Below are 47,009 nucleotides of genomic sequence, written 5' to 3'. Positions count from 1 at the left end.
GCGCATGAGGATCCGGAAGCCGTCGCTCCGCTCCTCGATGTAGCCGAGCAAGGCAAGGGCCGCCTGTTCAACGAGGACGCGTGGTTTGGCTTCGGCGGCGAGGGACTCGTTGATGGCGTCGAGGAGGATCCGGAATTCGAACTCCACAACCTGGGTGTAGAGGCCTTCCTTCGAGCCGAAGTGCTCGTAAATCACCGGCTTGGACACGCCCGCGGCGGCTGCGATTTCGTCGATGGTCGTGGCGTCCAGGCCGCGGGCGGCAAAGAGGCCCCGGCCAATTTCGATGAGCTGGGAGCGGCGCTGGGAGCCTGTCATCCGGGCACGGACAACCTGGGCTGCGGGTGGGTGGTTGATCACCCTGGAACCCGTCGACTGCCGGGGAAGTCCTGTGCTGTTGCTCACGCATCCATCATGCCTTATGGCAAGCGTGAAGCGGCCTCTGGAGTGCCCGCCAATACCGCTGGAAAGGACTCGGGGTTGCGCCAAGTCGCGAACACCGCGATGGTCATGGCAAACTAGATTCTTGTGTGTGCGACCCGGTCAATCGGGAACCCCGCGGACCCTGCGTCCGCAAGGGCTAAGTGCGCACGGTCCGCTCTGGTGTAATGGCAGCACCCCGGCCTTTGGAGCCGTGGAGTATAGGTTCGAATCCTATGGGCGGAACTTGTCGGTGGTCTGCCGGCACCGCCTCTGAAGGCACCGTCTCTCCCGAAGCTGTCCACTGGCTGCACGGAAGGCTGTGAATCGGCAAGAGTAGGATAGAGCAGATGCCGCAGCCGGGTTCGCCCGGACGTAACCGAGCAAGGAGAGCGACTTCGTGAGCCCCGATACTACTGGCCCCGCCGCTGTCATTGTCCTAGCTGCCGGAGCCGGTACGCGGATGAAGTCACGGACTCCCAAAATCCTCCACGAAATCGGCGGACGCTCCATGGTGGCGCACGCCATCCTCGCAGCGCGCTCCATCGATCCCCGGCAGCTGGCCCTCGTGGTCCGCCATGAGCGGGACCTCGTCGCCGCGCACATTGAACTGATCGATCCCGACGCCGTCATCGTGGACCAGGACGATGTTCCGGGGACCGGGCGCGCGGTGGAAGTAGCCCTTGACGCCTTGGACGCGAAGGCAGAACTCACTGGCACGGTAGTGGTCACCTACGGTGATGTGCCTTTGCTGACCGGTTCCCTTCTGTCCGAGCTGGTCGCCACGCACGAATCCGAAGGCAACGCCGTGACGGTCCTGACCGCGGTGCTCGACGACGCCAATGGCTATGGCCGCATCCTTCGTGCCGAGGACGGCACCGTGCTGGGCATCCGCGAACACAAAGACGCGAGCGACGCCGAACGTTCCATCCGCGAAGTCAACTCCGGCATCTACGCTTTTGACGCAAAGGTGCTTCGCGAGCAGTTGCGCAAAGTGACCACCGAGAACATCCAGCAAGAAAAATACCTCACTGACGTTCTTGAATTGGCGCGCGACGCCGGAGGCCGGGTTTCCGCCGTCGTCACCGCCGACCGTTGGCAGGTCGAGGGAGCCAACGACCGTATCCAGCTCGCCGCGCTCGGCGCAGAGCACAACCGCCGCATCATCGAGGCGTGGATGCGTGCAGGCGTCACGGTCGTCGACCCGGCCACCACCTGGATCGATTCCACCGTCACACTGGACGAAGACGTCCGTCTCCTGCCCAACACACAGCTCCACGGCACCACCACCGTGGCGCGCGACGCCGTCGTCGGCCCCGACACGACCCTCACCGACGTTTTGGTGGGCGAAGGCGCGAAGGTGACCCGCACCCACGGCTCAGGATCGACCATCGGTGCGGGAGCCAGCGTTGGCCCGTTCACCTACCTGCGTCCCGGCACCGTCCTTGGGGAGACCGGCAAGATCGGCGCCTTCTACGAAACCAAGAACGTGACGATCGGCCGCGGTTCCAAGCTGTCCCACCTCGGCTACGCCGGCGACGCCGAGATCGGCGAGGACACCAACATCGGCTGCGGCAACATCACGGCCAACTACGACGGCGAGAAGAAGCACCGCACGGTGATCGGCTCCGGTGTACGGACCGGTTCCAACACTGTCTTCGTGGCCCCCGTAACGATCGGCGACGGCGCATACAGCGGCGCCGGTGCCATCATCCGCAAGGACGTTCCCGCCGGAGCCCTCACCCTGAGTGTCGCTCCCCAGCGCAACGCGGAAGGCTGGGTCATCGCCAACCGGCAGGGCAGCAACTCGGCCCAACGGGCGCAGGCTGCGCAAGCCGCGCTTGGCTCCACTGCCACCCCCGATTCCTCAAGTACTCCGGCAACCACAGAAGAGGGCACACAGGCATGAGCGAAATTACCGCACACGGCGAGAAGAAACTAGTTCTCGCCGCCGGACGGGCGCACCCCGAGCTGGCGCAGGAAATCGCCAAGGAGTTGGAGACCGAACTCCTGCCTATCGACGCCTACGACTTCGCGAACGGGGAGATCTATGTGCGCTCAGCGGAGAGCGTCCGTGGCACCGATGCCTTCGTCATCCAGGCGCACCCGGCCCCGCTGAACAACTGGCTCATGGAGCAGTTGATCATGATCGATTCCCTGAAGCGCGCGTCCGCGAAGCGGATCACGGTTGTGTCGCCGTTCTACCCGTACGCCCGGCAGGACAAGAAGGGCCGCGGCCGCGAGCCGATCTCCGCCCGCTTGGTGGCAGACCTTTACAAGACCGCCGGCGCGGACCGCATCATGTCGGTGGACCTGCACACGTCCCAGATCCAGGGGTTCTTTGACGGCCCGGTGGACCACCTCATGGCCATTCCGCTGCTTGCCGACTACATCCGCACCAGGGTCGAAGCGGACAACATCACCGTTGTCTCGCCGGACACCGGCCGTGTCCGCGTTGCGGAACAGTGGGCCGAGCGCCTGGGCGGTGCGCCTTTGGCGTTCGTCCACAAGAGCCGCGACCTCACGGTGCCGAACCAGGCCGTCTCGAAGACCGTCGTCGGACAGATCGAAGGCCGCACCTGCGTCTTGATCGACGACATGATCGACACCGGTGGAACGATCTCCGGCGCCGTCCAGGTCCTCAAGAACGCCGGCGCCAAGGACGTCATCATCGCGTGCACACACGCCGTCTTCTCCGAGCCGGCGGCACAGCGCCTGGCCGATTCCGGTGCCCGCGAGGTGGTCGTCACCAACACCTTGCCGATTCCGGCCGACAAGCGCTTCCCGCAGCTCACGGTCCTGTCGATCGCACCGTTGATTGCGCGCGCCATCCGCGAAGTGTTCGACGACGGTTCCGTCACCAGCCTCTTCGACGGCAACGCCTGATCCCCACCGGTTCCCAGCCTTCGCAAGCTCAGGCCGGGGCCCTCGCCGGCGTGGGCCCACTCATCGCTGGTCCAACCCAACTGGCTCGCATTAGTTGTCGTTATGAGCCCTCAAAACGACAACTAATGCGAGCCAGTTGGGGCGGGGCGGGGTCGTTTTCCCTTTGGCGGGACGCGGCTGCTAAACTCTTGGGGATACCTTGGCGAGGGAGAGCACATCCGGGTTAAAACCGGATTGCGGGTCTCCGTTATCGACTGGGTCTGAATCTCCTTCAACGAAGGCGGACCGAACCTGCTGCTCAGCGGCTGGCATTCCGCCGGGCGTGGAAGGTCACCACAGACCTCCGCCCTTGCTGATCGACTTGCCGGCAATTCGCCGGCGCCACAGTAATCAAGGAGTACACATGTCTGAGCAGAAGCTCGCAGCAGAACTGCGCACCGAATTCGGCAAGGGTTTCGCCCGCCGCGCCCGTGCAGCCGGCCAGATCCCCGCCGTCATCTACGGTCACGGCGCTGAGCCCATCCACATCAACCTCCCGGGCCGCGCCACCACTCTGGCCGTCCGCGTTTCCAACGCCCTGCTGGCCCTGGACGTCAACGGCGAAGAGCACCTTGCCCTCGTGAAGGACATCCAGCGCGACCCGATCAAGCAGATCATCGAGCACATCGACCTCCTGACCGTCCGCAAGGGCGAAAAGGTTACCGTTGACGTTGCCGTCCACGTTATCGGTGAAGCTGCCATTGGCGCTGTCGCCAACCAGGAAGCCACCACGGTTTCCCTCGAAGCCGAGGCTACGCACCTGCCGACCTTCGTCGAAATCAGCATTGAAGGCCGCAAGGCCGGCGAGCACGTCCACGCTTCGGACATCGTCCTCCCGAGCGGTTCGGAACTGCTCACCGATCCCGAGACCCTCATCATCAACATCTCGGAGGCCACTTCGGAGGCCGAAGAAGAGGCAGCTCCTGCCGCTGAGTAGTCGTTCGGTTTATTAGTCTTTCCGACTAACTGCGGCATTAGCCTTAGCGGGTGGCCGGGTCCCTGAGGGGTCCCGGCCACTTCTTTTTCATTCCACACTCTTGATTCCCTAGGATGACTCCATGACAGACACCTGGCTGATTGTAGGCCTTGGCAATCCCGGCGCTGAATACAGCCACAACCGCCACAACGTCGGCCAAATGGTCCTGGACGAACTGGCCTCACGGATGGGCGGAAGCTTCAAAGCCCACAAGGCCCGGGCGCAAGTGGTCGAGGGCAGGCTGGGGATCGGCGGACCGCGCGTAGTGCTGGCGAAACCGATGAGCTACATGAACGTTTCCGGGGGACCCGTATCCGGCCTGGCCAGGTTCTTCGACATCGCCCCTGATCACGTTATTGCCGTCCACGACGAAATTGATATTCCCTTCAATACGGTCAAGCTGAAGATCGGCGGCGGAGAGGGCGGGCATAACGGCCTGCGGGATATTTCCAAGGCCTTGGCTACAAAGGACTACTTGCGGGTTCGCGTGGGGGTGGGCAGGCCGCCCGGAAGAATGGACACCGCGGATTATGTCCTCAGGGATTTTGGAGCTTCCGAGAAAAAGGAGCTGCCATTCCTCCTGGATGAAGCTGCGGATGCCGTCGAGGTATTGATGACTCAAGGTTTGCTTGCCGCCCAGCAGAAGTTCCACCCCGTCAAGGCCTAGCAGCGTGGGCCTACGTGCACTCATTTCGGTGGTTAACAAGTACCCTGATCGTTAGTCGGCTGGCTAATTGATTCACGCCGATCGCTATGATACTTTGCAAATCACTGCTGGGGGTGAAGAGGAAATACAAAAGCAAACGACCCGCTGAACGTCACGTCCGCCAGAGCTGCGAAGGTAGCGTGATCTAAATTGCGAGCAACACCGGAGTCTGAAACAGAGCGACCCGCAACGGAGCGGCAAGCACTGGGCGCTGCAGAGCGTCGAAAATGGTCGTCCCTGGTCCGGCAGGATCTTCAGAACACGGTTATTGACGCGCTCGGCGACCCGTCTTTGTACGGAGTGGTGGTGGTTGGCGCGCCGGGCGTTGGCAAAGCGATTTTCGCCCGTTCGGTTGAGGCCCGGCTCACTCCAAAGACTCACGTCCTGCACCTCCACGGCTCCACGGACGTCAGCACTCCTTTTGGGGCGCTGGCCCATCTGGTGGCGAGGCTTCCCGTCGATGCCGCAGATTCTCCTGGCGCGATCATCCACGGCATATCGCATTTGATAAGTTCGGACGCCGCGGGGCGCGAAGTGCTCTTGGTCCTTTCGGAACTGCCCGCTTTGGACAGCATGAGCACGGCCCTTCTGGTGCACTTGTTAATCAGTGGGACAGCGAAAGTCCTCGTCACTGTCCGCCAAGCCACAGACATGCCCGAAGACCTGATCAGGCTGTTGAAAGACGGCCTCCTGGACGAAGTTGAACTTCAGGTTTTTTCACGGGCGGAAGTTGCTAAATTACTGAGCGGCGTCCTTGGTAAACGGGTGACCGCTACTGCTGCAAGCGCTTTGCACGCGTCCAGCGGTGGAAATCCCTTGGTGCTCCAGGCCATCGTCACCGAACAGCTCCGCTCAGGCAACCTGCACCTGGCCGGACAGGTTTGGGCGATGAAGGGCGAAATCCACCTTTCTTCCGCTGAAGTCCTGACCGACTTGGTCCGCTCGCGCCTGGCTCGGGAGACCCCCGCGGTCCAGGAAGCCCTGGAGCTGCTTGCCCTCATTCGAACGGCCCCGCTCGCCGTGCTCTTGGACGTCCTGGAACCTGAAGTGGTTGCCGAGATGGAGTGGTCCGGCTACCTGCGCGTCGAACCGTCAGGCGCCCGCCGGGTGGCGCTGCGAGACGAGTACATGGGTGAGGTTATTCGGGGCTGGATGGATCTGCCACGGCGGAATGAACTGCGGCGGCTCGCCGCCGGGGTGATCGGCAGCATCACCCGGGACCTTGATGCCGAGGCGCTCCTGGGCTTTGCGTCTTCGACACTGAACGTCCGCGAGACCCTTGAACCAGGAGTGGCACTGGCAGCTGCGACGGCAGCGAACAGGCAATTCGATCCCTGGTTCGCCTTGGAATGCGCCCGGCAGATCGGCCGCGAGGACAAGGAATGGGTGGCTGCCGCCCAGCAACGCTGCGTTTCCCACGTTATTCTGGCCGAGCACGAGGCCGCGGTGGCCGCTTTGAAGGATGTGACGCCCGAGCAGCTTCGGCGCCTCCCGGCGTACGACTACGCGGACTATGTCCAGGAACTCTGCAGCGCGCTGCTGTGGGTTCCAGGTGGGCACCTCCAAATACCCGGCCTCATCGCCGAGGCCCGGGAGGATCTTTCCCGCCGATCGCAGGAAACCGGAGCGGATGCCACGGAAATCGAACGGGCAAGCGGGATGCTCAGGCTCGCGAGTTTCGAGCTCCACGTCCATCAGGGCGAGTATGCCGAAGTTGCCGAAGCCTTGGAGCAGGAGTACCGGGACGGCATCGATCTTCAACAAAGGCTGAGCTGCGGGAGCCTGCTGATCATGGCCTGGGCGGTGTTGGGCAGGGAAATGGAAGCGATCGAGCTGGCGCGCGAGCTGAGGCACAAGATACAGCGTGCAAAGGCGCGGCCGCGGTTGCACAACTGGTTGTCCGAAGGCTTGTTTGCCGCACTCCTGTGCAGCGGACAGTGGGAAGAACTAGCCCGGATGCTGACTGCGACCCTCGATCAGCAACCAAAGAACATCCATTATCTTGGCGGTGCCGCCGAACTGGCGCTGGGCGTTTCCTACACCTACGCAGGACGGGCTTCAGTCGCGATCGACACCCTGCTGGGCGCCCAGGCGCAGTTGGAGATCAGGCGCAACTACTACGGACCAGCACTGGCCTACTCCGCGCTCGCTTTTGCGTACGCCCAGGCCGGAGACGTGAAGGAATCCCGGACTTTTCTCGAATTGGCCGAAAAGGGACAAGGGGAAACGGCCTGGTTCCCCGCCTGGATGGCCGAATTCTGCGTCAAGATGGCCAGGCGTTGGCTGAAGGATCCCGGGGCGAAGCAAAGCCTCATCGAGTCGGCCAACCGGGATTTGGCGAAAGGACGGATCACCACGGCGTCCATCAGCCTCTTCGGCGCCACCGTCCACGGCACCGAGGAGGAACTGTTGCTCCTGGAGCAGGTTTCGTCCCGCCGCCAGGGCAAGATGGCCGCAGTCAACCGGATGGTGGCGGAGGGAACCCGCAAGAAGGACCCGAAGACGTTACTACTTGCCGCTTCGGTTGCCCAGGAACTGAAATTGGATGCAGTGGAGTCCCGCTGTGCCGTCCTGGCCTTGGACATCGCCCGGGAAGCCGGCGATTCAGCGTCCGCAAGGCTGGCCCAGCAACGGCTGGACCGCTTGGTCGGGACCGTGCCGGTACTTCCCCTGACACCTCACACTTTTGGACCCGAACTGACGGAAAGGGAGCGTCAGGTTGCAAAGATGGCCAGTCAAGGGTTGAGTAACAAAGAGGTAGCCAACCAGTTGCAAGTTTCCGTGCGCACAGTGGAAGGCCACCTTTACCAAATCTTCACGAAAATGGGAATCTCATCGAGGAGCGAGCTTGAAGGAACCGCGCAGTCATGACAACGCTGCGGCGGTTCATGCTCATGCCGGAGAACGCGCTACAAGGCCGCCCGAACCGTGGCTCGACTATGGGCATTTGCTCCCCGGAATTACGGCCGCCATCCGCGCGGATGATTGTTCGGCCGTCTTCATCGTGGGCGATTCCGGCCTCGGCGCGTCGTCCCTCCTGGCCCAGCTGGGCAGCGTTTTTGGCGGGGAAGTTGCGGTAGTCCCGATACACGGAAGTCCGTCACTGACCGCTGTCCCGTATGGGGTACTGGCTCCTTTCCTTGCCCATCTTTCACTCGCCGACATATCTTCCCGGGTTGCCGTGCTTCGCTCACTGTGGGATCACCTCGAGGGCATCCGCGTAGGTACAGGACCGGCTTTGCTGCTGGTCGATGACGCGCACTACCTGGACGATGCCACGTGCGCGATGCTGACCGAGCTTGTCCAGGCAGGATGGGCCAAAGTCGTGGCCGCATGCGTTCCACGGCCGGGGGTTCCAGCACCGCTCTTGCGCATGTGGCACGAGGGGACCGCCGAATGGTTCGACCTGGAGCCTTTGACCGCTGAGCAAGGCCACGAACTGTGCGAGGCATTGCTCGGGGGAATCGTCTTGAACAGCACGAGCCATGGTTTCTGGACGGAGGCGGGCGGCAACACCCTCCTCCTGAAGACCCTTGTCCGCGAAGCTGAGAGCTCGGGAACCCTCGTCCAACGGCACGGCGTTTGGCTCAAGACGGCCGCGACTCCGGTCCACACGGTAAAGCTGGAGGCCGTCGTCAAACTTCAGCTGATGCGCATTTCGGCCGCGGGCCGGGAAGCCTTGAACTTGATCGCATTGGCAGAACCGGTGGACGAGACGTTGATTAACGTTGTGGCCGGTGAAGCGGCCGTCCAGGAGCTGGTTGACCAGCATTTGATCAAGCCCGGAGGCAACGGGTTGCCAAATCTCCGGCTCGTCAATCCGGTCTACGGAGAGGTGCTGAGAAGCATCGTCCCGGCCGCGCAGAGCCTCCAACTGCATCGGCAGCTGATCTCCCGGATGGATGTGTTGGAGGATAACCCGGATTCCTTGTTGCGGATGGTGACATGGTCACTTGATTGCGGGGCGGACGTGCCCGATCGTCTTTTGATCCGGGCCGCGGTCCTTTCGGCGAGGCTACTGCAGAGCGAGACCGCATTGCGTATGGCGTCCGCGGTCCGGGACGTGCAATGGCAATCGATTGCTCAAGCCGTTTTGGCCCGCTCATACTTCAATCTCGGCCGCCGGGACGAGGCCGCGGCAGCCTTGGCCCAGGAAACTGTGGATGGCGACGCCGGACCCTCCCAGGTCGTATCCAGCAGCGTCCTTCGCGCGGCCACGCGTGCAGCCGTCGGGCAGTCGGCTTCCTTGATCCGGGCGGAGGCCGAGATCCTCCGCGAATGGGGCGAACAGCAGCCCGGCCTCGACGGCCAGCGGACGCCGGCCGCGCAAGCCGCGGTGACGCTCGCCGCCACCGTGATCGGGCTGCTCGCCGGCTCCGTCGATGGCGATTACAAGAGGATGGGCCCGGAACTGGAGCGGGTGCTCCTCCAGTCAGGAACCGTGGAAGGCTCCTTGGCCCCACTGTTCAGGGGCCTGGCACTCGCACTTAAGGCAGAAATGATGTGCGCCCTCGGCCGCGGGCGCCAGGCGAGGCTATTGGTTCTCGAAGCTGCCGCCTTGGCGCAGCCCCAGGAGAACGATGTCTTCTTCATCCCCGAGTTCATCTCCGCCCGGCTCGTCATCTGCGCGTTGGCCGTAGGTGACTGGGCCGACGCACAAAATCTCCTCGACAGGTACTACGAATCGTCGGGCGTCTCGATGGCGACCTATGGCGGCGCGGCCTACGTGGTGGCCGGATACATTGCCATCAGGCAGGGAAAAACCGGCGACGCCCTGCCCTTGCTGACGGCGGGACTCGAAGCCTTGAGGGACAGCGATCCGCAGAATCTCTTCGGACTGTGTGCCGCCATGGCTTTCTATGCCGCGGCCGGCGCCGGGCTGCCTGAAGCCGAACGGTTCCGGGCGGACTTCAAAGCCTGGGGACAACACAGCACCCACCTTCTCGCGGCACAGGCAAACAGTTTTTTCGACGCCGGACTTGAACTCCTCAACGCCGACGGTTCGGGAGTGGAAGCGTTGCACCAAAACGCTGACGACGCGGCGAAGGAAAACGCGACGTACCTTGAACTTCATGCCCTTGAGCTTGCGCTCGGCCTGGGAGACACCAGCAGGTTGGACCGGTTTTGTGAAACCGCGGCTGCAACGGAGGGCGAGTGGGCACAAGCGCTCGCCGAGTATGGGCGGGCACTGAAGTTCGGGGGAGCTGCCCGGTACCTGTCCGCAGGGGAGAAGCTACAGGCCGCCACTGCCTACCATCTGGCCGCCAAGGCATATGGATTGGCGTTGGCAGCACCGGATCGCGGCCAGACCAAGGAGCTCAGCGCCGTAGCGCGGGCGGGGCTGGCGCACTGCAACGAAGAACTCGGCCAGGGCAGCGAGGAAACGCAGAACGAGTCCGTGGTTCCGAAGCTGACCAAGAGGGAATGGGACATCGTCAATCTGGCGGTCCAGGGACTCAGCGACCGGCAGATTGCGGACACGCTGCTTATCTCGGTCCGGACGGTCGAAGGGCACCTGTACCGCTGCTATTCGAAATTGGGGATCACCGGCAGGGACGAACTTGCAGGAGCCGCGGCCGTCGCGCAAGGAGCGTCGAGTACAGGCTGAAGCCGGGAATGGCCGCGGGGGAGTAGTAGTGCACTCTCGATTCGAACGGACGCCACTGCCAGCGACGAGTACCCGCCACACGGGGGAAAGGTACTCACACCCGCATACGAGTATCCGGCACCATGAAAGTCGAGTACTCACTACTGGTGTGGGCCTGACGGCCAGCTGGTTAATTGGGGGGTGTCACCACTCGATCACTGGGGGTCTCGCTCATGTTGACAGCAGGCAGTGCATCTACGGTCCATGCCGTTCGGTCCGGGAACGCGTCCCGGTACCAGGCGTTCGACGCATCTTCGGCGACGTCTTCGTCGGATGGAACCGGAGGCAAATCGGTAATTTCGACGGCCTGGCCGCCGATCGGACCCAGAGCCGCTGTTGAGGACATCGCCGTCGCGCTGGCAGCTTCCAAGGGTGGCGTCCTTGTTACTGGGCCGTCGGGGAGCGGCAAGAGCTACTTGACTACTCGCGCGGTGAACGAGCTACGCGGGCGCTCATTCGTCGTCGTCATCCGCGGCAGCGCGGCGTTGGCGAGATCACCGTACGGCGCCCTCAATATCCTTCTGAGCGATCTTGACCCGGGATACCTGGCGCATCCAGTCCTGGTGTTGTCGGCACTCACCAATTTGCTCCGTGAGCGCTCCGAGGGAAAGCCGGTGTACCTGGTCATAGAAAACGCGACCGAGCTTGATGAGTTGGCGGCCATGACAGTGGCCCAACTTGCGAGGAACGGCACAGCGCAACTTGTCCTCACCTGCACCGACCCGCAGCGGCTCTGCGGCGAGATCACGCGGCTGTGCGGGGATGGCTTCCTGCACCGGATCGACCTCAAGCCCCTGACTTTCCAGGAATCGCACGCCTGGCTCGAAGCCGGGCTCGGAGCACAGGTCTCCCCGTCCGGCGCCCATGCCCTGTGGACGGCCAGCGGGGGCAACCCGCACTACCTCAAGATGCTCGCAGCGGAGCTCGCCGAATCGGGTTCGCTCCTGAAAAGCGACGGCGTCTGGGTCCTGACGTCCCGGAGCGAACAGCATGGCAGGGCAATCACCGATCTGATCACCACGCGGCTTGGGCGAATGGGCGACGGTGAGCGCAAAGTCCTGGAGATCCTTTCACTGGCCAGGGCCGTGCCCCTGGAATCCCTGCTGGCACTCGCCTCGGCGGACGATGTGGACTCCCTTGAGAAAAGGGGCGTCCTCGTCGTCGACGACTCGTTGCCCAGGATGGCCCGGCTCCAAAGCCAGCTGGTCGGTGACGTGGTCCGGGCGAACGTACCCCCTGGCCGCAGCAACGAACTCCGGGGCCTGCTCCTTAAATCGATGGATCCGGCCCTTGGCCAACGCTCGATGTTGCTATCCATGGCCGCTTGGGCATTGGACTGCGGAGCCAAGCTGGGAAGGGAAGAAGCGCTTGAAGCTGCCGCGATGGCGAACCGGCAACTTGATGCGCGGCTGGCCCTGCGCTTGGTCCGGTCCATTCCGGGCCACTCCACGGTGCCCGGGGCAGTAGCCGAGGAAGCCCGCGCGATGATGACACTGGGTGACGTCGCTGCGGCCCGGGAGCTGCTGGGTCTTCACTTGGATGAACCCGGGGATGAAGCCACCCTGGCCGAATGGGTCCGGCTCAAGCTGGCCGAGGCCGCAGTCCTTCTGGCCCTTCCCGAAACCACGGCGCAAGCCTGCGAAACGCTGGCCCGCGTAAGGCAGCGGCTCGAAGCCGAAACCGGCGAAGAGCAGGACATCGCAACACTTCGGGAGGAACTTGTCCTTGCCGAATCGCAGGCAGCCAGCTATTCGGGTTCCTACGCTGAGATGGCGGCAAGACTGGAAGAAGTTCTTCAAGACTTTGAATCGCACGGCACCGAGTTCCGCCTCCTCGCCGGAAGCTGGCTGTGCGAGGCGTGGGCCCTGACGGGACGGCAATCCGAGGCGGCGGACATGGCGGAACAGCTGACGGCTGACTGCCATGATCCCGCTGTTTCGGTCGCGGCGGCCCGACGCGCCACATCGCGGCTGCGGTTCGCCTTCGTACTTGCAGGACGGTGGGATAAAGAGGCGGAAATGGTCCAACCCGGCGACGACCTCTTGGTTTCCGTCGCCGAGGCACTGCCTACAGCGATCGATCTTCCCAAAGCGATCTTCCGGTGCCTCCAGGGACGGGGCCAGGACGGTTTGGACGCGCTCATTCCGGTCATAAGCCAATTGCGCGTCCAGGACAACGAAGGCATGTTGGATGTCGCCTGCACTGCGGCGGCCTACGCCTCGGCCTTGCAGGGCGAGCAGGAGCAGGCCCTGCGCTACCTGAAGGAAGCCTCCACCCAGCTGCGCCGGCCGACGTGGCGGAAGGAACGGACGAAGAGGTACCTCGCGGCGTTGGCCCGTGATCGGGTCGACGGCCCGGAGGCCGCCGTCGAGGAGCTCCTCCGCTTGGCCGACGCCGACCGGGACGAGGGCGCCCCCGGTCACGAGATCTTTTGCCTCAGTTCAGCCGTTCGGCTTGGCGCGGTGGCAGCCGCTCCACGGCTGTTGGACACGGCACTCCGCTGCCAGGGACGATTCGCGGAACTGTGCGTTGCGTACGCACGGGCGACGATGTCCGGAAGCGCAGAGCTTCTTCTTGAGGCTGCACGGTTGGCCGAAGACATGCAGAACGACAGGTTTGCCTTCGATATCGCGGAGACGGTGTTGCAGCTGGACCAGGTTCAGTTGGACAAGACGGCCCTCAGGAAGGCGCGGCAGCTCGCGGAAACGTGCCGGCAGCGCCTGCGCACCCCGCAAAGCGGAAACCAAGAGGGATTGAAGCTGACCGCTCGCGAGATGGAGATCGCCAAGCTGGCGGCGAACCGGGAGAGCAACAAGGGTATCGCCGCTAAGCTCCATGTTTCAGTTCGCACGGTGGAAGGGCATCTTTACCAGATCTTCGGCAAGCTGAAAATCGTTGAACGCTCTGAGCTGAGCTTCGCGCTTGGCAACGTCGAAGGTGGTGCGAAATGACTGAAGTGGTTGCGGCCGATGCGCTTGTCGGACGATTCAACGTGATGGCCGCCGTCGTCGACTGCCTTCTCGACGCCAATGGGCCCGGAGTCCTGCTTTTCGGTGACGCGGGCATCGGCAAGACGGCACTGATTAACGAAGTGGTCTATGAATTAGGGCAACGTGTCCGCCCCTTCAGGGTCTTTGCCGGTCCAACCCTGGCCTCGGTACCGTTCGCTGCCTTGGCGCCCCTTTTGACGGCCTTGACCCCGAGCCAGATCAACGAGCCATTGTCGGTCCTGAGGGCCGTGGTCGCGGCGTTGAACCCGGCAGGCCAGCCACATCCGGCACCGGCGGTCCTGATCGTGGAGGACGCACATCACATCGATGACAGCAGTGTGGCTGTCCTGGCCCAGTTGGCAGCCGCGGAAGCCGCCAAGGTCGTGTTCCTTTGCCGTCCGTATCCGGCGCCGCCCGCAGAGGTCTTCTCGATGTGGTCCGAGGGACTCGTGGACCGATTCGACTTGCAGCCGCTCAACGAGCAGGAAGTCAACCAACTTTGCGCCCAGGCCTTGGATGCGCCCGTCGTCCAGGGCACCAGCGCCGTCCTTTGCAAGTACTCGGGTGGAAACCCGATGTTCCTGCTGGAACTCATCGAACACGCCAAGTCGTTGGGCCAACTGGTCTGCCGCAACGACGCCTGGATGCTTTCGGGTGAGCTTCGGGGAACCAGCGTGCGTTTGATGGACCTTGTCCGGAACCAGATCCTGATGCTGGGCGCCGCGCAGCGCGACACCCTGGAGACGGTGGCCCTCGCCGAGCCTGTCCCGCTGAACGTCGTGCAACGGGCCGGCGACTCCAGCGCCGTGGACGAACTGCAGGAACTGCACTTCATCGAGATTGCGTCCGACCCCGAGCGGCATGTCCGGCTGGCCCAGCCGCTGGTTGGCGAAGTCATCCGCCAGCTGGTCCCGACCGCCCACAGCATGACCATCCGGCGGCGCATCGTGAACCTCATGGAGTCCAAGCCGCAGACCATGGACGGGCTGCTGCGCTACGTCTCCTGGGGATTGGAATCGGGCACCGAGGTTCCGGACTCCGACATCCTGGAGGCGGCCCAGCTGGCAAACCGGTTGTTCATCCCCAGCTACGTGGAGCGGGTTACCGGCGCGATCAAGGATCCGTCCCTGAGGCTTGCCGCCCAAGTAGAGGTGGCGCGGGCCAAATGGTACCGGGGCGACATCAGGGGATCGGTGTCCTCGCTTGCGGGGGTCGTGGATCGGACCAATGATCCGCGGACGGTCCGGCAGGCATCGATGTTGGCGGCCCAGCTCGCCGGGCGGCAAGGCGTCGGGCCGAACGCCATCAAACAGGCTGCGTACGAATGGGAGGCAGCCTTGGCCAGGCTTGCCGAATCCCGTCAGGGCATCGACCCCGATGAGCTGGAACGCGGGAAACTGGGAAGCAGGCTCCTTTCGCTGGAAGGCCTCCAAACCGAAGGCCACTACGTCGAGACAGAGCGGGAACTCCGCCAGATCTGGAAAGAAGCGGACGACGACGAGTCCCGCCTCGTGGCGGGCACCCTCCTCGCAGAGGCCATGGCGGTCACGGGACGGCCGGTGTCCGCCATCCAGATTCTGATGGAGATACAGGAAATGGTCGCCGCGAGCGGCGACTGGAGCCTCCAGTACGCAGGAATGGTGATGCGCCGCTACATCCTGGCTTTGCAGCAGGCAGGCGAATTCGGCGTTCTTGAAACGTTCCTCAAGAACCATGTTTCCCAAGCACCGAACTCCCTGATCTATTCGGGCGGGATGCTCCACCTGGCTGCCGGAATGGTGGACCTGCGCCGGGGAGACCTGGGAGTGGCCCTGCCCCGGCTTCGCCAGGCTGTCAGCATGCTGCGCGTCTCCGACATGGGGAGCGACTTGCCCGACGCCGTTGCTGCCGCCGCCTACGCGGCGTCGATCCTGAAACGCCGGGAAACCGCGATGACGTACTCGAACGAATACGACACATTGGTCCGGGAAGGCGTGCATCCGTCGCTGCTGGCACAAGGTCATGCGGCAGTTGCGCGAGCCGAGCACACCGGAACGCAAACGGCGATCTCGAGACTCATGTCCCTTGCGGATTCCGCGGCCGCGGACGGGGCTATCGGCGCCGAGATCGACATCCTGATGTTAGTCCTGAGGCTGGGAGACCCCAGTGTGGCGCGTCGGCTGGTAGCGGTAGCCCAGGGCAGCGAAGGCCGCACTGCGGAGTTCGCCTTGAGCGTCGGGCTTGCCCTCGCGCACAAGGACGCGGATCGCCTCATTGAGCTGAGTGATTCGGCAGCCAAGGACGGACTGGAGCTTGCCGCCGCTGACTGCGCCAGCCACGCCCTACGGATCCTGGAAAGCAGGGGGGACAAGGCTCGCCAGCTCGAAGGACAGCGACTCCTCAAGCGTCGCACCGCCGCTCTCGACAAGGCCGGCCCGGCCGTTGAAGGAGCCTCCCCGGATCTCCAGAAGCTGACCCGGCGCGAACAGGAAATCGCGACGCTCGTGCAGTCGGGATCGAGCAACAAGGACATTGCGCTGAGCTTGGGCCTGTCATTGCGCACGGTTGAAGGCCACTTGTACCGAATGTTCGCCAAGCTTGGCATCAGCCACCGCGAAGACTTGATGAACGGTGCCCACGGCGCGCAGGGACTGGGCTAGCCGCAGGCGCGACTGGGTTGACCACTGGGATCGGGTGACCGCTTCCCCGAAGCCGCGTTCCGCCGTCGTGCGCTTGAACAGACGGCACGCAAAGGGCGAAAGGCCTAAAAGCGAGTACTGAATCGAGTGGTTAAAAGCGCTCGGACGGGTAGTCAATCGCCGCGGGAGGGACCGCGCATCCAAAGACGGGTAGAGCCCACTCGCGCCCGCCTTGGGGGTTCGTTAATACGCTTTTCCTGATGGCAACCGCCACTCATTTGGGGATAAGTGGGTCTCGAGATGAAACGCAGGAAGAATTCTTTGCTACAGGAAAACCACCCGGTGATCCAGCGAGAAGTCAACTCCAATGCGACCGGTTTCCCGCATTCCGCGGGCACCCCCACAATCGAGCCGGCGGCGGGCGGTCATGTGCCCTCTGAGACCAGGGCACGTCCCGTTCCGCCGCCGGCTTTCTTTCACACTGGAGACAACAGGCACCGGGAGGTCGACTGACCATGGCACCGAACACGAAGGTAAAGACCCTCAAGGCAGAGCCCAACGGGAGCTCGCAGTCCTTGCACACGCAGGCACCAGCTTGGCCGGAGGGCGCGGGAACACGGACAACCACACAAGATCAGGCGTTTACTTTCGACGTGGCGATCGTGGGCATGGGCTATGTGGGCCTGCCCACGGCCCTCGCCATCAACGCTTCCGGTCGGCGTGTCCTCGGCCTTGACGTGTCCGACGCCCGCCTGGCCGTGATCCGGGAGCAACGGGCAGATCTTCTGGACTCCGACAGGGAGCGGCTCAGCAACGCGCTGCTGGACCCGACCTTCATGCTGAGCAGCGATTTGTCATTGCTTGCCCGCGCGGCGGCAGTGGTTGTGTGCGTTCCCACTCCCGTGGACGAGTACCTGGTTCCGGACCTCTCCATTCTGCGGGCGGCCTGTGCCTCGGTGGTCGATTTCGCCACCACTGGCCAGTTGCTGATGCTGACCTCCACAACGTACGTCGGATCCACGCGCGACCTCCTGGCTTTGCCCCTGGCAGCGCGGGGACTTATCCCGGGCCATGACGTGTTCGTGGCCTTCTCGCCCGAGCGCATCAACCCCGGCGTGGATTCGTTCTCCCACGAAGACGTCCCCCGGGTAGTCGGCGGCGTGACCCCGGCGTGCGGCGAAGTTGCCGAACGGCTCCTGAGCGCCAGCACCAAGTTGGTTCACGTGGTGCCGTCGGCGGATGTCGCCGAGATGACCAAGCTTGTGGAGAACACGTTCAGGGCCGTCAATATCGCCCTGGCTAACGAATTCGCCGATATCTGCCACGAACTCAACATGGAAGTCATGGACGTCATCGATGCGGCGTCCACCAAGCCGTATGGATTCATGGCCTTCACACCCGGTCCCGGAGTCGGCGGACACTGCATACCGTGCGACCCCCACTACTTGCTGTGGCAATTGCGCAAGGCCCGCTTGACTGCCCCCGTGATCGAGCAGGCGATGGCCGGGATTGCGGGCAGGCCGCACCAGGTAGTGGAGAAGGCCCGGCGTATCCTGTCGGACCGTAACCACGGTGTTTCCGGTGCACGCGTCATGGTCCTCGGGGTTGCGTACAAGCCCGACGTCGAAGATCTCCGGGAATCCCCGGCGTTGGAAATCATTGCCGCCTTGATCGCCGACGGAGCGGAAGTGGCATTCTCGGATCCTTGGTGCCAGACGGCTCCCGACGGCCATGGCGGGACCCTTCAATCCGAGCAATCGCCTGCTGACTGGGGTGCGGACCTGGTGATCCTGCACACGAGGCACAGCCAGATGGAACTTGACTGGCTGGCCGGAGCTCCGGCAGTCCTGGACACGACATACCGCTTGCCCAAGGCCGGCAACGTAACCCGGCTCTAGATCCACCAGGTTTTCGACGGAAGCAGGAGTAATGAAAACAGCAATAACCGGCGGTGCCGGGTTCATAGGAAGCCATCTTGTTGAGTACTTGTTGGCGGCCGGGGACGAAGTCGCCGTGCTGGACAACTTGTCGACCGGACGCCTGGAGAATCTCAAAGGCGTCATCGGCCACAGGAACTTCCACTTCGTCGAGGGCACCATTCTCGACCGTGACGCAGTGGACAAGGTGGTGGCGGGTGCCGACAGGGTCTTCCACCTGGCCGCCGCGGTTGGCGTGAATTTGATCGTCGACCACCCGTTGGAGAGCCTTCGCACGAACATCCATGGCACCGAAGTGGTCCTGGACTCGGTCCTTGAATCAGGTGCCTCGCTGTTGCTGGCATCCACAAGCGAGATTTACGGTAAGAACACCTCGGACAGCCTCTCGGAGGAAGCGGACCGCATCCTGGGATCCGCGCTCAAGTCCCGGTGGACCTACGCAGCCGCCAAGGGTATTGACGAGGCATTTGCCCACGCGTACTGGCGCCAATTCGGGTTGCCGGTTGCCATCGTGCGGCTCTTCAACACGGTCGGTCCGCGGCAGACAGGCCGCTATGGAATGGTTGTTCCGCGGCTTGTGCGGCAGGCGCTCGTCGGTGAACCCCTGACGGTTTACGGAGACGGCCATCAAACCAGGTGCTTCTCCTACGTCGGCGACATCGTTCCGGCCATCGTCCGCATTTCCGAGGAACCGCTTGCCTACGGAAATGCGTACAACCTCGGCGGCAGCTACGAGATTTCGATCCTGACGTTGGCCGAGAGGATTGTCGAACTCCTTGGGAGCGGCAGCGCGATCACTCTGGTGCCTTATGAGCAGGCCTACTCAGAGGGCTACGAGGACATGCGCCGGCGGGTTCCGGACAACAGCAAGTCCTTCGGGCTTGTTGGCTTCGAGCCGAAGACCACCTTGGATGAGATCATCCTCAACGTCGCGGCCGACTACAAACCCGCAAAAGTCTTGGATCCGGCAGGTTGGAAGATTACCCTCGCGTCGTGAACGAAGGGACGGCATAGCCTACAGCGTAAGGACGGGCGGCTGGGTGAGTGGAGTACGCGCTGACCGGTCGCCCGCCCTTGTCCAAGGAAAGATCCGACGAACCCTTTTCCAGGAGCACGATGTGAATCGCCCAGCATCCGGATCCAAGCGTCACGGACGAGGTGGAGCGGCTGTGCTTGCGGTCCTGACCCTGCTGACGGCAGCGTGCGGTGGACCGAGCCCGAGCCCGAGCCCGAGTCCGACGCAATCAGCCGGCCGGTATCCCTGGCACACCGGGATTGTATCCACCACATTTTGGGTCGGCGAGATCTTTGATCCCAAAGCGGCAGACGGGAGCCAAGTGATGTCGACCTACGACTCCCAATGGATGCAGAGCTATGGAGGCTGTGACGGCGTCGTGACGAACGGCTGCAAGACCGAGGCGAGAACGCAGGCCAAAGGCTATGCACCGACCAGCATGACTCCAAAGGAGAACCCGTTCTACCTCGATCTTCCTTACGACGACGTCAACGATCCCACCGCCTTCGCGGAACGGGCCAGTGTCATCCCGTGGGCAAACGATCCGGGTTTCGCGGGCAATGCCCAGAACCGTTCCTTCAGTTACATGAAGAACCAATGGGTCAGGATCCGGATGGGCAACCGGGAATGCTACGGACAGATTGAAGATGCGGGTCCGGGCCAGTATCACGACAAGGACTACGTTTTCGGCTCCAATGACGCCCGTCCGGCCAACAAGAAGTTCAACGGGGCCGGAATGGACGTCTCGCCTGCGCTCAACGGGTGCCTTGGTTTCTCCGATCTTGATGGCGAGTCGGACAAAGTCGACTGGCAGTTCGTGCCACGGGACCAGGTTCCCGCGGGACCGTGGCTGAACATCGTCACGGTCAGCCAAGTGAAGTAGCACCGGCAACCGGAGCCGTCCAGGCAATCCGGTAGAGACAGTCCCAAGAAAACCGGAGGTATCCATGCAGTGGCTTAAGAAGCTGTTTCGGCACGGTAACGGAAGGCACCTCGCCCGCCCGGCCGAAGCCAAGAACCAGAACAGGGCGGACCGTCCAGGCCAGGCATGATCCTCTGCCAATCGGCGGGATCGTTGATCGGCGGGTCAGGGCAGTTTGGCGTGGAATCCCGCGCTCAATACATCGGAGAAGCGTTGGGTTCCTTGATCGATCCCGCTACACACATGGCTGGCCGGATCCTCGGGGGTGTCCTCGGGGCACGACGTGTCCCGGTTCAAGGACCACATGGACACCCGTTGAACCCCCTTGCTGATGGCGAATGAGTTCAATCCGCGGGCCGCGTCAAGGTCGAATATCTCGCCCGGGAGGTCGTTCCGGCCGATCATAGGGGTCAGGCCCATCTTTCCCCAGATCTGTTCGCTGTTAAGGGTGATTCCCGCACGCTGGTAGATGATGCTTAGCTGGTCGTTGGTGGACTGGGCCGCTGAGGTTCCGGCATCGAGCATGCTTTGCGATTCGCTCCGGCTTGAACCGTAGTTCATGGTCATGATGTTGACCCCGGAGAGTTCGACGCCGGCGGCGAGCATCTGGTCGACGGCGGAGGTTCCGGCGTCGGTCAGCCCTTGCGGGGTGACCGGGAGGGTCAGCCAAATTGAAAGGGCGTGCCCTTCCCTGATCCTCTCCTTCTGGAGGGCAGCGACGGCTGCGGCGCGGCGCTGCCAGGCCGCGCTGTCCGCCAGGTTGTCGCCCTCGATGTCAAAGTCGATTGTTCCGGGGTTGTAGCGTTCCAGGACCGCACGATAGGCCCTTTCCAGATCTGTTGTATTCGAGCAGGAGTTGGCGAGCTCGCTGTTCACTGAGCCGCCGAAGGACACAGCGAAGGCGCCGCCGTTTGACCGAAGCTTGGCGATACGTTCTTCGAGCTTGAGCGAGGTCTTCGCGGCATCGAGGCTGTATGTGCTACCCCAACTCGGTGTGCAGGGCTGTCCAGCCAGTGCCACCACGAACGCCAGCGTGACATTCTTGGTGCCCTCGCCCACGGGTGTCTCGAAAGCGTATTGAGGGACCACCGTGACGTCGACGTAGCCGGAAAACCACGGGGGCTCGAGGGAACCGTTTGCGTCCGTGGTAAAACGCCACACGAGGATGCCCCCCATCCCCACCGCCACAAGGATTGCGGCAATGCAGGCCCGGGCGAAAGCTGACAGCCGGCGGCGAGGTCCCTTGGCCGGGGACGACGAGCGACGGACGTCCCGCGCGCCGTCCGACTCAGCCGAAACGGACGCGCCGCTTCCCCGGTTCCTGGACACTCTCTTCCGCCATCCTTAAATTCCGACTGCCTGATTGCACCATTTGACCACGAACGGATCGGATTCGCCCCTGCCCGCGCCCCGACGTTTGAGCCCGGTGTTGCGCGCGCAGCGCACGAGTAGTGGCACCGTCCGGACGTCAAGGTTGAGTGTAAAGACGGGTAGAGCGTACTCGTGTCCGTGGTCGCCCTGGTTCTTACGCTGATGGTGTCAGTTGGTTGAGGGCAACGGGGGAAAGACAGGTCTCAGAATGGAAATGGACGCTCTGGTCCGAGCGGCATTAGGACGCGGCGGATTAAACCGAGAAGGCGTTTGCCTGGAGTTCGAACCTGCTCTTGGGGGATCCTGCACGGTCCCTCCCATGGACCCTGCGCCAATTGACGGCGCTGCCGGACGGCAGCGCGCCCTCATCGAGAGGGCCCCTGAGCGGGGGCCGGTGGTGAATAAGCCTTTGAGACCGAGGCTTCCCCCAGTCGCCACCGGCCCCTTCAGGAACCACGGCAGTGCGGGTTGGCGATGAGTCCGCGGGGGAAGGGCATCGCATCCGGACCGATCCGCATGTCGAGGAAGCGGGCAGGTCTTTGGGCTGCCTCGTGGGTGTCGGTGCTGCTCCTGTTGACGGGCGCAACATCGCTGATCAACGGAAGCCAGGCTCCCTCCGGATCCGGAACCACCAGCCCCACGCCGTCTGCCGCCCCGCTCTCATCCGTTAGCTTGACGTTTGATGCGGGCCGGTCAAGCCAGATGGAGGCGGCCCGGATCTTGAAGGACCACGGCCTCCGGGGCACGTTTTTCATCGATTCGGGCTTTGTTGGAGCGCCTGACTACATGACAACGGACAATCTCCACACCCTGGCCGCGGACCAGAATGAGATCGGCGGGCATACGGTCACCCTTGCCGATGTGACTTCCGTAGAGCCTGACGAAGCATCGAGGCAGATCTGCAACGATCGGGTGAACCTTACGGACTGGGGCTTCAAGGTCACCTCCTTTGCCTATCCGTTTGCGGCTTCGACGCCGAAGTCGGAAGAGCAGGTCGCTGGATGTGGCTTCAACAGCGCGCGTGGCCTCGGCGAGATAACCACTCCCATCGACTGCGCGGGCTGCGCTGCAGCGGAATCCGTCCGTCCGGCGGACCTGTTCCGGACGCGGGCAACATCCGAGGTCGGCAGCAAGTGGACGTTGGCCGACCTTCAGGCGACAGTAACGCAGGCCGAAAAGGCCGGGGGCTGGTTGCAATTGACCTTCTACGACGTCGACAACAGCGGCAGCCCCCGCTCCATCAGCCCCGCGTTGTTCGAACAGTTCGCCACTTGGCTGGCGGCCAGGACACAACAAGGGACCATGGCCGTGCGCACGGTACATGACGTGATCGGCGGCGTGGCGAAACCCGTGGTGAGCGGTCCCGTGGCGGCGCCGGCTGCACCAGGAACGAATGCCCTTCGGAATCCGGGGCTGGAAACGGCTGGAAAGTATGGCTTGCCGCAATGCTGGCAGGTGTCGTCCTATGGCAAGAATGCCGTGGTCCTGAGCACTTTGACCCCTGGACACTCCGGCGCTGTGGCCCGACGCCTGGACGTGAGCGAATACTCGTCCGGTGATGCCAAACTGCTTCCCGTCCTCGATCTGGGAGCCTGCGCTCCGAGCGTGAGTACCGGCCACAGCTATTCGCTCAGGGCGTGGTACCAGTCCAACGCGAAGACCCAATTCGAAGTGTATTACCGCAACAAGCTGGGCACGTGGACCTACTGGACGGCCAGTCCGTGGTTCGCGGCCAACACCAGTTACGAGCAGGCGATCTGGGATACGCCGCCCGTTCCGGCAGGAGCCGAGGCCATCAGCTTTGGACTGAACCTCTTCAGTGATGGCCAGCTTGCTACCGATGATTACGAAATGTACGACACAGTGGGAGCTCCGTCGCCGTGATAGTTCTGCTTTCGATCTTCTTGGTTCTGGGGGTCAGTACGATCTTTTGGTCGGTTGCCGGGCTGGTCCGCCTGGCGGGTGAGGAATCGTGGCGGGTCAAGGGGATGTCTTCCCGGATCCGGGGGTGGATCGCGCTGCTGCGCGGCGGCACGGTACCGATCCCTCGGCGTCCGCGGGCCCGCCATCGTGCGAAGGGGGTGCGGCTCTACCCGGCGAATGTCGCGGTCCTCGTGGCCGCCCACAACGAGGCCCTGGTCATCAGGGAGACAATCCTCGCCGCGTCCGCTTTGGTACCTCGCCGCAACATCCACGTCGTTTCGGACATGTCCACTGATGACACAGCAGCTATTGCTCGGGCCGCGGGGGTGAAGGTCCTTGACCTTGAACCGAACCGTGGCAAGGCAGGCGCACTCGCGGCGGGCATCGCCCACTTCGACCTGTGCAAGCGGTTCAAGGTGGTCATGCTCCTGGACGCGGACACACGCCCGACGCCGGATTACCTCGAAACGGGGTTGCCGCTGTTTGACGATCCGACGGTGGTTGCCGTCGCGGGACGGGCCAAATCGATCATGAGCCCGGCACCTCCGACGGCGATCGGCCGATTCCTCGTGGCATACCGGGAGCGCTTGTACATCGTGGTCCAATTGCTCCTCAAATACGGCCAAGCGGCGCAAGGGGCAAATGTCGTCTCCATCGTGCCCGGATTCGCCAGCATGTACAGAACCAGTGCACTCGCAAAAATAGAGGTCCTGGCGCCGGGACTGGTGATCGAAGACTTCAACATGACGTTTGAAATCCATGCGAAGAAACTGGGAAGGATCGCATTCCATCCCTCTGCGGCTGTTGCGTACACCCAGGATCCGGACAACCTGAAGGACTATATCAAGCAGGTGCGGCGGTGGATTCTTGGTTTCTGGCAAACCGTCAGGCGGCACGGCCTGCAATTCAGCAGATTTTGGTTTGTCCTGGGGCTGTACATTGTTGAACTCGTAGCCAGCTGCCTTTTCTTCGTCCTTCTGGTGCCGGCATTCCTGCTATCGTCCCTCGCTGCCATCGAGGTGTGGATTTTCGGCAATCGCTCAGAGGTTTTTATCTTTCTGTCAGGCGTCCTGCGGCCCCAGGACGTTCTCATTGGGGTCTTCCTGCCGGACCTCTTCTTGACAGTCCTTGCCGCAGTTTCGATGCGCAACCCGCGCTTTTTGTTGATGGCGCCCTTCTTTCCGTTGATGCGGATATTGGACGCAGTGATTTGCCTCCAGGTCTTGCCCAAGGCGTACTCGGCGAGTTCGTCGGGAGTGTGGGTCAGCCCGGTTCGGAGGATCCAACGCCAACCTCAGGAAATCGCGACGCCGGGGCCGTCCGTGGTGCGGACCGGCTAGGGACAGCCCTGGAAAGGTGGCGGACACGCGGACGCCCATGCCAGGCAGCCATTGCGGCTGGGTGGCATGGGCGTCCGACACTCCCGGAGTGGGTAATGTCCTGCTGACCCGTGGGTCCCGGGATATTAGTTGGTGACTCCCGAAGTGGTGACAACGTTGAGCCACGGACCGGCCGGCACGCTGGCACGGTCAACGAAACGCCACGATACGTGGTCATTGTCGCCGTTCAGCTCGGCGAAGCCCAGGCAGCCGTTCAATGCAGGGGAGACATCCATGCCTGCACCCTGGCTCGGGTCGCCGGAGAAGGACTTGTTGGCCGGACGCGCGTTGTTCGCGCCGAAGACGTAGGCCGAATCGTGGTAGAGCGAACCGCTCGAGGGCCCGGCGTCTTCAACTTGTCCGTAGCAAACGGCGCCATTGGGGCCGGTGATCTGGACCCATGCGTTCTTCATGTAGCTGTAGCTTGAGTCCGCACAGTGGTTGATGCCCGTTTTGGCGTTGTCCGCGGCGGCCCACGGAATAACATTGCAACGCTCGGCGAAAGCGACGCTGTCATTGACGTCGTCGTAAGGCAGGTCCAAGTAGAACGGGTTCTGCAAAGGCTTGGGCTGGTGCAGCGGGAAGTACCCATTGCTGGCTACGCGCTGTTCCGTGGCGCACTGGAAGCTCGTGCCGGTGCCGGAGCTGACTCCGTCGCAACCGCCGTAAGTGCTCCCGGGGCAACCGCTCGCGCTGGACGGAGTGGTTCCCATGTTGACCCCCGTGTGCTGCAAGGCCCACTGGCCGTTGTAGGTGGAGCAGACCTGGGAGCCGTCCGAGAGGCTGGCATTGAAGATCTCGCCCACCCAGAAGGTGGTGCTCACGATGTTGGTGTGGAGGGGGTAGGTTCCCGTGACGGGCAGGGGCGCTGCCGTTGGTGCGGGTGCGCCGGCGGCTGTTGCGGCCGGAGCGGGGGCGGCGGCAGCGGGCGTGCTCGACGGCGCCGCGGCCGGAACATTGCTGGGTGTGGGCGTCGGCGTCGGTGCCGGCGTGGCGGTGCGCGTTTGCGCGGATGAAGGCGAAGGCGATGAGCTTGGCCGCGAATATGAACCGCGGTCGCCGGCCTGATAGGAGGATTTGTGTGATGACTGGACAGCTGAGATGGTGGCGAACCCACCAAAGGCAAGTACAGCCACGGCGATCAGTGCTGTGAACAGGTGTTTCATATTTTGGGTGACATATCTGTTGGGGACATAGACATACGAGACCTGGGCAATGGATAAGGCGAGCTGCAGCTGAACGTGCGGCAGCGTCGTACACGGCCAAACGGTGTGTCACGACAGAGTTGTTGCGGAAATCGGCTGCGCTTCAACTCCCCAGAAGTAGCCAGCCGGAACTTACTCTTGCGGCACCAGCTTACACAGTCAGATCACAGAGCGGTAACAGAGGATGCAAATCCGGCGGGAAAACCGGGGTGGAAACGGCGCCGTGGTGCGTCGCCCGGAGGCTCCGTGGAGCGGGGATGTTTCGTGCAAGTAGCCCCGGAAAACCAAGTAGTTACCACTCAATCCAGGGACTGAAACCCGAAGGTAACGTTTGGAAATGACACCGGTCCGTGCCACAGCCGTCAGGAACGTGTGTCCGGCGGCCCGAAGATGAGACAGGACCATGGACGATACCGAAGGGACCCACACCCCGCCCCCGATTATTCGGGCCGCGGAGCTCCAGGAGATTGTTATTGCCTTGTCCGGGCCGGAACCGGCCGGGATAGTCATCTCGGGACCGGGAGGCTCAGGAATGACCACCCTCTTGGACGCAGCGGCTTCAGTGCTGGGCGGTTCCTTCAGCGTGATCGCCCACAACGTCTCGGAGTCGTTCGCGGACATTCCGTTTGGAATCGCCATGGCACTTGTTCCGGACCTGCCGGCGAGGGCCAAAGTGTGGCCGGGCTCCATCGTGGCGGCTTGCCGCAAAGCGGTGCGTGGCGCAGCGACGTCCGGATCCGCCGCACTGCTGGTGCTGGACAACATAGATTTCCTGGATGACATGTCTCTTTGGCTCCTGAGCCAACTGCTTGTTGAACCGGACATCCGCCTGATTGCCACCCACCGCTCGGACCGGCCCTTGAGAATGGAACTCATGGAATCCGTGGTGTCGCGGCAGCTGTCGGTGGTGACCCTGGACGATCTCACGCAGGAGCAGCTTCGCGAATTCCTTGATGATCGCCTCGGCGGGCGCGCAGCCCGCAGCCTGGTCCGGGACATCCATACCCTCACCGGTGGAAACCTGCAGACCGCGAAATTGTTGGTGGACGAAGCCGCAGCGCGTGGCGAGATCGTGGAACAGGCCGATTCCTGGATGTTGTCCGGACCAATCCGCTTGGACGGTTCGCAAGCGCTCGAGCTGACCCGCCACCGGCTTGAGGGCTATTCCGTGCCACAGCGGCAGGTGGTGGACATTCTGGCGGTGGGGGAGCCGATACCGCTGGCCGTCCTTGAACAACTCGGCCCAAAGCGGGCGATCGAAGCGCTGCGGTCCGACGGAACCATCCGGGTCCTGAAAGACAGCCAGGAGACGGCAACGCTCAGCCATGCCATCGAAGCGAGGCTGGCCCGGCAGCACTTGGGACCTGAACGGATCCTCGAACTTCGGAGGAGCATCTACGCGACGTCCTCACCCGTTGGCGATGATTCGCTGTGGACGCTGTTCCGCCGCGTGGACCTAGAACAGGCAAGCGGTTTACCGGTGCCGGACGCCGATCTTTTGGCCGTGGCCATCGCCGCGAACGACATTCACGACAACCGGAGGGCCCGGCGGGCCGCGGAAGCGGTGCGGGCGCCGGAACTCGGACTGGTTGCCGGCGTGGAACTGGCGAGGGCGCTCTATCAGACGAGGGACTTTCCCGGGGCTGTGACGGTCTTGAAGGGTCTGGTGGCGAACACCCCCGACGTCCTGACGCTCGACTTCGCCCACGCTGTGTGGCTTCTGCTGCATGCGCTTCTGCCGACATCGCCGGGAGCCAATGTGCTGAAGGCGGTCCTCCAGGATGCCCGACGGCGGCTGGAGGCTGCCGCCGTCGGCATCCAGCCCGGCGAGCCAGCCCATCTTGGCGAGTCCGCCGTCCGGGACGAACTGGACGTCCTCCAGCTGTATCTGGACGCCCAAAACGGTAGCTGGCCTTCAGCCAACACCGAGCTGTTCCAAAGGCTTTGCCATAGCCAATTGGTCGATCCTGGATTGAGATCGGAGGGCCATCCACCCCCGCCCACCCAGGCCGGCGTGCTGTTGATGGCGCTCGTCTCCCAGGGGCTGGCTGTCAGCGGACGGTTCGCGGACGCCGTCGCACTTTCGACCCTGGCGCTCGAAGCGGTGGGGCGGCTGCCGCGCTGCCCCGTGGACTTCCACTCCACTGTGCTGACCATCCACGGGTCCAACCTGATCTGGCGCGGGCAATGGGGCGGGCCCGAAATGTTCTGCGCCGGAAGTTCCAGCTTCAGCAACCGGATGAGCTATTTCGGTGGCTCAGCGCATCTGTACAGGGCACTCGTACTTGCCAGGCAGGGGAGCCTGGAACTGGCATGTGAACAGTTCCGCCAGGCCAAGGCCCGGCTGGATGAAGCCGACCCTGACGGGCTCCTCCCGCCGGCGCTCGGCGGACTTGCCGCGGCTGCGTGGTTGCTGGGGGACGTCAACCAGGTCCGTCGCGCCCTGGCTGCCTACGATTCGCGGGCCAGCGGAGGGAACTACCTGGCCTCGCAGCTCGCCGAAAGCTATTCGTCCGCCGCCCGGTCAGTGCTGATTGGCGCTGAGCACTCGCACCGGAAGCTGCTCCAACTCGCCGGGTCTGCCGCCAAAAAGGGGCACCGGGCGCTTGAGATGTTGAATCTCGGCCTTGCGGCCCGTACCGGCACCCGGGGAGACCGGCAGCTGGGGGCCGGAGTGTCCGAGCTGGTGTGGAGTGTCGAGTCCGGCATGCCGTCGGGACAGGAAGCAGGACAGGAAATGGGAACTGGGCAAGTAGGCATCGGAGAACCTCAGCAAGCGTTGGACCAGGAGGAGGCTTTCGTTTTTGACGAACCCCACCCGGCCAGTCCGGAGGCCGGATCCTCGGTCCTTCCCGGCGTCGTCAAGCTTTCCCAGCGTGAACGCGAAGTGACTGCCCTGGTGGCCTCCGGGCTGAGCAGTGCGGAGGTGGCTGCCCGCCTGGGTATCGCCGTGAACACGGTCAACGCCCACCTGCAGCGGGTCTACGGCAAGCTCGGAGTGTCTCGCAGGCAGAAGCTTTCCGAACTGTGGGACGAGCTCGCGAAGCCGGAGGAGTAGGGCCAACGCTCCTATTGGTGGGACAATTACAAGGTGACGCCGCCAGTCCTGGCGGTCCGCCGCTGGCGATTGACACGTAGTCCTGACAAGGAGCACCGGTTTTGACAATGGTTTCCACCCCCGCGTGGGGAGATGCCCAGGTTTCCGCACTCGATGACGATGAAGTCCGTCGCATCCGCAACGACTTCCCCGTTCTTGGGCAGGAAATCAACGGCAAACCGCTGGTCTACCTGGATTCGGGGGCCACCTCGCAGAATCCCCGGAGCGTGCTCGAGGCTGAGCAGGAATTCTATGAACAGCGGAACTCGGCCGTTCATCGCGGAGCGCACCACCTTGCGGTAGAGGCAACCGACGCCTTCGAAGACGCGCGTTCCACCGTGGCGCGTTTTGTGGGTGTGGAGGACGACGAGCTGATCTGGACCGCCAACGCCACCGCCGGGCTGAACCTCCTGGCCTATTCGTTTTCGAACGCCAGCGTAGGCAGTGCGGGCGGGGAAGCCGGACGCTTCGCCCTCAAGCCGGGGGACGAAGTCCTTGTCACCGAAATGGAACACCACGCCAACCTGATTCCGTGGCAGGAGCTGTGCCGGCGGACCGGGGCAAGCCTCAAGTACATTCCCCTCGACGACGCCGGTGCGCTGCGTCTCGAGGAGGCAGCACGCCTCATCACCCCGCGCACCCGGATCCTGGCCTTCACCCACACGTCAAACGTCCTCGGCAATATCAACCCCGTTGGCGTGTTGGTCGGAATGGCGCGGGAAGTAGGCGCCTTGGTGGTCCTGGACGCATGCCAGTCCGCGCCGCACCTCCCCTTGGACTTCAAGGCGCTGGACGTGGATTTCGCCGTGTTCTCCGGCCACAAAATGCTGGGGCCCACGGGAATCGGTGCGGTCTATGGCCGCAGCGAACTGCTCAATGCCATGCCACCGTTCCTGACCGGCGGTTCCATGATCACCACAGTGACCATGGAGGAAGCCCAATACTTGCCTGCTCCCCAGCGTTTCGAGGCTGGAACCCAGCCTATTTCGCAGGCCGTGGCCCTCGCTGCCGCAGCAAACTACCTCAGCGAAACAGGAATGCAGCGGATCGCCCGTCGTGAGGCGGAGCTCGGCCAAAGGCTTGTCACCGGCCTCAGCGCCATCGACGGCGTGCGTGTGCTGGGCCCCGGGCGGGGAGAAGAACGGACCGGTCTTGCCGCGTTCGACGTCGCCGGAGTGCACGCGCACGACGTCGGGCAGTACCTCGACGAGCTGGGCATCGCCGTCCGGGTGGGCCATCATTGTGCCCAGCCCTTGCACCGCAGGCTGGGCCTGAGCGCGTCCACGCGGGCCAGTACCTACCTCTACACCACATCCGATGAAGTCGATCTGTTGGTGGATGCGGTTGCCCGGATCAGGCCGTACTTTGGGGTAGCGGCTCCTGGAGCCACATCATGAGCGGCCTGGACTCGCTCTACCAGCAGTTGATCCTGGAGCATTCCAAGGCGCGCAGCGGCGGAGACCTTGCCAAGCTTCCGGCCCCGGGAACCGGCACCCCCGGCACGGAACAGAGCTACACGGGCCAGAGCCACCAGCTGAATCCCATTTGCGGGGACGAAATCACCCTCCGGCTGAGTCTTGGCACCGCCGGTGACGGACAGGCCGTCACGGAAATCCATTGGGACGGCGACGGATGTGCCATTTCGATGGCGTCGGCGTCCATACTCAGTGAAATGGCACCGGGCATGTCCCCGGTGTCTCTTCGCCACACGATCGACCACTTCCGCGAATTGATGCGTTCGCGCGGCAAGCTGGAAGCGGATGAGGAACTTCTCCAAGACGCTGCCGCCCTGGCCGGCGTTGCCAAGTATCCTGCCCGGGTGAAGTGCGCCATGCTCGCGTGGGTTGCCGCGGAGGACGCGCTGCGCCAGGCCGAGGCGGGCCAAGGGTTGGCCCAGGCTCTCTAGTGCGGGTGGGCCGAGGTCGAGTACCCTCCACTCTATTTCGGCCCGTGGTCCGGACTTAGCCTCGAAGCATGATTACCTTGGAGAGCAGGCGCGAATGGCGCCAGAGCCAGCATAGGGTCCGCCGGGCGGAATTCGTGGTTGTGGGATTGTTGCTCGCCCTCGTCGCCGCGACAATTCTTGCCGCCGTCGCGGGATTCGTGCAGTAAGGCCGAATGGTTCACCGCAGCTGTGCTGCGGCCTTCACGGCTGACTATATAAAGGTTGGAAAACCGCACGAGGCAAAGAAAAGCTCGGACCCGAAAAACCGGTCCGAGCTTTTTGTACCATTGGCCTAGTCATCGCATCATTTGGGTACCCGCTGCGATGAGCACCGAAATCGACATGAGACCGAGAATTACCCAAACAAAGATCAATGACCAGTTCTTCTCTTGGGCTTTCCTGTGGGCCCCATGCCACACTCGTTCCATACTATTCGCGTCCATAGCAGCAAGGTATTCCTGCAGATACCGCCCAAACAGCGTGCCGACCACCCCAATTGAAAAGGGCATTACTCGCATTAAAATGGGGGCTACTCGTATGCGGTCCCGGCACGTCAGGCGCGGGTAAAAACGTCAGGCACGCCGTCGCCGTCGTCGTCCCTTAGCTCCTCCCGCACCACGTGGCGGTAGTGCCGGTTACGGGCTTTGAGTACGACGGCGGCAAGCACCGCCGCGGCGAGGGAACCGGCGAGGATGGCCACTTTCGCGTGGTCGTCGTGCGGAGAACCGCTACCGAAGCCCAGCTCGGCGATCAGGAGGGAGACGGTGAAACCGACGCCCGCCAGCATGGCCAGCCCTGCGACGTCGATCCATGCCAGGCCGTCATCCAGCCGCGCGCGGGTGGTCTTGGTGATGAGGAACGTGGTGCCGAGCACTCCAGCCGTCTTGCCGGCCACGAGGGCCAGGACGATGCCCGCCGCCACGGGATCGCGCAGGGCCGCTCCCAGTCCTTCGGCCCCGCCCAAAGCCACTCCGGCGGAGAAGAAAGCGAAAACAGGCACCGCAAAGCCGGCGGAGAAGGGACGCAAGCGGTGTTCGAAGCTTTCGGCGAGCCCGGCGGCAGGTTCGCCGTTCTTGCCTGAGGCTACGACCGGCACCGCGAAACCAAGCAGGACCCCGGCCACGGTGGCGTGGATGCCCGAGGCATGGATGAAGGCCCACGTGGCTGCGGCCAAGGGGAGCAGCAGGTACCAGCTGCGGACGCGTTTCTGGACCAGGAACGTAAAGAGGGCCAAGGGCACCGCGGCGGCCAGCAGCATGAAGGGCTGTAGGCCGCTCGAGTAGAAGAAGGCGATGATGCCGATGGCAATCAAGTCGTCCACCACTGCCAGTGTCAGCAGGAAGGTCCGCAATGCCGCGGGCAAATGCGTGTTGATGACGGCCAGGACGGCCAACGCGAAAGCGATGTCAGTGGCAGTAGGGATGGCCCAGCCCTTGAGTGTTTCCGCGCCCGAGCCGAGGTTGATCACCACGTAGATGAGCGCGGGAAGAACCACGCCGCCCACCGCTGCCGCCACCGGAACGATCGCTTTTGCCGGCTTCCGCAGTTCCCCGGCCACGAATTCACGCTTGAGTTCCAGTCCGGCGATAAAGAAGAAAACGGCCAAGAGCCCGTCGGAGGCCCAGTGGCCCAGGCTCAATTCCAGGTGCCAGGGAGCGTAGCCGATCTTCACTTCGCGCAGCGCGAAGTAGCCGTTGGCAAGGGGCGAGTTTGCCCAGGCGAGTGCGGCCACAGTAGCGGCGAGCAAAAGCGCGCCACCAACGGTTTCAGTGCGGAGAATAGCCAGGATCCGTTGATATTCCGGGAAACTGGATCTGCTGAATACCCTTGAGGGGGCAGCGTCGTGGGGGCGGTTCGCCATGTGGCTCCTTGGGGAGTGCGGGGTCGACAAAACTATTGCCGACCAGACTTCCCGGCGCACCTGTGTTCTATTTTAGCGGAACGGTCACCCACCCCGCCGAGGCCCCAACTAGCTCGCAGTTAATGTCGTTATGAGGCGTCATAACGACAACAAATGCGAGTCAGTTGGGGCCGGAAGGGGCGTTACGTGAGCAGCGCCGTGATCCCGATGACCGCCGTCGCGAGTCCGAGCACCATGGAGATCGCGACCAGCACGACGTGGACGGTGAGGAACTTCGTGGCCTTCCCGTTGGCGTCGCGGGCACGGGGGTCCGACATGACCCGGCGCAGGAACTGTGGCCACACGATGAGGGACCACGCACCCGCGACGATCAGCACGATCGACAGCCCGGCTGCCAACTGCACGCTAGTGGCTTTCGAGCCAGGCCTGGGCCTGCTGGGACTGGATGTTCAAGGCCTTGCCCACCATCGGTTCGGCTGCGTCGGCGATCTTGCCGCCGAGGAATGGAACCGACGACGTGACGGCACCTTCGAGCTCGACGCGGGTGTTGCCGCCGTCGGCCACCAGGCGCTGCACTGCGGTGACATCCAGCGGTGCGCCGGAAATCTTCAGGGAGATGTTGCTGGTCCGTGAGCCGTCGGCCGTCGGGGCGTCCCACTTCTCGGTCTGGGTGACGGTGAGTTTCTCGCCCACGAATTTGCGGGCGATCTCCGGGAGGCGCGTGGTGGGCAGGGTGCGGACCGTTGTGGTGGTGAAGGGTCCGGCGACGTCGCCGTCGATCTGGAATGATTCCAAAGTGCCGCCGACATACTCGCTCGTGTGGCGCAGGAAGTCTTCGTCGATGAAAGTGGCGGCTACGCGGTCGACGCCGTAGGGCAGGGTGGTGGATGCGTTCAGGGCCATGGGGGTCCTCCGTGAATATCTCGGTTGAAAGCTCTTGCGGCTCCCAAACATCCTACGGTGTGGGCGGGGTAGGCTAGGAACGCCCCGGGATTCGAGAGAATTTCGGGTTTTCGTGCTGCCTTCCCCACTCCAGGAGTGCCATCCATGAGCCCCAAAGGCCAACCGTCAGCGGTCAACTCAGGAATCAGCCCTGCCGGCACTGTCGCATCCCTTGATGGATTGCGTCGGGCCCTGGGTGAGGACCGGACCTTCGCCCGGGTCCGGCCCGAGGCCTCCCGGGCCTTCACCGAACGCAGTTCCGACTACCAGATCAGCGCCCCCGCAGGCTTGAGGGCCGCGCTGCTGGCCGAGATGGCCGATGGCCTCGCCTCCCAGAGTCTTGAAGACAGCGCCGTGGTGCTGGCCGTGACGGCAACGGGCCGCGAAGCCGAGGACCTCACCGAGGCCTTGGCTGCCTATCTCCCGGCGGACTCGGTGGCGGCCTTCCCCAGTTGGGAAACCCTGCCGCACGAACGGCTCTCCCCGCGCTCGGACACAGTGGGCCGCAGGCTCTCGGTCCTTCGCCGCCTTGCCCACCCGGAGAGCTCGACGGCGGGTCCCTTGCGGGTGGTCGTGGCGCCGGTTCGCGCCGTGGTCCAGCCGGTCGTGGCGGGCCTCGGAGAACTGGTCCCGGTGACGTTGAGGGTGGGGCAGGAAATGCCCTTCAGCGACGTGGTACGCCGCCTTGCCGACGCTGCCTATTCCCGCGTGGACATGGTGACCCACCGTGGTGAATTCGCCGTCAGGGGCGGTATTTTGGACGTCTTCCCACCCACCGAGGACCACCCGATCAGGGTGGAATTCTTCGGCGACGAAGTGGACCAGATGCGCTGGTTTGCGGTGGCAGACCAGCGTTCGCTCTCCGGTCCGGCCGTGCACCACCCCAGCGAATTGCACGCCCCGCCGTGCCGGGAAATCCTCATCACGCCGTCCGTCATGTCCCGGGCGGCAAGGCTCAAGGCCGAGATGCCGGCCGCCGCTGACATGTTGGAAAAGATCGCGGGCGGCATCGCCGTCGAGGGCATGGAGTCCCTGGCGCCTGTCCTGGTGGACGCCATGGTGCCTTTCGTGGACCAGCTGCCGGCCGGTTCCATCGGTGTGGTCATCGAACCGGAAAAGGTCCGGACCCGAGCCCATGACCTCGCGGCTACCAACGAGGAATTCCTCGAGGCAGCCTGGTCCACGGCGTCCGACGGCGGGACGGCTCCCCTCGATCTCGACTCGGTACTGGGCTCCCAAGCCGCCTCGGCGTTGCATGCGGCCAGCTTCCAATCCTTGACGGACACCCGGAGCGCAGCGCTGGCCCACGGGGTCTCCTGGTGGTCCATCACGTCCTTGGCGACCGACGAAGACCTGGTCCTCGACATCGACGTCCTGAACCTGCACGCCCGTGAACCGCGCGGCTACCAGGGAGACGTCGCGGAGATGCTCGAATTCATCGGCTCCCACGTGCGCGACCAGTGGCGCATCGTGGTGGCCACGGACGGGCCCGGTCCTGCCCAGCGTCTCGCCGAGTTGTTCCATGATGCTGATATCCCGTGTTCCCGCGTCGACTCCCTGGCCCACGAACCCCAGGCCGGCATCATCGAGGTGACCACTGCCGCCGTCGGACGCGGTTTTGTGCTGGACGGCCTCAAGCTGGGGCTGCTCACGGAAGCGGACCTTCTGGGCCGCTCGTCGGCCGGGTCCACGAAAGACATGCGGCGCATGCCCTCGAAGCGGCGCAACGCCGTCGACCCCCTCCAGCTGCACGCCGGTGACTTCGTGGTCCACGAACAGCACGGGATCGGGAAGTTCGTGGAGCTGATCCAGCGCAAGGTGGCCGGCTCGTCTGCCGGTTCTTCCGGGGGAGACGCCGGTCTTCGCGAGTACCTCGTGCTCGAATACGCGGCGTCCAAGCGCGGTGCCCCCGGCGACCGGCTTTTCGTGCCCACGGACCAGCTGGACCAGGTGACCCGCTATGTCGGCGGCGATACGCCCTCGTTGAGCAAGATGGGCGGGGCGGACTGGGCGAGCACCAAGTCCAAGGCCCGGAAGGCCGTCAAGGAAATCGCGGGCGAGCTCATCAGGCTGTACTCCGCCCGCATGGCCTCGCGCGGACATGCCTTCGCGCCGGACACGCCGTGGCAACGGGAACTTGAGGAAGCCTTCCCGTATGTGGAGACGCCGGACCAGCTCACCACCATCAACGAGGTCAAGGCCGACATGGAGCGCGAGATCCCCATGGATCGCCTGGTCTCGGGCGACGTTGGCTATGGGAAGACCGAGATCGCGGTCCGGGCCGCGTTCAAGGCGGTGCAGGACGGCAAGCAGGTCGCGGTACTGGTTCCCACCACGCTGCTCGCCCAGCAGCACTATGAGACGTTCACCGAGCGCTTTTCCGGATTCCCTTTGCGCGTCAAGCCGCTGTCCCGCTTCCAAGGCGCGAAGGAAGCCAAGGAAACCATGGAGGGAGTCAAGAACGGCTCCGTGGACGTCGTCATTGGCACGCACCGCCTGCTGTCCAAGGACTTCGAGTTCAAGGACCTTGGCCTGGTGATCGTGGACGAGGAGCAGCGCTTCGGTGTGGAGCACAAGGAAGCGCTCAAGAAGATGCGCACCAACGTGGACGTCCTGGCCATGAGCGCCACTCCCATCCCGCGTACCTTGGAGATGTCCCTCACGGGCATCCGCGAAACGTCCACGCTGGCCACACCGCCGGAGGAGCGGCACCCCGTGCTGACGTACGTCGGGCCGTTCACCAACAAGCAGACCTCCGCGGCGATCCGGCGCGAACTCATGCGCGAAGGCCAGGTCTTCTTCGTCCACAACCGGGTGTCCTCGATTGAGCGCATCGCCGCCCAGATCCGGGAACTCGTCCCCGAAGCCCGCGTAGAAGTGGCGCATGGGCAGATGTCCGAGAGCCGCCTGGAAAAGATCATCGTGGATTTCTGGGAGAAGCGTTTTGACGTCCTGGTCTGCACCACCATCATCGAAACCGGCCTGGATATTTCCAATGCCAACACCCTGATTGTGGACGGCGCGGACAAGTACGGCCTCTCCCAGCTCCACCAGTTGCGTGGCCGCGTGGGCCGTGGCCGGGAACGCGCCTACGCCTACTTCCTGTACCCCTCCGAGAAGCCGCTGGGCGAAGTGGCGCTCGAACGGCTCAAGGCCGTCGCGGCCCACAACGAGCTTGGCGCGGGCATGCAGTTGGCCATGAAGGACCTCGAAATCCGCGGTGCCGGCAACCTGCTGGGCGGGGAACAGTCCGGGCACATCCAAGGGGTTGGCTTCGACCTGTACATCCGCCTGGTGGGCGAAGCCGTGGCCGAATACCGCGGCGAGGCCGAAGAGAAGGCCGCAGACATGAAGATCGAGCTGCCCGTCAACGCCCACTTGCCGCACGATTATGTGCCGGGTGAACGCCTGCGCCTTGAGGCCTACAGAAAACTGGCCGCAGCCATCACCAATGAGGCCATCGACGAGGTATTGGCCGAACTCGTCGACCGGTACGGAGAGCCGCCGCTGCCCGCGAAGAACCTGATCGCCGTCGCCCGCTTCAGGGTGGGTGCCCGCGAAGCCGGGCTGTCCGACGTCGCGCTCCAAGGCAACTTCATCCGTTTCTCGCCCGCCCAGTTGCCTGAATCCAAGGTCATGCGGCTCAACCGCATGTACCCGGGATCGCAGATCAAGCCGGCCCTCGACGCCGTGCTGCTCCCCAAGCCGAAGACGGCAAGGATCGGCGGCCGCGACCTGCAGGACGCCGAAATCCTGGAGTGGGCCAACACGGTAATCGAAGCTATCTTCGCGGCTTCGCCGGCCACCCAGACTGCGGGCTGAAGCTTGATGGGAGGACACCACGCCGCGTCCGGGGCCGCGGCGTGGATAGCTATCGCTTCAACCGGCCCGTACGCCTTGGGCTGGTACCCGCTGGACGCCACCGGAATCCTCATCGGAGCGATGACGACGGCGGGAACTGCCTTGGTGTGCGATTGGGACCACCGCTCAAGCACCATCGCCCACTCGCTGCCGCCGCTGTCCAACGTGATCGCCGTCGGGATCGAGAAGGCCAGCGGAGGGCACCGGCAGGGAACCCATTCGCTGCTGGGCGCTTCGGCTTTCGTGGTGCTCGCCGCCATGGCCGCCCAGTTCCAGCTGGACACTCCCGTAGGCCGTTTGTCCGTGGGTGCCGGACTGTTGTGCATGTTCATGATCAACCTGGCCGCAAAAGCACTGAAGCTGTTCCCGAACTCGGGGTGGATCTCCCATTGGATCTTCGCGCTCGCCATGGCCGGGCTGGTCACGTGGTTCGCTCCGCATCAGTGGAGCTGGCTGCCCTTGGCCATGCTCACCGGCGTCGTGGTCCACATTGCGGGCGACATGATCACCACCGGGGGAGTGCCGCTGTTGTGGCCCATCGTCATCAAACCGCCTAAGTTTTGGCGCAAGCTGCCCCTTGTCAGCGGGATTTGGCGGGCCAACGGCGCGTTCTCCATCCCCTTGCTTGGTAGAGCCGGTTCGCGGCGGGAATGGCTGGTCCTGATTCCCGTGAGCGGTTACGCCATGGTTGGGCTTGGCCTGGCGGCATGGGCGCTGCTCCGAAACCAGTGGCCGGCACTCCTGGCACTCAGGATGGGGCTGGGTGGATGACGGTGGATTTCAGAACTTCGATTGGCCACCGGTAGTGATGGTTCCGACAGGGTTGCCAGCCTTGTCCGCGGCGCCCGCTGCCGGAGTGTAGACCGGAGTAGCCGGTGAGAGGCTAGTGCCCGCGGTACCACCCGAGCCGTTGGAGGTGAAGGTGATGACGAGGGTTCCGGAGGACTGGGTCCAGGTCATGCTTGCCGAGAAGGTTCGAGCCGAGGTGCCCGTGTTGTAGGCGGCACCAAGGGAGACGCTGCCAAATGCTGGCGCCGGGCAGGTGGAGCCAACGAACGTCAATACGTTGCCTGCGCTGATACTGGCGGTGCCGGTGGCAGTCAGGGCGGCGGACGTCGAATCCCAACCACTGCACAGGGTGTGTGCGTCCATGTCGGTCGAGAAGACGATGGTGAGCGTATCTCCTAAATCGGCTGTCTTTCCTGTCCCACCGTTGGCCATGGTGACCGAGCTGACAGCCGGGGCCGTAGTGTCGATCTTGACCGTTTGAGTTTGGGAATTGCTGGTGTTCCCTGCGATATCAGTGGCGGAGTAGAACACCGTATGAGTGCCGTCACCGCCGCTGACACTCACCGCGGCTGTGGCCGCGTTGACGGTGACCGGGGGAAGGGCGTCCACATGGTAGGTAATCGACGCGACGCCCGAACCGCCGGCGTCTGTCGCGCTGAGGTTAACCGTCACCGTGCTGGTCCTGTTGTAGCCCAAGGAGTTTGGCGTTGGCGAGATTGAGGCAACTCCCACCACCGGGGCAGTGGTATCGATCTTGACCATTTGGGTCTGCAGGCTGCTGGTGTTCCCTGCGACGTCAGTGGCGAAGTAGGACACCGAGTGGTTGCCGTCGCCGCTGACGCTTACGGCCGCCGTGGCGGCGTTGACCGTCACTGTGCTGCCGCCGTCGACCGCGTAGTTGATGTTCGCAACGCCCGAACCGCCGGTATTGTCCACGGCGGCGAGGTTGACCGTGACCGTGCCCGTGCGGTTGAAGCCTGCCGTGTTCGGCGTCGGGGAAACCGAGGTCACGCTAATAGTGGGGGGCGTCGAATCAGTATTGACTGCAGAACTGCGTGCGCTTTCAGCGCCGGCCCACAAGGAGATGACAGGCGTGACTGTGTAGTACCAGGAGCCGCCTGGCACGCCTTGTTCAACGCAACTAAGGGTGGTCACCGTGCCCGCGCATCCGCCTCCTGCGGCCACCGCGGTACCACCGCTCGCAGGGGTGTAGCGGGCGACGGTGTAACCCGTCACTGCATGTCCGGCCGGTGTGGAAACAGCCGCCCAGCTGACGGTGACATTCGTACCGCTCAGGGACGCAGAGGGAGTGCCGCCTTGCGGCATGCTGTCGGCTTTTGCCGCCCCGAAGTTGCTGCTGCTCAGCGACTGCCAAAAGGCGTTGGCTGCCGGGCCGCCCCAGGAGATGAACAGCACCGCAAGGAGCGTCCACGTCACGCGACTGCGGACCGCCCGATTGTTTCCGCGGCCTGCAGAGTGCTTGGGCTTGTTCATTTGCGGACCGCCATCGTCACTGGAAGGTGGAATACAGCGCCTTGGCAGCTGGATTGTGAAGCCGTCGACATCGACGCGGCTGCTGGCAGGGTGATCAGGATGGAGGAATTCGCCGGTATGGAAACCGTTGGCGTCAAAGGAGCGCCGGGAGCATTGAACGTCACGCCCGTAGTGGTGCACAGCGGGTGGGATGCATCCGCGGTGGCTGTTCCGTTCGCGGTGAAACCGTACACTTGCACCGCGAAGGCATTCGGATTGCTTGCCCGCACGATGGCGTCCGCGGTACCTCCCGGGATGAGGGTGGTAGCGGGACTGTCACCGGCAACGAAGGCGTCCACGGTCACTGTCTGCATGGTGGCGCTGGCTGCCGAGCCGCTGCCGATCCCGACGGTGGACCAATAGGCGTAGGCCGATCCGACACCCAGCACCAGGCTGAGCACGGCAGCCGTCGCGGCTGTTTTGGCTGCAGCCAAGGAGCCGGCCTTCATCCACCTGTTCGCTTTCATGTCAGTTGCCCGCATTTCAATTGCCCTGTCCCGTCCCGGAGTAGGAAATCTGGAGTGTTGCGCCTTTGCAACCGTCCTGGTTGAGCGAAGTGTCCAGCATTGTTATCTGTGGCCACCGAGACGCCGGAATACCGCTCGACGAGAGCGAGGAATTCCCTGGCGGGGCGGCGATCGGATAGTTGCCGCTGAATTGGGTTACTGAATAGTCCGAAGGATTGCACGGCCGGTTGTTCGCCACGGCCTGGGCATTCCGGGTGACTCCTGTCACGGAAACGGTAAGGCCCGTGACATTGAGGCTGGAATTGCCTGGGTTCGTCAATTGAAGATTAATCGGCACCGAGTTGCCCGGTGCCAGCAGGCCGGTGGGGTCGCCTGAGATGGTGAACGGCTGGTGCTGGCCGGCGGTCACCGTCAAGGAAACGACGACGACGGCGGACTGTAGCGTCCCGCTGGTGCCCTTGAGGCTCAGGGAGTAGGTTCCAAGAGGTGTTGCTGAAGTCGTGGAAACGTCGAGGTTTGCCGTCGCGGATCCCGGCCCGACGGCGACGACTGCGGGCGAAAACAATGCGGTGGCGCCTGCCGGCAGCCCCGAGATTGTCAGTGAGACGTTGCCGACAAACCCGCCTGAGGGCTGGACCACGACGTTGTAGCTTGCCGACGTTCCCTGCGTGACGGATCTGCTGGCAGGGGCAAGCTGCAAGGTGATGGCTTTTGGCGTGTTTTGGTTGCCATTGCCATTACTACTGGCGGCAAGCACGACGCCCGATGTGAGGGTCACCAAAAGGAGGCCCGCCAGAAGCACTTTGGCTCCCGCTCGGACGATGCGAAGCGGCGAGTGGAATAACTCCGGAATGCTCGGCACCTGGGCCTCCTCTGGGATTCTGCGTGGTTTCTACTGCGATCGGACAGCACAAGCTGGTGGGCCCGTAGCGGGCCCACCAGGTGGGTGGCTAGTTGCTGGAGTACGCGAAGTTGACGGTGACGTCCTTGCAGGCGTCCTGGTTGCTGGTCTTGTTGTTGAATGCGATCGTCGCACCGCTCCAGCTGTCCACATTCGTACCACTTGCTACTTCGTGGCCGACGCCCATTGTCGCGTTGGCAAGGGTGAAGTCCGTAGCGTCGCAGCCGACGGCAACTGCTCCGCCTTTGGTCACGCTCGCGATGCTTGCCGTCACGCTGGTTACGTAAACCGGGCTCGTGTTGGGGTTGGTGAACTTGCCGCTCAGGGTCTGAGGTGCGCCGCCCGGCTCCAGACCGGTAACAACGCCAGTCTGATTGACCGTGATGGCGACGTTTGTCCCTGATGCTCCGGAACCGACACCGCTACCGGTGTTGGTCCAGAAGGCGTAGGCGGCTCCGCCGCTTGCTGCCACGAGGGCGAGTGTTGCTGCTGCCGCGTAGACTTTTCCCTTTTTGCTGAATTTGCGCATGAGTGAGACTCCTTTGTGAATTGGTATTCCCCAGAACAGGCGACAGCGGCAATGAATTCGAAATTTCCAACCCTTGCTTCGATTGCCCATTCAATCGATGACCACATGCTGGCATGGGCGGTCTTTAACAAACAACGAGTGGTGTTACCCGTTTTTTCAGCCCCATGCGAGTGGTACTACTTGGTTTCGAAGGAGTCGCACTTAAACAACTGTGGCCCCGGACTAAATGTCCGGGGCCACAGTTTTGCGGTTAGGTCTTAGCTTTCGCCCGCCGAGTTGGAGCGGCCGAGAATGGTCTGCGGGATCCAGAAGGCGAGGCCAAAGAGGACCAGGCAGACGGCCATCGGCCAGGTGTTCTCCAGGGTCAGGAAAGTCAAGGAGAAGATGGCGCCCAGGAACAGGACCATGCTGAATACAAAGAGCAGAATGCTCTGGCCCATGGGGTTCTCTTTTTCGATGGGCTGGCTGGCGTTCTGGGACATGCTTTCCTCCTCGGCCCCGGGGGGCTCAAAAACTATGGCGGCTGCCGGGAAACTCAGTACGCGGATGAACCTTGTTCACCTTTGACGATGGCAATTCCGGAGCTCGCACCGATACGTGTTGCACCAGCAGCAATCATAGCCTGTGCATCGGCGAGGGAACGTACTCCACCCGAGGCCTTGACGCCGAGATCCGGGCCTACCGTCTTGCGCATGAGGGCTACATCTTCCACCGTGGCGCCGCCACCGTTGAAACCGGTCGAGGTCTTCACGAAGTCCGCCCCGGCCTCCACCGACGCCTCGCAAGCCAGGACCTTCTGCTCATCAGTCAGCAGGGCGGTCTCGATGATGACCTTGAGGATGGCTCCACCCGCGTGGACCGCCTCCGCCACTGTCGTGATGTCATCCACCAATGCGCCTTTGTCCCCGGCGCGGGCCGCGGCGATGTTGATCACCATGTCGATTTCATCGGCGCCATCCAATACGGCACCGCGTGCTTCGAAAGCCTTGACGTCGCTGGGGGTGGCGCCCAGCGGAAAGCCGACAACCGAGCAGGTGAGGACTCCGGAACCCTTGAGCGCCTTCGTGACGGTCTTGACCCAAATCGGGTTGACGCACACCGACTTGAACTTGTACTCAGCCGCCTCGGCACAGACTTGGCGCACCTCGGCCTCGCTGGCCTCTGGCTTGAGAAGAGTGTGGTCGATGTATGAAGCGATGCTTGCACTGTTGTCCAGTACGCTCGAGGCTTCGTTGCTCATGGAGGTCCTTCCGTGGCGGGCCCGGTGTGCCGCAAGGGTCGCGGCTCATCAAATGACCATCTTGCCACACTGGCCGGCTGCCGTGGAGGCTCCCTTAGGCGGCTGCGGAGCGCGCGGAACCCGGGGACTGGGTGGCACTGGAAGTGCGGAGCCTGGCGTCTTCCTCAAGCCGGGCGGCGCAGTGAGCCGCTGCGGCATTCGAGGACAAAACAAGCCCAAGGCGCATGCCGTCCCGGGAGGCGGCGTCCCCGATCGCCCAGATACCCGGCACTGAAGTGGCGAAGTCGCGCGCCACCTTGATGCCGCCGTCGGGAGCTGTTTGCAGGCCGGCACTTTCAGCGAGCCCGTTGCGGGGGAGCCGTTCCTCGGCGAGCACCACAAGGTCGCCGTTCATGCTGCTACCGTCCTCGAAAACGATTCCGGTAGCCGGCAGGACCGAACCGGCGACGGAAGGCATGACCGCAGCCGGACGCAAGGTGGTACGGATGGGTCGGACTCCGCGGGCACGCAGCACCGCTTCGGCCTGGCCGGCCGCCGGACCGGTACCAACCAGAATCCCCAAAGGACGACGTCCCAGGACCCTGGTGATGTCCTTGACCGCGGTGCCGATCGGTTCGGCGTCGTCGATGGTGGAGTAGTTGAGGCTGCGTGCTGCGCCCTGCACGGGCGGGTACATGGGGGCGGAACCGGTGGCAATGACCAGCTGATCGTAGGTGAACTCGAGGCCTTCGGTGGTGGTCACCGTACGGGCCTGGACATCGATGAAGCTCGCGGCCTGGCCGAAACGCACGGAGACCTGGGGGAGGGCGGCCAGCTCCAGGAGCGCATCGGGGCACTCGTCGCGGTTGCTCAGCACGGTGATGTTGCCGGGGAACACGGTGGTTCCCGGCTGTCGAGAAGTAGTGCTGTTGCCTGTCAGCCGACGGACCAGGGCCTGGGCTGCGGGCCCGGCTCCGGCGATGACGAGGTGGACGGAGCCTGCGGACGGTGTGATGGACATGATGGTCCCTTCGCTGAACTGAGCTGTGGTTGATGTGCCTATGCCCAGCGTAGGCGGGGGGTTTTTCGGTGGTGTTTCCCTGTTGTTGCCATTTGGCGGTGGCCCGTTCCCTGATGGTTACCCGCCGGTAATGAGCTGGGTCACATGGGGGCGGGCGCCGTTGAGTTGCGGACCACCAACTCGGGAATGAGGCGCTCGTCCGCGATGGGAGCCTGAGCATGATTGAGCCGGTCCATGGCCACGGCTCCGGCGACACTTCCCAGTTCCATCGCGTGGAGGTCGACGGACGTCAGCTCGATGCCGTGGAGCCGGCCGGTCCGTGAATTGTCATAGCCCACCAGCGACAGGTCCCCGGGAATGGCCAGGCCCCTGGCGTAGGCGGCTTCGCGTGCCGCCAGCGCGAACTGGTCGTTGTGGGCGAAGATGGCGGTCGGGCGGTCCGCTGAGTCAAGGATTTCACTTGCGGCACGCATTCCGCCATCTTGCGTGAAGTCATGGGCCGGTACGGTCCGGGGAGCCAGGCCGGCGCCGCGCATTGCCTTCTCATAGCTTCTCCGGCGGACCGTATGGCCGTCATAATCGGGTCCGGCCAGATGGGCGATCCGGGTGTGTCCAAGGCTGAGGAGGTGTTCGGTGGCGGCGCGGGCGCCGGCGTCGTCGTCGGAATACACGCTGTCGACGCCGGGTACTGGCCGCGCGACGCTGACGATCGGGACTATCCGGGCCAGTTCCCGCACCCGTTCGTCCGGCTCCAGCAGCGTTGCGGCGATGATGATCCCCACCCGTGCCTCGATCAGCGAGTCCACGGCTTCCGCGTCTACGCCGTCAATAGACTGGGAGACGCTTAAGATGAGTCGGTTGTGGGCCTGGGGGAGCGACATCCTCACGCCGCTGAGGATGTCGGCATAGACCTCGTTGTGGATGTCCATCAAATAGAGCCCGACGGCGGAGCGATGCTTGCGTGCCAGGTCGGCAGCGGCTGCGTTGGGCCGGTAACCGAGACGTTTTGCCGCCTCGAAGATGGCCTGCTTCGTCTCGTCGCTGACGCCTGGAGCACCACGGAAGGCGAAAGACACGAGCGTGCGGGAGACGCCGACTTCACGGGCAACATCGCTCTGTGTTGCGGGACGGAGCTGCCGGTCAAGACCCATGCCCTCATCTTCCCACGGCGGAGAAAGTCTCAATTAAGTCATTTGTTAGATTGACCTTACATTTAAGTCTTTCGCGCGTTAGTCTGTTATTCAGAGCGGGTGTATGACCCGCATCACAAGACAAAGGAGTCCTGATGTCTGCTACGCAAAGCCACAGGGGAGTCGGCAGCGCGGTCGCGCTTCCTCCCCTGAGCAACGGCCCGCATCGTAAGCGCCTTGGCCTAGTCGCCCTGATTGCCACCTTCGGTGGACTGCTGTTCGGTTATGACACGGGTGTCATCAACGGCGCCCTGAGGCCAATGACGGCCGAACTCGGCCTCACCCCGTTCACCGAGGGGATCGTCGCCAGCTCGCTCGTCTTCGCCGCGGCGATCGGCGCGCTCTCGGGCGGGCGCATCTCCGACGGGTGGGGGCGCCGCAAGACGATCATTCTGCTCGCGGTACTGTTCTTCGCCGGCACCTTGGTGTGCGTGTTCACCCCGAGTGTCGGCGTGCTCGTCGTCGGCCGCGTCCTGCTCGGTCTCGCCGTGGGCGGCGCCTCGGCGGTGGTCCCCGTGTTCCTGGCGGAGATGGCCCCGTTCGAGATCCGTGGTTCCCTGGCGGGCCGCAACGAGCTCATGATCGTCGTCGGTCAGCTGGCGGCTTTCGTCGTCAACGCCATCATCGGCATCGTGTGGGGTGACGTTCCCGGCGTCTGGCGCATCATGCTTGCGGTCTGCGCGTTGCCGGCTATCGCGCTGTTCTTCGGCATGCTCCGCGTGCCCGAGTCGCCGCGCTGGCTGGTGGAGAAGGGCCGGCACGATGAGGCCCTCGCCGTGCTTCGGTCCGTCCGTTCCGAGGACCGTGCGCTCGCGGAGCTCGGCGAGGTGGAGAACGTCGCCAAGGAGGAGCGGGAGAGCCAGCAGATCGGCTGGCGTGCGGTCTTCAGCAACAAGAACCTGTTCCGCATCCTGCTTGTGGGAATCGGCTTGGGCGTCGCCCAACAGCTGACCGGCATCAACTCGATCATGTATTACGGCCAGACGGTGCTCGTCGAGTCGGGCTTCAACGAGAGCGGCGCGCTCATCGCGAACATCGCGCCCGGAGTGATCGCCGTGATCGGCGGCGTCATCGCTTTGACCCTGATGGACCGGATCGACCGTCGCAAGACCTTCATTCTGGGCCTCGCGCTGACCACCAGCTGCCACCTGCTCATCGGGTTCGCCTCCATGATGTTGCCCGTCGGCAACCCGATCCGCCCGTACGTGATCCTCTTCCTGGTGGTTGCCTTCGTGGGGTCCATGCAGACGTTCCTGAACGTCGCGGTGTGGGTCTACCTGTCGGAGGTCTTCCCGCTGCACATGCGCGGCTTCGGCACCGGCGTCTCGATCTTCTTCCTCTGGGTCGTCAACGGATTCCTTTCGCTGTTCTTCCCGTCGCTGGTCGCGGGGCTCGGGATCACGGGCACTTTCTTCCTTTTCGCCGTCGTCGGGGCGCTTGCCCTTGTCTTCGTCGTCAAGCAAGTTCCGGAAACCCGTGGCCGGACCTTGGAAGCGCTGGAGGAAGACGTCACCACCGGCGCCATCTACCTCGTCCACAAGAACCAGGGCTGATATGAGTTGAGTTAGTCCTTCACAAACACCTCCGGAGATGTCAGGACGGGTTGTATCAGATTCCCTGTGG

Annotated in this window: 37 protein-coding genes and 1 tRNA gene; 22 read left to right on the top strand and 16 right to left on the bottom strand. The window is 63.6% G+C overall.

Going from position 1 to position 47,009, the window contains the following annotated elements; all coding sequences use genetic code 11:
- A partial coding sequence (locus AC3WJM_RS18755; protein WP_492272627.1) for a TetR/AcrR family transcriptional regulator occupies positions 1–315 on the bottom strand: 315 nt, incomplete at its 3' end.
- A gap of 276 nt (positions 316–591) precedes the next feature.
- Here AC3WJM_RS18755 and AC3WJM_RS18750 point away from each other — a divergent pair.
- The 7 genes from AC3WJM_RS18750 (at position 592) to AC3WJM_RS18720 (ending at position 10,632) form a co-directional block, all read left to right on the top strand.
- Positions 592–663: transfer RNA gene (locus AC3WJM_RS18750), tRNA-Gln, on the top strand.
- Between the two features lie 154 nt (positions 664–817).
- A complete protein-coding gene (gene glmU, locus AC3WJM_RS18745; protein WP_492272625.1) occupies positions 818–2,326 on the top strand; it encodes a bifunctional UDP-N-acetylglucosamine diphosphorylase/glucosamine-1-phosphate N-acetyltransferase GlmU in 1,509 nt (502 codons plus the stop codon).
- Positions 2,323–3,303, top strand: coding sequence for a ribose-phosphate diphosphokinase (locus AC3WJM_RS18740; RefSeq protein WP_028266439.1), 981 nt, complete (start codon positions 2,323–2,325; stop codon positions 3,301–3,303). The genes glmU and AC3WJM_RS18740 overlap by 4 nt, the downstream gene beginning before the upstream one ends.
- 403 nt (positions 3,304–3,706) lie before the next feature.
- Positions 3,707–4,279, top strand: a complete 573-nt coding sequence (locus AC3WJM_RS18735; RefSeq protein ID WP_284752518.1) for a 50S ribosomal protein L25/general stress protein Ctc — start codon at positions 3,707–3,709, stop codon at positions 4,277–4,279.
- Between the two features lie 121 nt (positions 4,280–4,400).
- A complete protein-coding gene (pth, locus tag AC3WJM_RS18730) occupies positions 4,401–4,985 on the top strand; it encodes an aminoacyl-tRNA hydrolase (protein WP_059387937.1) in 585 nt (194 codons plus the stop codon).
- Between the two features lie 189 nt (positions 4,986–5,174).
- The gene (locus AC3WJM_RS18725; protein ID WP_492272624.1) at positions 5,175–7,895 is read left to right on the top strand and encodes a helix-turn-helix transcriptional regulator; all 2,721 of its coding nucleotides are present in this window, start codon (positions 5,175–5,177) and stop codon (positions 7,893–7,895) included.
- Positions 7,873–10,632 carry a LuxR C-terminal-related transcriptional regulator gene (locus AC3WJM_RS18720; protein ID WP_441437680.1) on the top strand — a complete coding sequence of 920 codons (2,760 nt, stop codon included), beginning with the start codon at positions 7,873–7,875 and terminating at the stop codon, positions 10,630–10,632. Before AC3WJM_RS18725 ends, AC3WJM_RS18720 begins: the two co-directional genes overlap by 23 nt.
- A gap of 169 nt (positions 10,633–10,801) precedes the next feature.
- Here the strand turns inward: AC3WJM_RS18720 and AC3WJM_RS18715 are convergent, their stop codons facing one another.
- Entirely contained in the window at positions 10,802–11,041 is a 240-nt protein-coding gene (locus AC3WJM_RS18715) for a hypothetical protein (RefSeq protein ID WP_172465510.1), read from the bottom strand.
- 46 nt (positions 11,042–11,087) lie between these two features.
- Here AC3WJM_RS18715 and AC3WJM_RS18710 point away from each other — a divergent pair, with 46 nt between their 5' ends.
- The 5 genes from AC3WJM_RS18710 (at position 11,088) to AC3WJM_RS18690 (ending at position 20,114) form a co-directional block, all read left to right on the top strand.
- Positions 11,088–13,622 carry a helix-turn-helix transcriptional regulator gene (locus AC3WJM_RS18710; protein WP_492272623.1) on the top strand — a complete coding sequence of 845 codons (2,535 nt, stop codon included), beginning with the start codon at positions 11,088–11,090 and terminating at the stop codon, positions 13,620–13,622.
- On the top strand, positions 13,619–16,300 hold the full coding sequence (locus AC3WJM_RS18705; protein WP_492272622.1) for a helix-turn-helix transcriptional regulator: 2,682 nt from the start codon (positions 13,619–13,621) through the stop codon (positions 16,298–16,300). Before AC3WJM_RS18710 ends, AC3WJM_RS18705 begins: the two co-directional genes overlap by 4 nt.
- Before the next feature lie 494 nt (positions 16,301–16,794).
- Entirely contained in the window at positions 16,795–18,177 is a 1,383-nt protein-coding gene (locus tag AC3WJM_RS18700) for a nucleotide sugar dehydrogenase (RefSeq protein WP_284989824.1), read from the top strand.
- A 31-nt stretch (positions 18,178–18,208) separates the two neighbouring features.
- Complete coding sequence (locus tag AC3WJM_RS18695; protein WP_059387927.1) at positions 18,209–19,213, top strand: dTDP-glucose 4,6-dehydratase; 1,005 nt, start codon at positions 18,209–18,211, stop codon at positions 19,211–19,213.
- Between the two features lie 121 nt (positions 19,214–19,334).
- Positions 19,335–20,114 (top strand): hypothetical protein, encoded by a 780-nt coding sequence (locus AC3WJM_RS18690; RefSeq protein ID WP_307052631.1) that lies wholly within the window; start codon positions 19,335–19,337, stop codon positions 20,112–20,114.
- A 204-nt stretch (positions 20,115–20,318) separates the two neighbouring features.
- Here the strand turns inward: AC3WJM_RS18690 and AC3WJM_RS18685 are convergent, their stop codons facing one another.
- Positions 20,319–21,482 carry a chitinase gene (locus tag AC3WJM_RS18685; protein WP_492272621.1) on the bottom strand — a complete coding sequence of 388 codons (1,164 nt, stop codon included), beginning with the start codon at positions 21,480–21,482 and terminating at the stop codon, positions 20,319–20,321.
- Between the two features lie 488 nt (positions 21,483–21,970).
- Positions 21,971–22,279 (bottom strand): hypothetical protein, encoded by a 309-nt coding sequence (locus AC3WJM_RS18680; RefSeq protein ID WP_253257238.1) that lies wholly within the window; start codon positions 22,277–22,279, stop codon positions 21,971–21,973.
- Here AC3WJM_RS18680 and AC3WJM_RS18675 point away from each other — a divergent pair.
- Together AC3WJM_RS18675 and AC3WJM_RS18670 are read left to right on the top strand one after the other, a co-directional pair.
- Positions 22,227–23,408, top strand: coding sequence for a polysaccharide deacetylase family protein (locus AC3WJM_RS18675; protein ID WP_492272626.1), 1,182 nt, complete (start codon positions 22,227–22,229; stop codon positions 23,406–23,408). The genes AC3WJM_RS18680 and AC3WJM_RS18675 overlap by 53 nt on opposite strands.
- Positions 23,405–24,787 (top strand): glycosyltransferase family 2 protein, encoded by a 1,383-nt coding sequence (locus AC3WJM_RS18670; RefSeq protein WP_492272620.1) that lies wholly within the window; start codon positions 23,405–23,407, stop codon positions 24,785–24,787. The genes AC3WJM_RS18675 and AC3WJM_RS18670 overlap by 4 nt, the downstream gene beginning before the upstream one ends.
- A 125-nt stretch (positions 24,788–24,912) precedes the next feature.
- Here AC3WJM_RS18670 and AC3WJM_RS18665 read toward each other — a convergent pair whose 3' ends face one another.
- Complete coding sequence (locus AC3WJM_RS18665; protein ID WP_307052629.1) at positions 24,913–25,650, bottom strand: hypothetical protein; 738 nt, start codon at positions 25,648–25,650, stop codon at positions 24,913–24,915.
- 28 nt (positions 25,651–25,678) lie between these two features.
- Here AC3WJM_RS18665 and AC3WJM_RS18660 point away from each other — a divergent pair, with 28 nt between their 5' ends.
- The 5 genes from AC3WJM_RS18660 (at position 25,679) to AC3WJM_RS18640 (ending at position 31,240) form a co-directional block, all read left to right on the top strand.
- Positions 25,679–25,894 carry a hypothetical protein gene (locus AC3WJM_RS18660; RefSeq protein ID WP_284989819.1) on the top strand — a complete coding sequence of 72 codons (216 nt, stop codon included), beginning with the start codon at positions 25,679–25,681 and terminating at the stop codon, positions 25,892–25,894.
- 540 nt (positions 25,895–26,434) lie between these two features.
- Positions 26,435–29,089 carry a LuxR C-terminal-related transcriptional regulator gene (locus AC3WJM_RS18655; protein ID WP_476910287.1) on the top strand — a complete coding sequence of 885 codons (2,655 nt, stop codon included), beginning with the start codon at positions 26,435–26,437 and terminating at the stop codon, positions 29,087–29,089.
- Positions 29,090–29,190: 101 nt separating this feature from the next.
- Positions 29,191–30,525: an aminotransferase class V-fold PLP-dependent enzyme gene (locus tag AC3WJM_RS18650; protein ID WP_492272619.1), complete on the top strand. Its 1,335-nt coding sequence runs from the start codon at positions 29,191–29,193 to the stop codon at positions 30,523–30,525.
- Positions 30,522–31,034 (top strand): Fe-S cluster assembly sulfur transfer protein SufU, encoded by a 513-nt coding sequence (gene sufU, locus AC3WJM_RS18645; protein ID WP_059387921.1) that lies wholly within the window; start codon positions 30,522–30,524, stop codon positions 31,032–31,034. Before AC3WJM_RS18650 ends, sufU begins: the two co-directional genes overlap by 4 nt.
- A gap of 68 nt (positions 31,035–31,102) precedes the next feature.
- Entirely contained in the window at positions 31,103–31,240 is a 138-nt protein-coding gene (locus AC3WJM_RS18640; RefSeq protein WP_307052625.1) for a hypothetical protein, read from the top strand.
- A 386-nt stretch (positions 31,241–31,626) separates the two neighbouring features.
- Here AC3WJM_RS18640 and nhaA read toward each other — a convergent pair whose 3' ends face one another.
- The 3 genes from nhaA to AC3WJM_RS18625 all read right to left on the bottom strand — a co-directional run bounded on the left by nhaA (position 31,627) and on the right by AC3WJM_RS18625 (position 33,837).
- The gene (nhaA, locus tag AC3WJM_RS18635; RefSeq protein WP_284989815.1) at positions 31,627–32,934 is read right to left on the bottom strand and encodes a Na+/H+ antiporter NhaA; all 1,308 of its coding nucleotides are present in this window, start codon (positions 32,932–32,934) and stop codon (positions 31,627–31,629) included.
- A gap of 182 nt (positions 32,935–33,116) precedes the next feature.
- The gene (locus AC3WJM_RS18630) at positions 33,117–33,338 is read right to left on the bottom strand and encodes an SCO4848 family membrane protein (protein WP_059387919.1); all 222 of its coding nucleotides are present in this window, start codon (positions 33,336–33,338) and stop codon (positions 33,117–33,119) included.
- Between the two features lies 1 nt (position 33,339).
- Positions 33,340–33,837: a DUF2505 domain-containing protein gene (locus AC3WJM_RS18625; RefSeq protein WP_306961243.1), complete on the bottom strand. Its 498-nt coding sequence runs from the start codon at positions 33,835–33,837 to the stop codon at positions 33,340–33,342.
- Between the two features lie 144 nt (positions 33,838–33,981).
- Between AC3WJM_RS18625 and mfd the strand changes: the two genes are divergently transcribed.
- Positions 33,982–37,698, top strand: coding sequence for a transcription-repair coupling factor (gene mfd / locus AC3WJM_RS18620; RefSeq protein ID WP_306961244.1), 3,717 nt, complete (start codon positions 33,982–33,984; stop codon positions 37,696–37,698).
- A gap of 6 nt (positions 37,699–37,704) precedes the next feature.
- Positions 37,705–38,508, top strand: coding sequence for a metal-dependent hydrolase (locus AC3WJM_RS18615; RefSeq protein ID WP_492272618.1), 804 nt, complete (start codon positions 37,705–37,707; stop codon positions 38,506–38,508).
- Between the two features lie 9 nt (positions 38,509–38,517).
- On the opposite strand, the gene AC3WJM_RS18610 is transcribed toward AC3WJM_RS18615, so the two are convergent.
- From AC3WJM_RS18610 to AC3WJM_RS18575, 8 genes are all read right to left on the bottom strand, one after another.
- Positions 38,518–40,020 (bottom strand): OmpL47-type beta-barrel domain-containing protein, encoded by a 1,503-nt coding sequence (locus tag AC3WJM_RS18610; protein ID WP_492272617.1) that lies wholly within the window; start codon positions 40,018–40,020, stop codon positions 38,518–38,520.
- Positions 40,017–40,526 (bottom strand): hypothetical protein, encoded by a 510-nt coding sequence (locus AC3WJM_RS18605; protein WP_306961253.1) that lies wholly within the window; start codon positions 40,524–40,526, stop codon positions 40,017–40,019. The genes AC3WJM_RS18610 and AC3WJM_RS18605 overlap by 4 nt, the downstream gene beginning before the upstream one ends.
- 16 nt (positions 40,527–40,542) lie before the next feature.
- A complete protein-coding gene (locus AC3WJM_RS18600) occupies positions 40,543–41,388 on the bottom strand; it encodes a COG1470 family protein (RefSeq protein WP_492272616.1) in 846 nt (281 codons plus the stop codon).
- An 88-nt stretch (positions 41,389–41,476) separates the two neighbouring features.
- Positions 41,477–41,956, bottom strand: coding sequence for a hypothetical protein (locus tag AC3WJM_RS18595; protein WP_306961255.1), 480 nt, complete (start codon positions 41,954–41,956; stop codon positions 41,477–41,479).
- Positions 41,957–42,213: 257 nt separating this feature from the next.
- On the bottom strand, positions 42,214–42,438 hold the full coding sequence (locus tag AC3WJM_RS18590; RefSeq protein WP_059387912.1) for a hypothetical protein: 225 nt from the start codon (positions 42,436–42,438) through the stop codon (positions 42,214–42,216).
- Positions 42,439–42,491: 53 nt separating this feature from the next.
- A complete protein-coding gene (gene deoC / locus AC3WJM_RS18585) occupies positions 42,492–43,196 on the bottom strand; it encodes a deoxyribose-phosphate aldolase (protein WP_284989805.1) in 705 nt (234 codons plus the stop codon).
- Positions 43,197–43,290: 94 nt separating this feature from the next.
- Complete coding sequence (locus AC3WJM_RS18580) at positions 43,291–44,196, bottom strand: FAD-dependent oxidoreductase (protein ID WP_492272615.1); 906 nt, start codon at positions 44,194–44,196, stop codon at positions 43,291–43,293.
- Positions 44,197–44,336: 140 nt separating this feature from the next.
- On the bottom strand, positions 44,337–45,347 hold the full coding sequence (locus AC3WJM_RS18575) for a LacI family DNA-binding transcriptional regulator (RefSeq protein ID WP_059387911.1): 1,011 nt from the start codon (positions 45,345–45,347) through the stop codon (positions 44,337–44,339).
- Positions 45,348–45,481: 134 nt separating this feature from the next.
- Here AC3WJM_RS18575 and AC3WJM_RS18570 point away from each other — a divergent pair, with 134 nt between their 5' ends.
- On the top strand, positions 45,482–46,939 hold the full coding sequence (locus tag AC3WJM_RS18570) for a sugar porter family MFS transporter (RefSeq protein WP_284989802.1): 1,458 nt from the start codon (positions 45,482–45,484) through the stop codon (positions 46,937–46,939).
- The last annotated feature ends 70 nt before the right edge of the window (positions 46,940–47,009 follow it).

The sequence above is a fragment of the Arthrobacter sp. FW306-1B-G06A genome (genome assembly GCF_058781765.1).
The sequence above is the reverse complement of the archived record's forward strand: the minus strand, read 5'-3'. Positions and strand labels throughout refer to the sequence as shown.

Excerpts from the sequence above, each read along its gene's own strand:
- nhaA (WP_284989815.1), bottom strand. The coding sequence starts at position 32,934 with ATGGCGAACCGCCCCCACGACGCTGCCCCCTCAAGGGTATTCAGCAGA.
- AC3WJM_RS18610 (WP_492272617.1), bottom strand. The coding sequence starts at position 40,020 with ATGAACAAGCCCAAGCACTCTGCAGGCCGCGGAAACAATCGGGCGGTC.
- pth (WP_059387937.1), top strand. The coding sequence starts at position 4,401 with ATGACAGACACCTGGCTGATTGTAGGCCTTGGCAATCCCGGCGCTGAA.
- AC3WJM_RS18570 (WP_284989802.1), top strand. The coding sequence starts at position 45,482 with ATGTCTGCTACGCAAAGCCACAGGGGAGTCGGCAGCGCGGTCGCGCTT.
- AC3WJM_RS18605 (WP_306961253.1), bottom strand. The coding sequence starts at position 40,526 with ATGAAAGCGAACAGGTGGATGAAGGCCGGCTCCTTGGCTGCAGCCAAA.
- AC3WJM_RS18575 (WP_059387911.1), bottom strand. The coding sequence starts at position 45,347 with ATGGGTCTTGACCGGCAGCTCCGTCCCGCAACACAGAGCGATGTTGCC.
- AC3WJM_RS18625 (WP_306961243.1), bottom strand. The coding sequence starts at position 33,837 with ATGGCCCTGAACGCATCCACCACCCTGCCCTACGGCGTCGACCGCGTA.
- AC3WJM_RS18615 (WP_492272618.1), top strand. The coding sequence starts at position 37,705 with ATGGGAGGACACCACGCCGCGTCCGGGGCCGCGGCGTGGATAGCTATC.
- sufU (WP_059387921.1), top strand. The coding sequence starts at position 30,522 with ATGAGCGGCCTGGACTCGCTCTACCAGCAGTTGATCCTGGAGCATTCC.
- AC3WJM_RS18580 (WP_492272615.1), bottom strand. The coding sequence starts at position 44,196 with ATGTCCATCACACCGTCCGCAGGCTCCGTCCACCTCGTCATCGCCGGA.
- AC3WJM_RS18700 (WP_284989824.1), top strand. The coding sequence starts at position 16,795 with ATGGCACCGAACACGAAGGTAAAGACCCTCAAGGCAGAGCCCAACGGG.
- deoC (WP_284989805.1), bottom strand. The coding sequence starts at position 43,196 with ATGAGCAACGAAGCCTCGAGCGTACTGGACAACAGTGCAAGCATCGCT.
- AC3WJM_RS18680 (WP_253257238.1), bottom strand. The coding sequence starts at position 22,279 with ATGAAAAACGTGCCCCGGAGGCCGTGGTCCTTCAAGATCCGGGCCGCC.
- AC3WJM_RS18735 (WP_284752518.1), top strand. The coding sequence starts at position 3,707 with ATGTCTGAGCAGAAGCTCGCAGCAGAACTGCGCACCGAATTCGGCAAG.
- mfd (WP_306961244.1), top strand. The coding sequence starts at position 33,982 with ATGAGCCCCAAAGGCCAACCGTCAGCGGTCAACTCAGGAATCAGCCCT.
- AC3WJM_RS18740 (WP_028266439.1), top strand. The coding sequence starts at position 2,323 with ATGAGCGAAATTACCGCACACGGCGAGAAGAAACTAGTTCTCGCCGCC.
- AC3WJM_RS18640 (WP_307052625.1), top strand. The coding sequence starts at position 31,103 with ATGATTACCTTGGAGAGCAGGCGCGAATGGCGCCAGAGCCAGCATAGG.
- AC3WJM_RS18590 (WP_059387912.1), bottom strand. The coding sequence starts at position 42,438 with ATGTCCCAGAACGCCAGCCAGCCCATCGAAAAAGAGAACCCCATGGGC.
- AC3WJM_RS18705 (WP_492272622.1), top strand. The coding sequence starts at position 13,619 with ATGACTGAAGTGGTTGCGGCCGATGCGCTTGTCGGACGATTCAACGTG.
- AC3WJM_RS18595 (WP_306961255.1), bottom strand. The coding sequence starts at position 41,956 with ATGCGCAAATTCAGCAAAAAGGGAAAAGTCTACGCGGCAGCAGCAACA.
- AC3WJM_RS18695 (WP_059387927.1), top strand. The coding sequence starts at position 18,209 with ATGAAAACAGCAATAACCGGCGGTGCCGGGTTCATAGGAAGCCATCTT.
- AC3WJM_RS18655 (WP_476910287.1), top strand. The coding sequence starts at position 26,435 with ATGGACGATACCGAAGGGACCCACACCCCGCCCCCGATTATTCGGGCC.
- AC3WJM_RS18675 (WP_492272626.1), top strand. The coding sequence starts at position 22,227 with ATGGAGGCGGCCCGGATCTTGAAGGACCACGGCCTCCGGGGCACGTTT.